Origin of the sequence: Levilactobacillus spicheri DSM 15429, from assembly GCF_001435095.1 — a bacterium.
In the GTDB taxonomy this organism is placed as follows: domain Bacteria; phylum Bacillota; class Bacilli; order Lactobacillales; family Lactobacillaceae; genus Levilactobacillus; species Levilactobacillus spicheri.
In genome coordinates, this window is record NZ_AZFC01000002.1 from 1 (window position 1) to 57,507 (window position 57,507).

General features: G+C 53.6%; 57 protein-coding genes and 1 tRNA gene. 12 read left to right on the top strand and 46 right to left on the bottom strand.

Annotated features, from left to right (window positions below; genetic code table 11):
* Positions 1-163: 163 nt before the first annotated feature.
* From FD37_RS00545 to FD37_RS00555, 4 genes are all read right to left on the bottom strand, one after another.
* Entirely contained in the window at positions 164-367 is a 204-nt protein-coding gene (locus FD37_RS00545; RefSeq protein WP_056962737.1) for a hypothetical protein, read from the bottom strand.
* Positions 357-521, bottom strand: a complete 165-nt coding sequence (locus tag FD37_RS12715) for a hypothetical protein (protein ID WP_156652723.1) — start codon at positions 519-521, stop codon at positions 357-359. Before FD37_RS12715 ends, FD37_RS00545 begins: the two co-directional genes overlap by 11 nt.
* Before the next feature lie 74 nt (positions 522-595).
* Positions 596-1,423, bottom strand: coding sequence for an ORF6N domain-containing protein (locus tag FD37_RS00550; protein ID WP_056962739.1), 828 nt, complete (start codon positions 1,421-1,423; stop codon positions 596-598).
* Between the two features lie 2 nt (positions 1,424-1,425).
* Positions 1,426-1,623, bottom strand: coding sequence for a hypothetical protein (locus tag FD37_RS00555; protein ID WP_056962741.1), 198 nt, complete (start codon positions 1,621-1,623; stop codon positions 1,426-1,428).
* Between the two features lie 260 nt (positions 1,624-1,883).
* On the opposite strand from FD37_RS00555, the gene FD37_RS00560 reads away from it, so the two are divergent.
* The 4 genes from FD37_RS00560 to FD37_RS00575 all read left to right on the top strand — a co-directional run bounded on the left by FD37_RS00560 (position 1,884) and on the right by FD37_RS00575 (position 4,942).
* Positions 1,884-2,210 carry a helix-turn-helix domain-containing protein gene (locus FD37_RS00560; RefSeq protein ID WP_056962743.1) on the top strand — a complete coding sequence of 109 codons (327 nt, stop codon included), beginning with the start codon at positions 1,884-1,886 and terminating at the stop codon, positions 2,208-2,210.
* A gap of 6 nt (positions 2,211-2,216) precedes the next feature.
* Positions 2,217-2,639, top strand: a complete 423-nt coding sequence (locus tag FD37_RS00565; protein WP_235807846.1) for an ImmA/IrrE family metallo-endopeptidase — start codon at positions 2,217-2,219, stop codon at positions 2,637-2,639.
* 60 nt (positions 2,640-2,699) lie between these two features.
* Entirely contained in the window at positions 2,700-3,701 is a 1,002-nt protein-coding gene (locus FD37_RS12720; protein ID WP_147007673.1) for a hypothetical protein, read from the top strand.
* Between the two features lie 110 nt (positions 3,702-3,811).
* Complete coding sequence (locus tag FD37_RS00575; RefSeq protein ID WP_056962746.1) at positions 3,812-4,942, top strand: site-specific integrase; 1,131 nt, start codon at positions 3,812-3,814, stop codon at positions 4,940-4,942.
* A gap of 140 nt (positions 4,943-5,082) precedes the next feature.
* Here the strand turns inward: FD37_RS00575 and FD37_RS00580 are convergent.
* From FD37_RS00580 to rnz, 7 genes are all read right to left on the bottom strand, one after another.
* Positions 5,083-5,170, bottom strand: a tRNA-Ser gene (locus FD37_RS00580).
* A gap of 57 nt (positions 5,171-5,227) precedes the next feature.
* The gene (locus FD37_RS00585) at positions 5,228-5,626 is read right to left on the bottom strand and encodes a TIR domain-containing protein (protein ID WP_056962748.1); all 399 of its coding nucleotides are present in this window, start codon (positions 5,624-5,626) and stop codon (positions 5,228-5,230) included.
* 436 nt (positions 5,627-6,062) lie between these two features.
* Complete coding sequence (locus FD37_RS00590) at positions 6,063-7,130, bottom strand: YdcF family protein (RefSeq protein WP_056962749.1); 1,068 nt, start codon at positions 7,128-7,130, stop codon at positions 6,063-6,065.
* Positions 7,131-7,273: 143 nt separating this feature from the next.
* Entirely contained in the window at positions 7,274-7,792 is a 519-nt protein-coding gene (locus FD37_RS00595) for an adenine phosphoribosyltransferase (protein WP_056962752.1), read from the bottom strand.
* 18 nt (positions 7,793-7,810) lie between these two features.
* Positions 7,811-10,132: a single-stranded-DNA-specific exonuclease RecJ gene (gene recJ, locus FD37_RS00600; protein ID WP_056962754.1), complete on the bottom strand. Its 2,322-nt coding sequence runs from the start codon at positions 10,130-10,132 to the stop codon at positions 7,811-7,813.
* Between the two features lie 69 nt (positions 10,133-10,201).
* Entirely contained in the window at positions 10,202-10,591 is a 390-nt protein-coding gene (locus FD37_RS00605) for a LapA family protein (RefSeq protein WP_045807951.1), read from the bottom strand.
* The gene (gene rnz / locus FD37_RS00610; RefSeq protein WP_056962756.1) at positions 10,588-11,538 is read right to left on the bottom strand and encodes a ribonuclease Z; all 951 of its coding nucleotides are present in this window, start codon (positions 11,536-11,538) and stop codon (positions 10,588-10,590) included. The genes FD37_RS00605 and rnz overlap by 4 nt, the downstream gene beginning before the upstream one ends.
* Positions 11,539-11,718: 180 nt before the next feature.
* Between rnz and FD37_RS00615 the strand changes: the two genes are divergently transcribed.
* Positions 11,719-11,994: a hypothetical protein gene (locus tag FD37_RS00615; RefSeq protein WP_056962758.1), complete on the top strand. Its 276-nt coding sequence runs from the start codon at positions 11,719-11,721 to the stop codon at positions 11,992-11,994.
* 20 nt (positions 11,995-12,014) lie between these two features.
* A complete protein-coding gene (locus tag FD37_RS00620) occupies positions 12,015-12,767 on the top strand; it encodes a hypothetical protein (RefSeq protein ID WP_056962760.1) in 753 nt (250 codons plus the stop codon).
* Positions 12,768-12,869: 102 nt separating this feature from the next.
* On the opposite strand, the gene obgE is transcribed toward FD37_RS00620, so the two are convergent.
* Both obgE and uvrC read right to left on the bottom strand, forming a co-directional pair.
* Entirely contained in the window at positions 12,870-14,168 is a 1,299-nt protein-coding gene (gene obgE / locus FD37_RS00625; protein WP_056962762.1) for a GTPase ObgE, read from the bottom strand.
* 139 nt (positions 14,169-14,307) lie between these two features.
* Positions 14,308-16,128, bottom strand: coding sequence for an excinuclease ABC subunit UvrC (gene uvrC / locus FD37_RS00630; protein ID WP_045807956.1), 1,821 nt, complete (start codon positions 16,126-16,128; stop codon positions 14,308-14,310).
* A 243-nt stretch (positions 16,129-16,371) separates the two neighbouring features.
* On the opposite strand from uvrC, the gene FD37_RS00635 reads away from it, so the two are divergent.
* Positions 16,372-16,551, top strand: coding sequence for an SPJ_0845 family protein (locus FD37_RS00635; RefSeq protein WP_045807957.1), 180 nt, complete (start codon positions 16,372-16,374; stop codon positions 16,549-16,551).
* A 54-nt stretch (positions 16,552-16,605) separates the two neighbouring features.
* Here FD37_RS00635 and FD37_RS00640 read toward each other — a convergent pair whose 3' ends face one another.
* From FD37_RS00640 to rpsO, 8 genes are all read right to left on the bottom strand, one after another.
* A complete protein-coding gene (locus FD37_RS00640; RefSeq protein WP_045807958.1) occupies positions 16,606-16,905 on the bottom strand; it encodes a nucleoside triphosphate pyrophosphohydrolase family protein in 300 nt (99 codons plus the stop codon).
* 2 nt (positions 16,906-16,907) lie between these two features.
* A complete protein-coding gene (gene yihA / locus FD37_RS00645; RefSeq protein ID WP_045807959.1) occupies positions 16,908-17,501 on the bottom strand; it encodes a ribosome biogenesis GTP-binding protein YihA/YsxC in 594 nt (197 codons plus the stop codon).
* Between the two features lie 184 nt (positions 17,502-17,685).
* Positions 17,686-18,936 carry an ATP-dependent Clp protease ATP-binding subunit ClpX gene (clpX, locus tag FD37_RS00650; protein ID WP_147007675.1) on the bottom strand — a complete coding sequence of 417 codons (1,251 nt, stop codon included), beginning with the start codon at positions 18,934-18,936 and terminating at the stop codon, positions 17,686-17,688.
* A 216-nt stretch (positions 18,937-19,152) separates the two neighbouring features.
* On the bottom strand, positions 19,153-20,457 hold the full coding sequence (gene tig, locus FD37_RS00655) for a trigger factor (protein ID WP_045807961.1): 1,305 nt from the start codon (positions 20,455-20,457) through the stop codon (positions 19,153-19,155).
* Positions 20,458-20,706: 249 nt separating this feature from the next.
* The gene (tuf, locus tag FD37_RS00660) at positions 20,707-21,897 is read right to left on the bottom strand and encodes an elongation factor Tu (RefSeq protein ID WP_056962764.1); all 1,191 of its coding nucleotides are present in this window, start codon (positions 21,895-21,897) and stop codon (positions 20,707-20,709) included.
* 174 nt (positions 21,898-22,071) lie between these two features.
* The gene (locus FD37_RS00665; protein WP_225436297.1) at positions 22,072-22,998 is read right to left on the bottom strand and encodes a hypothetical protein; all 927 of its coding nucleotides are present in this window, start codon (positions 22,996-22,998) and stop codon (positions 22,072-22,074) included.
* 79 nt (positions 22,999-23,077) lie between these two features.
* Positions 23,078-24,952, bottom strand: coding sequence for a ribonuclease J (locus FD37_RS00670; RefSeq protein WP_056962767.1), 1,875 nt, complete (start codon positions 24,950-24,952; stop codon positions 23,078-23,080).
* Positions 24,953-25,197: 245 nt separating this feature from the next.
* Positions 25,198-25,467: a 30S ribosomal protein S15 gene (rpsO, locus tag FD37_RS00675; protein WP_045807965.1), complete on the bottom strand. Its 270-nt coding sequence runs from the start codon at positions 25,465-25,467 to the stop codon at positions 25,198-25,200.
* 278 nt (positions 25,468-25,745) lie between these two features.
* Between rpsO and rpsT the strand changes: the two genes are divergently transcribed.
* Positions 25,746-26,000, top strand: a complete 255-nt coding sequence (rpsT, locus tag FD37_RS00680; protein ID WP_045807966.1) for a 30S ribosomal protein S20 — start codon at positions 25,746-25,748, stop codon at positions 25,998-26,000.
* A 78-nt stretch (positions 26,001-26,078) separates the two neighbouring features.
* Here rpsT and holA read toward each other — a convergent pair whose 3' ends face one another.
* From holA to pdhA, 17 genes are all read right to left on the bottom strand, one after another.
* The gene (holA, locus tag FD37_RS00685; RefSeq protein ID WP_056962769.1) at positions 26,079-27,113 is read right to left on the bottom strand and encodes a DNA polymerase III subunit delta; all 1,035 of its coding nucleotides are present in this window, start codon (positions 27,111-27,113) and stop codon (positions 26,079-26,081) included.
* Positions 27,110-29,374: a DNA internalization-related competence protein ComEC/Rec2 gene (locus tag FD37_RS00690; protein ID WP_056962770.1), complete on the bottom strand. Its 2,265-nt coding sequence runs from the start codon at positions 29,372-29,374 to the stop codon at positions 27,110-27,112. Before FD37_RS00690 ends, holA begins: the two co-directional genes overlap by 4 nt.
* Positions 29,375-29,863 carry a ComE operon protein 2 gene (locus tag FD37_RS00695; protein WP_045807968.1) on the bottom strand — a complete coding sequence of 163 codons (489 nt, stop codon included), beginning with the start codon at positions 29,861-29,863 and terminating at the stop codon, positions 29,375-29,377.
* A gap of 37 nt (positions 29,864-29,900) precedes the next feature.
* Positions 29,901-30,575, bottom strand: a complete 675-nt coding sequence (locus FD37_RS00700; protein WP_056962772.1) for a helix-hairpin-helix domain-containing protein — start codon at positions 30,573-30,575, stop codon at positions 29,901-29,903.
* A 172-nt stretch (positions 30,576-30,747) separates the two neighbouring features.
* A complete protein-coding gene (locus FD37_RS00705; protein WP_056962774.1) occupies positions 30,748-31,809 on the bottom strand; it encodes a SepM family pheromone-processing serine protease in 1,062 nt (353 codons plus the stop codon).
* Positions 31,810-32,295: a pantetheine-phosphate adenylyltransferase gene (gene coaD / locus FD37_RS00710; protein WP_056962776.1), complete on the bottom strand. Its 486-nt coding sequence runs from the start codon at positions 32,293-32,295 to the stop codon at positions 31,810-31,812. It abuts the gene before it with no gap.
* 6 nt (positions 32,296-32,301) lie between these two features.
* Positions 32,302-32,856 (bottom strand): 16S rRNA (guanine(966)-N(2))-methyltransferase RsmD, encoded by a 555-nt coding sequence (rsmD, locus tag FD37_RS00715; RefSeq protein ID WP_056962778.1) that lies wholly within the window; start codon positions 32,854-32,856, stop codon positions 32,302-32,304.
* A complete protein-coding gene (locus FD37_RS00720; protein WP_045807973.1) occupies positions 32,853-33,140 on the bottom strand; it encodes a YlbG family protein in 288 nt (95 codons plus the stop codon). Before FD37_RS00720 ends, rsmD begins: the two co-directional genes overlap by 4 nt.
* A gap of 13 nt (positions 33,141-33,153) precedes the next feature.
* Positions 33,154-34,332 (bottom strand): FtsW/RodA/SpoVE family cell cycle protein, encoded by a 1,179-nt coding sequence (locus tag FD37_RS00725; RefSeq protein WP_056962780.1) that lies wholly within the window; start codon positions 34,330-34,332, stop codon positions 33,154-33,156.
* 145 nt (positions 34,333-34,477) lie between these two features.
* Positions 34,478-36,322 carry a translational GTPase TypA gene (gene typA / locus FD37_RS00730; RefSeq protein WP_056962782.1) on the bottom strand — a complete coding sequence of 615 codons (1,845 nt, stop codon included), beginning with the start codon at positions 36,320-36,322 and terminating at the stop codon, positions 34,478-34,480.
* A gap of 137 nt (positions 36,323-36,459) precedes the next feature.
* Positions 36,460-37,254: an inositol monophosphatase family protein gene (locus tag FD37_RS00735; protein WP_056962784.1), complete on the bottom strand. Its 795-nt coding sequence runs from the start codon at positions 37,252-37,254 to the stop codon at positions 36,460-36,462.
* Between the two features lie 8 nt (positions 37,255-37,262).
* On the bottom strand, positions 37,263-37,550 hold the full coding sequence (locus tag FD37_RS00740) for a UPF0223 family protein (RefSeq protein ID WP_045807977.1): 288 nt from the start codon (positions 37,548-37,550) through the stop codon (positions 37,263-37,265).
* Entirely contained in the window at positions 37,547-38,452 is a 906-nt protein-coding gene (locus FD37_RS00745) for a Rossmann-fold NAD(P)-binding domain-containing protein (protein WP_056962785.1), read from the bottom strand. Before FD37_RS00745 ends, FD37_RS00740 begins: the two co-directional genes overlap by 4 nt.
* A gap of 151 nt (positions 38,453-38,603) precedes the next feature.
* The gene (lpdA, locus tag FD37_RS00750; RefSeq protein ID WP_056962787.1) at positions 38,604-40,031 is read right to left on the bottom strand and encodes a dihydrolipoyl dehydrogenase; all 1,428 of its coding nucleotides are present in this window, start codon (positions 40,029-40,031) and stop codon (positions 38,604-38,606) included.
* 7 nt (positions 40,032-40,038) lie between these two features.
* Complete coding sequence (locus tag FD37_RS00755) at positions 40,039-41,358, bottom strand: 2-oxo acid dehydrogenase subunit E2 (protein ID WP_045807980.1); 1,320 nt, start codon at positions 41,356-41,358, stop codon at positions 40,039-40,041.
* A gap of 73 nt (positions 41,359-41,431) precedes the next feature.
* Positions 41,432-42,409, bottom strand: a complete 978-nt coding sequence (locus FD37_RS00760) for an alpha-ketoacid dehydrogenase subunit beta (protein ID WP_045807981.1) — start codon at positions 42,407-42,409, stop codon at positions 41,432-41,434.
* Positions 42,410-42,411: 2 nt separating this feature from the next.
* A complete protein-coding gene (pdhA, locus tag FD37_RS00765; RefSeq protein ID WP_045807982.1) occupies positions 42,412-43,527 on the bottom strand; it encodes a pyruvate dehydrogenase (acetyl-transferring) E1 component subunit alpha in 1,116 nt (371 codons plus the stop codon).
* A 277-nt stretch (positions 43,528-43,804) separates the two neighbouring features.
* Here pdhA and def point away from each other — a divergent pair, with 277 nt between their 5' ends.
* Positions 43,805-44,365, top strand: coding sequence for a peptide deformylase (gene def / locus FD37_RS00770; protein ID WP_045807983.1), 561 nt, complete (start codon positions 43,805-43,807; stop codon positions 44,363-44,365).
* 73 nt (positions 44,366-44,438) lie between these two features.
* Here def and FD37_RS00775 read toward each other — a convergent pair whose 3' ends face one another.
* Positions 44,439-44,936 (bottom strand): hypothetical protein, encoded by a 498-nt coding sequence (locus FD37_RS00775; protein WP_045807984.1) that lies wholly within the window; start codon positions 44,934-44,936, stop codon positions 44,439-44,441.
* Positions 44,937-45,233: 297 nt separating this feature from the next.
* Between FD37_RS00775 and FD37_RS00780 the strand changes: the two genes are divergently transcribed.
* The 3 genes from FD37_RS00780 to FD37_RS00790 all read left to right on the top strand — a co-directional run bounded on the left by FD37_RS00780 (position 45,234) and on the right by FD37_RS00790 (position 48,217).
* Positions 45,234-45,452, top strand: coding sequence for a DNA-directed RNA polymerase subunit epsilon (locus FD37_RS00780; protein WP_045807985.1), 219 nt, complete (start codon positions 45,234-45,236; stop codon positions 45,450-45,452).
* Positions 45,449-47,128, top strand: a complete 1,680-nt coding sequence (gene rnjA, locus FD37_RS00785; RefSeq protein WP_045807986.1) for a ribonuclease J1 — start codon at positions 45,449-45,451, stop codon at positions 47,126-47,128. Before FD37_RS00780 ends, rnjA begins: the two co-directional genes overlap by 4 nt.
* Positions 47,129-47,254: 126 nt before the next feature.
* Positions 47,255-48,217: a diacylglycerol/lipid kinase family protein gene (locus FD37_RS00790; protein WP_225351250.1), complete on the top strand. Its 963-nt coding sequence runs from the start codon at positions 47,255-47,257 to the stop codon at positions 48,215-48,217.
* 136 nt (positions 48,218-48,353) lie between these two features.
* Here the strand turns inward: FD37_RS00790 and FD37_RS00795 are convergent, their stop codons facing one another.
* From FD37_RS00795 to rbsR, 7 genes are all read right to left on the bottom strand, one after another.
* Entirely contained in the window at positions 48,354-48,560 is a 207-nt protein-coding gene (locus tag FD37_RS00795) for a hypothetical protein (RefSeq protein WP_045807987.1), read from the bottom strand.
* 161 nt (positions 48,561-48,721) lie between these two features.
* Positions 48,722-50,326, bottom strand: a complete 1,605-nt coding sequence (locus FD37_RS00800; RefSeq protein WP_056962789.1) for a LysM peptidoglycan-binding domain-containing protein — start codon at positions 50,324-50,326, stop codon at positions 48,722-48,724.
* A gap of 480 nt (positions 50,327-50,806) precedes the next feature.
* A complete protein-coding gene (locus FD37_RS00805; RefSeq protein WP_056962791.1) occupies positions 50,807-51,844 on the bottom strand; it encodes a DUF1002 domain-containing protein in 1,038 nt (345 codons plus the stop codon).
* 103 nt (positions 51,845-51,947) lie between these two features.
* The gene (locus FD37_RS00810) at positions 51,948-52,841 is read right to left on the bottom strand and encodes a C40 family peptidase (protein WP_045807989.1); all 894 of its coding nucleotides are present in this window, start codon (positions 52,839-52,841) and stop codon (positions 51,948-51,950) included.
* Positions 52,842-52,962: 121 nt separating this feature from the next.
* Positions 52,963-54,990 carry a transketolase gene (gene tkt / locus FD37_RS00815; protein WP_056962793.1) on the bottom strand — a complete coding sequence of 676 codons (2,028 nt, stop codon included), beginning with the start codon at positions 54,988-54,990 and terminating at the stop codon, positions 52,963-52,965.
* A gap of 313 nt (positions 54,991-55,303) precedes the next feature.
* Positions 55,304-56,224, bottom strand: coding sequence for a ribokinase (gene rbsK / locus FD37_RS00820; RefSeq protein ID WP_045807991.1), 921 nt, complete (start codon positions 56,222-56,224; stop codon positions 55,304-55,306).
* A 123-nt stretch (positions 56,225-56,347) separates the two neighbouring features.
* On the bottom strand, positions 56,348-57,361 hold the full coding sequence (rbsR, locus tag FD37_RS00825) for a ribose utilization transcriptional repressor RbsR (RefSeq protein ID WP_045807992.1): 1,014 nt from the start codon (positions 57,359-57,361) through the stop codon (positions 56,348-56,350).
* Positions 57,362-57,507 lie beyond the last annotated feature (146 nt).

Genomic DNA, 57,507 nt, shown 5'->3' on the forward strand with positions numbered 1-57,507 from the left:
CCGTTCAAGGTACCGAACAAAATCAAATGTTGCTGCGTCTGGTGCTAGAGCCATTGACAACGCCCCTTTTTCAGTGTAGAATTCATACTGAAAATGCTTGATTCATGTAATCTTTCGGTGAGTTCTGACGGCCAAGTCAGGACTCTTTTTTTATGCCATAGTTTCATCGATCGACGACCTCCAATCCGCTTGTGAACATTTCAAATGGCTCATGACCACGCCTCTTAATGACAGCAATTTGTTTATTCGACTTACCGTAAACGTCCGGCTTGAGCTCTACCACTTTGCCAACGCCAGCCGATACCATCTTGACGCCTGCGGCATACGTATCTTCGTAGCTAACCTTGTCGCCAACGCTAATTTTCATGCTGATCCTCCAATCCGAAGAAGTTTTTCCAAAATGGTGCCCATCCGCCGGCACGTACCACTGACTTACGTAGCTGATAACCAGCTGAGGCAATCAACACAATTACTGTTAGCCAGAAGGCTAGAAAGCCAACTAGCAGGTAAACTTCATTCATGTGGATCATTCCTTTCCGTGTATACGTTCTTAACCCTATTGATTTACCAAGATTCTAAAGCTATTGATTCCTCCTTAGTATTCTTCGTTCCAAACTTGATACCGGATGGCAAATTCTTTAACAATTGCTGTGTAAATCTCAATCAGTTTCTTGTCATGAGCAATCACATCAACCTTTGTTGTATTCTTGCGCTGAGTTTTTGAAGTCCCTTCCTCAGCCATTCGACGTCTCAAGTTGGTTAACCGTGTCTTAAGTGATACCCCACCTCGCCGATCTACTTCGTCGTAGATGTCGTTGCGAGTCATCTTGTATGATTCACCTGTGTTACCTTGCTGACGTGCAATCTTACTAATGAGGTGTGATGTCTCATTCCGCCAGTCCATGGTAGACGTGGCAACAATCTCACTAACACCATCAATTTTGTTTTCGAGGCGGTGTTGGGTACGTTCGCTAGCTGCTAGCTTATCCACAACGCCTTGCATGAATTGAAGTTCCGGTGACAATCGTGTCGTATCTAATTGGGATCGCATGTCGAAGTAGTTATCAACTAATTGGTCATAAATCTCCCACGCCTTATCATCTTCAAGGATTTTGAGCAGTTTGCTGTAACCCCGTTCGGATAAGAGATAAGCATTTACTAACCGATTCCAAGCATTTTGAGTGAATCCAAATTCGTTATGGCTCAGACCCATAACGGTTTTTAAGTCGATAATGTCAACGCCATCTTTAAATCGCTTGCGGTTGTCGTTAATTCTTCGATTGATCTCACCAAGTGGTTGGTCATGGATATTCGCAATATCTTTAACCAGCATGGCCTTCTTGTCTTTACCGAAGCCACCTTCAATTCCAGTGAACTCGTACTGGCCGATGTGTTCGCGACCGATTACTTTTAGCTGATTCATAATTAGTCCTCCTTAATGTCAAATTCACTAATCATGCTAATGATTAATGCAGTAGCCTTTGGACCTTTTGCTTTTCCGCTAACAACTTGTTGAATCCATTGCGGAGTTTTGCCAAACAGTATTCCGGCCATACGATAAGTAATACTTTTTTCTGTCATATAATTCTTAACTGCCTTACGTCCCGGCTCAGTATCTAACAATAAAAACATCTCCTTTTATAAAGTAATTTATCAAGCAATGTTGACTTATTTTTAGACTTAGTCTAAAATGAGTGCATACGAAATAAGCAATATAAAACCTACTACCACCGCAATCCCTCGCCAAAGTTATTGTTTTGGTAGGTGTGTTTTTTGTTGCTTGATTACTTGATGAATTAATAATAAGCCTTAGTCTAAAAATAGTCAACTTTTATTTAGCCTAAGTCTAATTAATTTGTCATTGATTGGGAGAAATTACCGATATGACAACGTTAGATAGAATTAAAAAAATTTCAAAAAAACGCGGTTTTAGCTTAGTTCAAGTTAATGATAAAGCTGGTTTGGGAAAAAACACTATATATTCTTGGAAAACTAAAGAACCAAGTATTAATAACCTGAAGGCAGTTGCCCACGTTCTAAACGTATCTGTTGAATATTTACTAGGTAATACTACAGACGAGTCAATCCCAAGTGAGCCCAAACGGGTAGACCTCGCAGATGATGATTACATCATGACCTATCAAGGCAAGCCTATTCCCGAGGAGGATATGGAGTATATCAAACGTATCCTAAATGGTGGAAAGGACTGATCGTCTTTGAACATTTACATCAAGAGATTAATGCAGTATGCATGGGATAATGGCATTTCTTGTGTTTTAACAGATAAGATGAACGAACACACCCCATCATCCGCTCAGCCCAAAAACAAAATAATTCTCATTAATCTTAACTGGTACAATCAATCGGAAATTATTTTTCAAATGGCTCATGAAATTGGTCACGTAATCAATAATGATGAGGGCGTCTTGTACTATTCAAGTTTCAGTAATAAATCAAGTTATGAACGAAACGCTAATCTTAAAGCACTAGATATCCTTATACCAATTTATTTAGATATTATTGGTGATTACAATAGCGATAGCGTTTTCCCGTTTATGGAAGCCTTCTGCATCCCAAATCGTTTAGAGAACGATGTGTTAAATGCCTTTCGAAATAGTATTTCAAAACAAGCAAATTAAATCTACGCCCAACAATCTGATTGGCGTTAAAAGCTGTACATATCTAGGGAGGATATATTTATGAAAAAGATTGGATTAGTTTTGGGATTAGTCATTCCAATTATGATTGCACTTCCGGTTGATGCGAAAAACGCAAGGCGTATTTCAGTAAAGACCGCATCTTCCATTCCTACGAGTACACACAGTCTAAGCGGTAGAGCAACAAAAAAGTCACATATTAAGTTGGTAGTTGGAAAACATGTGCTGGGGAAAACTAACGCTAACAGTCTTGGAAAATTTAAGATTAAGTTGAAACATCGTCTGAGCTTAAATAAGAAATACTATCTAATTGCTTCCAAAAAAGGCTATAAACAAAGCAAAGTTCTGATTTCTTTATATAAAGTCGAAAAAAACAAAAATGTAAAAAACGCCACTTCAAATATTAAAATTCCTTCGCCAACTACTTCCAGTTCAAACGGCGCATCAAAACCAAACACGCCAAAATATGTTACTAGTCCTGGGGGGAAAGTAACTGAATCGGCATCCGCACCATTTGAAAATGGTTTGCCACATAGTGATGGTGATGTTTGGTATGTTACATCTGGGAGTACAGTTACAGCTATGTACAAGTATTCTAATGGATCGTGGAATCTAATACTTTCTGATTCTACTTCGGCACCAACTACTGCTGATTCCGGTTCTAGTAAACCCATTATTAATAAAAATCAAAGCAAAATAGACGATATTAATACTAAGATTTTAAATATAAAACAGCAAATTAATTCCATGTCCCCCAATGTTCAGGCACTTACATTCAATACGGGCAACTCTATTGATAGCTTAAAAGAAGATGACTATTCTCTTGTTTCTGAAATAGCCGAGTACAGGAGATCACAGGATCGTGATGCCTTTATGATAGTTAACCATGATACTTCCCTGCTTCAGAGAAATAGAAGAACTATATCCGATTATGAAGATGCAGTGTCTGCCGCTAATGGTGACGTGCAGGGATACATTGCAAAGTATCATCAGCTGGAAGCCAATTTAAGCATACTAAATAATCAGCTTTTGGCTTTAAAATAACAAAAAAGCGCACCCCGTCTCCGCCAAGATAATGGGTGCGCTAAACATATATCGAGTAAAGCCCTAAGACTTTTACTCGTTCATTTTAACTGAGAAAGGAACGATGTTCAATGGCAAGCATTAGTAAACGTGGGAAAATGTGGCAAGTCAGAGTTAGTTTTAAAGATGCCAATGGTACTTTTAGAACAAAGAATAAAAGCGGATTTAAGACAAAACGTGAAGCCGAAGCCTATGCAAATCAAGCAGAAGTTGATCGCGACTCTGGCACATTAGTTGTTGAAAAATTTTCCGATTTTCCTGATTATTTTTGGAAATGGTTTGAAACCTATAAGCAAGGAACTGTACGTGAAAGAACTGAGCTCACTTATATACAGGCCCACAACATATTGAAAGAATTTTTTTCTGGCGTCTCTATTTCTGACATTGACCGTGAAAAGTACCAGCTTTTTATTAAAAAATACGGTAAAAATCACGCAAAGTCTACTGTATCAAAAATGAACTCACTATTTCATGCCTGTGTAAAAGACGCACTTTATGATGGCGCAATAAAAAGAGATTTTATCACAAATATTGCGATCAACTACAACAAAGATAAGACTCGCAAGGTTCAGTATCTCAGCGTAACCCAACTAGAACGACTTCTGAATTACTTATTTAAAACTCGTAATCCACACTTTACCTCTAAATACATGATTATAACCGCCCTAGTAACCGGGCTACGTCCGGGCGAGATTCAAGGATTGAGGTGGCAAGACATTAATGCTAACTTCAATACGATTACTGTTACCCAATCATGGAATGAGACGAACAAGGACTTTCAAGAGCTTAAAAATGAGTCATCCCACCGAACAATCAGAGTTAACAATTGGCTTTTAGACCTACTAGATGAGTTGCCAAAAAACGATAAGCTAAATAGAATATTTGTTAACCAATACAAAACTATTCCCACCTCATCAGCTATAAACAAAACCTTGCGAGACTCACTTAAAGCGAATGAAATTGACTTAGCCGGATTCCATTTTCACTCTTGCCGACACACTCACGTTGCTTATCTTCTATCCGAGGGAAACGATCTGTATGCCATATCTAAACGTCTAGGCCACAGCGACATTACCATTACAGCGAAAGTTTACGCTTATTTAATCGATGAGTATAAGGCAAAAACGGATAATCAAATTGTTACCTCTTTAGATTCACTGCTCAATAATCCCCAGCCCAATAGCAGTGAAGCCAATTCGTAGCCGTGCAAATGTGTGCAAAATATGTGCAAAATGCTTTTATTTTCTCCTACTTTTTAACGAGTTATAAAAAATAGGAACCTCGCTAAATGTTGATTTAACGGGATTCCTATTTTTTATTATACTTCTTACGCGGTTTAAAAAGGAGAGTACAGGATTTGAACCTGCGCGCCGGTATTAGCCGGTTCGCCGGATTTCGAGTCCGGTGCATTACCACTCTGCCAACTCTCCAAGTGATTACTTAATCTATTCTACCAATAATGGCTATAAATGCAAGCCCCAATTGTCTTAGATATGACGTTGGGACAAGGCTAAGGGGTCAAACGGATCGATCCACTGCGGGTCCGCGCTAATCAATGCCAGGGGCACGATGTTAGCGGCATCCAACTTGGCCGCCAACAACTGCTTATCGTAACGAATCGCCGTGGCAATTTCCCAATCGACCCATTCGGACTGCCAGGTATCCCGACTGATGACGATCAGGATCTGGCGCGCCTGTTTGATCAGGCGCTGCGCCTGCCGCTTCTGCTCGCGTTGCTTCCGCCCCGTGGCCGGTAAGTCGGTTAATTGCTCGTGAAATTCAACGGCCGGATAATCCCAGTTGTCCGCGCTACGCCGTTGTAGCTGAAGTTGAAAGGCCTTGGCTAATGGATCGTGAGGCTGGTAACTTATCAGTAGTTTTCCCATGACGCAGCTTCCCTTCTTAATCGATTACCCTCTCAGTATACCAGTTCCAAACGACAATTGGATGACAGCCACATTCATTTCTTATTAATATTATACGACTAAATTGATTTAGGCCACCGACAATCCTGTTTACCGCCTGATTCAAAAAGCTCGCGACTATTCTCCATCGTGTTAAGCATAATCCACGGTAAAGATTATGATGAAAAGTAAATTCCTAGCGTATTAGTTGTTACACTGAATTAAAGGACGAACGGTCGGGACAGTCCCGCCCTCCGGCACCCATGGTATACTCACGGTGGCTTGAGGGTAAGGCAATTTACCACGGCCATTCTGCTGCTAATGGCTGCTTACGACGTGCATCGTGAGCAGTTTTTTTGGCGTCTTAAAAGCGGGCCTGGAGAAATTTCCAGACCCGCCCGTATTAATCTAGTAGCGCTTAGCGCGGAAACGGCCAAGCGATTGCGAGGCTTAGTAAGAAAATCCCCACAATGGCCACCGCGTGCCAGCGCTTGTTCTTCACAAAGATCGCGATGTATTCCCGTAAAACGGCGTTGGGCAAGAAGAAACCGGCCGTTCGCGAGCCCACGCCGTCCATCTTCAGCCCCACCTGGCGGGCGATCATCCCCGCCCGCAACGTATGGTAATTATTGGTCACGAAGATGGCTCGTGGGGCCGTCGCGCCCGTCGCCGCCATCAACGCCCGACTGAATTTCAGATTCTCAAAGGTGGTCCGGGACTGGGTCTCCGCCAATCCGTCGGCCACCGGCAGGCCCTGGCTCAGGGCATACTCCAACATGGCCTGCCCTTCCGGCTTCGTCTCGTCGGGGCCCTGCCCGCCGGAAAAGATCATCTTCGCCGGATGACCGGTCTTGGCCAGCTGCCGGTGATAGAACTTGAGCCCCCGGTTGATCCGCTGCTGTAACAGGGGGGAAACCTCATCACCATTTAACAGCCCCGCTCCCAGCACAATGATGTAGTCCTGGCGCCACTTCGGGTGGTTAAACTGGTAGACCACCAGCATGGTCAGATAATTGTAAAACCAAAAGCCCACGTACAGGATGAACAGGTTGGTGAAGGCCACCAAAAACGTGTCGACCGGTTGGGGCAAAAACCGCCCCGCCAGATGGTTCACCACGGGCAAGAACAAAATCCCCAGCCCTAGAAGCAACGTCAGCATGTTGGCCAACGTGTGCTGCTCCCGCCGCCAAACAATCCAGGCGTTCCACAGCAGGAGGAAGGCCTGCAACGCAAAGACCACCCCGATCAGCACGAGCACCCCCACGAAGGCGACCAGGCTCACGCCAATCAAAAGGCCATTATTGGTGCCCAGAATCGTCACGGCTAGGGCTGCCAACAACGAATAGAACATGGCCGAGAACCACAGGCCGTTACTCAAGCGACACTTGTCCCGCCAATAGCGCCAGGCAAACACCCCACCAAAAAAGAGGGGCGCCGCCCAGACCCAATACATCACCGTGGGAATGACGATGCCGTCATTTTCCATACTTTTCTCCTCCCGTCACTCACGAAATCCGTTACTTTGAGCATAGCACACTTCTACCTCCTGATGATGGTGAAGGCCCGCAAATAATTGGCCACAAAAAAAGGCCGCCCGACCTGAACCGAGCGACCTGAGGGATTCGCGTTTTAGTAGTTCATCAGACTGAAGACATCGTAGCCCTTCAGTTGATCACGACCGTGTAAGGCGTCTAATTCGATCAGGAAGGCGGTCCCGACGACGACCCCACCCAAGTCTTCAACCAACTTGATGGTGGCGCCAATGGTCCCCCCCGTTGCTAACAGGTCATCGGTGACCAAGACCCGTTGGCCGGGCTTAATGGCGTCCTTGTGCAGGTACAACGACGACGTCCCGTATTCCAGGTCATAGCTGGCCTTGACCGTTGCCCGGGGCAACTTGCCTTCCTTTCGGGCTGGGGCAAAGCCCACCCCGAGTTCATAAGCGACCGGGCAACCCACGATGAAGCCCCGCGCTTCGGGACCCACGATCATTTCGACGCCCTTGTCCTTGGCGTATTGGACGATCTGGTCGGTGGCGGCGTGGAACGCCTCACCGTCGGCCATTAATGGCGAGATATCCCGAAAGATGACCCCCTTTTCTGGGTAGTCCGGAACGCTCGCGATATATTTGGTAAAATCAATTGCCATAACTTTTAATTAGCTCCTTTATTTTCGATCCATGAGTCCCTGGAGACGCTGAGTTAAGGCTGCCGGTGGACAGGTCAACAGGTCCTCTTCGGTCTGCATCTGCTGCTGGCGGAGCTGGTAACTCGGCGCGGCCGTTAGATCCTTATGGTCCGGCTGGGTGACCCCGTCCATGATGCCGTGGGCAATCGACACAAACCCACACTCAAAGAATACCTGAATCATGAAGATCAATTGTGTCCGCGGAATTTGGATAAACGTACTTAATTGCGTCAATTGGTGACCCACGTCGACGTGTTGGTGTGTTGCAACGAACTTAAACAGTTTAGCATATTGTGACCGAGTTGGCAGCCCTAAACGTGAAAGACTTTCTTTTTGGTACAGATAAGCCGTGATTCGGGCGGGTTGCAGCTGCGTGACCACGGTCGTCAGATCGGCGGTCAGGTCGGGACAATCGACTAAGTAGACCGGGCTATCAGCGGCCAGCGGCGTCAGTGGTTGCCCGCTATAGAGCAGTGCCGTCGCCGTATCCGGCAAGTGGTCCGCCAACTGCCGGTAGACGTTCTCGTGGAAGAACACGTAGGTCCCCGGCTGGGTGAACATGGCCTGGTGCAGGCGATTGGTGCGTTCAACGACCACGGTCGGCGCCTGCGCACTCAGGTCCTTGACCATCACCTGCAACGAGTGCCGGCCCTGCCACACGTTATCCTCGAGGGTGCCCAGGACCGCCACGTGGTCGGCCTGGGTCAGCTCGTCAGCCTGCTTGCCCGCGCCAAACGCGATGGCGTTCAGCCGCGTGGTACCGGTCTGGAGCTGAAACTTAAGGTGATCGCCCGTTTTGCCGATGGCCTTGACTCCCGTGACCTGCTCGGGCGCAAAGGCGAACAGCGGCTGGGCGTTATCCGTGCCGAACGGTGCCAATTGGGCCAACTCGTGGTACAGGTTCATCGTGGCCGCGGGCACCGCCAACGTGGCCGCCACGGTCAGTTCACTGGGCCCTTGGTCGGCCAGGTGCTGGTTTGCTGCCTCCTGGTCGAGAGCGTCGGCCAGCGCCGTCAGGTTCTCTGCCGGCACCGTGAGCCCCACGGCCATGTGGTGCCCCCCGAAGGCCGTCATCAGGTCCCGGTGACCGTCCAGGGCTTCAAAGAGGTTGAACGCCTCCACGCTACGACCGGAGCCCTTGGCCCGGCCCTCCGCGTTGACGTTGACCACCAGCGTCGGTTTCCCGGTTTGTTCGACCACCTTACTAGCCACGATGCCAAGCACGCCTTCGTGCCAGTCGTGGCCACTAATAATCAGGGCCAAGCGGTCCCGGTGATCGGCATCTTCGGCCTGCGCCAACGCCGCCGTACTGATCTGGGCGACCAGGTCCTGCCGGCGCCGGTTCTCCTGTTCGGTCTGGTGCGCCAGCGTCTGGGCCTGGGATTCGTCGAGGGTGGTTAACAACTCAACGGCCGGACTGGCATCCCCCAAGCGTCCCAGGGCGTTCAACCGCGGGGCGAGGCCGAACCCAATCGACTGTTCCGTGATCTCTTCAGGATGGATCCCCGCTTCCTTGATCAACGCCTGCAGGCCGGGACGTTCGTCCTGTTGCAGGAGCTTCAGGCCGAAGTACACCAGGACCCGGTTTTCGTCCACCAGGGGCACCAGGTCCGCGACCGTCCCAATGGCCGCCAGGTCGAGCAGGTCTTGCGGAATCTCCTCACGCAGGGCCTGGGCCACCTTAAAGGCCACTCCCGCCCCGGAGAGCCCACCGAACGGGTACTCCGCTCCGGGGAACCGGGGATGGATGATGGCGTACGCAGCGGGCAACTCTTGGGGCAATTCGTGGTGATCGGTCACGACCACGTCGACGCCCGCTTCGTTCGCCGCCGCGATGGCTTCGTTCCCGGCGACCCCGTTATCCACGGTCACGAACAACTGGGTCCCGGCGGCAATCAACTTCTTAAAGGCCGCCACGTTGGGCCCATAGCCGTCCGTAAACCGGTTCGGGATATAGTAGTTGACCTGCGCCCCCAGCATCGTCAGCGTCTCGTACATGATAGCCGTGCTGGTGACCCCATCCGCATCGTAGTCACCGTAAATCGTGATCTGTTGTTCCGCCGCAATGGCGTCCTCGATGCGTGTAATCCCCTTTTGCATATCGTGCAGCAAGAGCGCATCGTGCAACTGCTCTGGACCGGGTTGTAAGAAGGCCTGGACCGCATCCGGTGTCGTCTTGCCCCGGTTGATGAGAATCTGGGCCACAATCGGTGAGATCTGGCTGGCCTGGGCCAGCGCCTGGGCCTCGGCCGATGGCTGGTCGACGTGGTGGTTATTCCAACGGTATTGTGCCGCAATCATCAACTTTTCACCCCTTCTAAAATGGTTAAAGAGTGATGTCAGCGGCACCACTCTTTAAGGTTCGTTTCACTATTTAGCTGCCAGTTGCCGCTTCAATTCGGCGTTTTCTTGTTCCAACGCCTGAAGTTGCTTTTCCTGTTGTCCCACCACTTGCTTCCCGTGGGAATTCTGCAGGCGCTTCTTCAACTGGTCATTTTCGGTCGTCAAGGCGGTCAGCTGCGCCTGCGTACTTTGTTCTAATTCTTTGTACGCCCGGTTATGCTGAACGTTGGTGATCGTTGAGAACAGGATCACCAGCACCGCACCAATCAGGATGGACACCAAGAGGATCAGGATCAACGGCCAGCGCACCGTGGTGAAGCCAAACGATACCGGCACCGATTCAACGTTCAGGATGGCAAAAACCGCCACCACGATGACCAACAAAATCGTTAAAATAATCCGCCACTGATTCTTCATACGTGCGTCGCCTCCGTGACCTTCCGAAATACAACGGGAACCTCATCAAAATCCTTCATGACCCGGGTGTTCTTAAAGACCTCCCGCGCCTGATGCTGCAGCTCGTTCGCCAGCTTACCCGTGTACCGGGCCGAGATGTGGTTCAGTAAGAGCTGCTTGACATGCGCCCGCTTGGCCAACTCGGCCGCTTGGATGTTCGTCGAGTGATAGTAGGCCCGGGCCAGCTTGCCCTCACCCTTCGCAAAGGTGCTTTCGTGGACCAGGACGTCGGCATCCTGTGCCAAGGCCACCTCGTTAGCCGTCTGGCGCGTGTCACCTAAGATGGCAACGATCCGGCCGGGCTGACTCGGTCCCAAGAAGTCCTGACCGTTCAACGTACGGCCGTCCGGTAACGTGACCGTTTGACCGGCCTTCAACTGCCCGTAAACGGGTCCCGAGGGCACTTGTTGTTCGCGAAGCTTCTCCACCATCAGCTCACCCGGATGGGCCTTCTCCTCGACCCGATACCCAAAGCAGGTGATCTTATGGTCCAGGTGACGGGCGTACACCTTAAACTTCGGGTCTTCAAAGACCAACCCGTCGTCCGTAATCTCTTGGTAGTGAATTTTATAGGAGAGTCGGGTCTGGGAGACGCGCATGCTGACCTCCACGAAGTCCCGAATCCCCTTGGGTCCATAAATCGTCAGGGGACCCTCGCCCCCCTGAAACGACCGGCTACTCAGCAAGCCGGGCAGCCCAAAAATATGGTCCCCGTGCAGGTGGGTAATAAATATCTTATCAATCTTCCGCGGCTTCAACGTGGTGCGCAGAATCTGATGTTGCGTGGCTTCCCCAACGTCGAACAACCACACGGAATTACGCTCGTCTAACAAACGTAACGCCGTGCTGGTCACGTTCCGAAACTTTCCTGGTGAACCCGCGCCCGTTCCTAAAAATTCAATTTCCATATTTTTTTCGTTCCAATCTATCGATTTAAAGTCCGTCCACTATTTTAGGGGATTTTCGCCGAAATCGCAACTTTTGGCTTTGCGGCACCCCCCGAACCAATTTTGTTGGGGTTCCGTCCGAAAATTCGGTATAATTAACTTAGCCATATTGGCCAATCTGGTGTTCTGGGAGGTGGCACAATGCGTTTGATCGACTTTAACCGGTCAACGATCGACCTCGATCCGCAGCTCCAACTGTTCTGGGAAACGACGCCGACTAAGCGCCCCCTGACGGATCTGCAGGTCGTCGATCAACAGTTGCGCTTTTTAAGCACCGGCGGTCGGCCACTGACCCTGGACCAATTCCGTGCCCGGGTCCAGCGCGTCGCCCCGACCACGCCCCTCTTCACGGCGGGACCCCCGCCTCAGCGGCTTTACGGGTACCGACTCGTCGCCCATCAGATTCTCCTCGGCTGACCTTGAAAGGAGTCATTATCATGCGAATTCAGCGTTCACTCGTCTTAGCGGGGCTAGGGCTGCTGGCCTTGGGCTTGGCCGGTTGCCAAAGTACCGCTAAGCACAGCAGTGCCAGCTTTAAAGATAGTCAGTCTTCGACCAAGACCTACCACGCGGCCAAACCCGACGCGGCGGTCACGGCCTCCTCATCATCAAAGATTGCCCAGACCTATCAACCGCGGGCCGCACAGACGCAGGCCAAGGGGTACGTCAAATCCGGAAAGCTCCAACAAAAGGGGCAGTACACCTTCGATAAGGTCGGCACCAAGCTCACCTTGACGCGGGTGCACGCCCTGAACCAGACCATCAAAAGCGGCCAGCTCACGTACCGGGTCACCAGCGTCCGGCTGATCAAAAACGTGGCCGAAAATGACCAGGCTAAGCGCATGGCCGCCCAGGCGCTCAACCTCGCCGAGATCAAGAGTCCCTACTACACGTTACAGGTCAAGTTTACCATCCTGAATCGCGGTAAGCGGGCGGTGACCACCGACGGCATCAAGGCCATTCAACTGGGGAATCATCAGCGGCTGACGGCGGCGAACCAGCTCAGTGACGCCAGTGCCGGAAAAACCATCCCGGCCCACCGGCAACTGGCGACCTTCGCGACCGGGCTTGCCGGACAGGAGACACAGCCGACCTTCACCCACGTCAAGCTTGCGTTTGCGGGTGGCTACGACCAACGCCAACACCAACTGGTCAAGCCCAGCGGCTGGCTGATTGTGGACCTTTCGTAAACCGGCTCGCCACGCGATTCTGTCAAGAGTCGCTATCAATCACCTAAAACGCGTCACAAAGGGGGTTGTGGATTCGTCCACAACCCCCTTTTTACGGCTTGCTTAAGCCATGTATTCGAACGAGAAGTCGTCGATCTGAACGGTATCACCGTTCTGTGCACCCTTTTCACGCAGCGCGTTGTCGACGCCCATCCCCCGCATTTGCCGGGCAAACCGCAACAGACTTTCGTCGTGGTTGATATCGGTCATCTTGAACAACGTCTCCAACTTGTCGCCACTCAGGATCCAGACACCATCGGTATCCCGTGTGATGGTAAAGTCTGGCTTCTGCTGGAAGTCGTACTCGGCCGTCTTGACGGTCTCGGCTTCCTTGACCGGGAACTTCGGCGTCTGGGCCAGCACTTCGGCCGTGCGTTGCAGCAACGGCGTCAGGCCCTGGTGCGTCAGCGTCGAAATCGCAAAGATCTCGGGCTTCTCCGCCAACAGCTCGTCTTGGTCCAGGTCCGCCTTGAACTGCTTCAGGTTTTCTTCGGCGTCCGGCATGTCCATCTTGTTGGCCACCACGATTTGCGGCCGCTTCAGGATGTCCGGGTCGTAGGCCTGTAACTCGTGGTTGATCTTCTCAAAGTCATCGTACGGATCACGGCCTTCAACGCCGCTCATGTCGATCACGTGCAGGATGACCCGGGTCCGCTCAACGTGCCGCAAGAACTGGAAGCCCAGTCCGATTCCCTTAGCCGCCCCTTCGATCAGACCGGGTAAATCGGCCATCACAAAGTCCTGACCATCGGGTAAGCGCACCATCCCCAGGTTCGGGACCAGCGTCGTAAAGTGGTATTCGGCGATTTTCGGCTTGGCACTGGTGACCGTCGACAACAACGTCGACTTCCCCACGGATGGGAACCCGACCAGCCCGACGTCGGCCAAGACCTTTAACTCCAAACGAACTTCCATTTCTTGTCCGGGTTCCCCGTTTTCGGCGATTTCGGGAGCCGGGTTCTTCGGCGAAGCAAAGTGGGTATTGCCGCGGCCACCCCGGCCACCGTGCGCCACGATGACGGAGTCGTCCGGGGCGACCAAGTCACCCACGACGGCCCCGGTCTCATTATTGATGACCGTGGTGCCTTGCGGGACTTGCACGATTAAATCATCGGCCCCGCGACCCGTCATCGATTTGATGGCGCCGTTGCCACCATTCTTGGCCTTGAACTTCCGTTGGTACCGGAAGTCCATCAGCGTCCGGAGCCCTTCGTCGACGACGAACACGACGTTACCGCCGCGACCACCGTCGCCACCGGCCGGACCACCGTTCGGCACAAATTTTTCTCGCCGGAAGGCAACCATTCCGTTACCACCGTTTCCGGCCTTAACATTAATTTTTACTTGATCTACAAAAGCCATCGTTATTTCCTCATTTTCTAGCGGCCTGCCCACGGGGCGACCACTGTGTCTCTTACCCTGACGCCCAACGACACGGCCATTGCTGGCACCGGTCGCGGAACGTCTCGCTTAGCCAGTATACCGGCAAACGCGACGGGCGTCAAAGATTAGTCGGCGTCCGGGGATTCTTGACCTCGGCCGTGACCTCCGCCTGCAGCGTCACGTGGATGGTCGACGCCACGGTCTTACTGATCCCCAACTTCTGCAAGTCCTCGACCGCCGCTTCGCTGATTCGCTTGGTCGACCCGAACTTGCGCAACAGCTTGTTGCGCGTCTTCGGCCCCACCCCGGGGATCTGATCCAGCCGGGAACTCAGCGAGTGCTTGGTGTGGACCTGCCGGTGGAAGGTAATCGCGAACCGGTGCACCTCGTCTTGAATCCGCTGGACCAGGTAAAAGCCCTGGCTCTTCGGATCAAGGTGAATGTGGTGGTCGTCGCCCCCGTACAGGAGGTCCGCCGTCTTATGGTGGTCGTTTTTGACCATCCCCGCCACGGGAATGTGCAGATCTAGCTCGTTTTCCAGCACGTCCTTGACGGCGTTCATCTGGATGTCGCCCCCGTCCATCAGGATCAGGTCGGGCATGGCGGCATGTTCCTTGAGCAGACGGGTATAGCGCCGCCGAATGACCTCCATCGTGCTCGCCGTTTCATCGGCGTGGTCCACCGTCCGCAGCTTATACTTCCGATACAATTTCTTATTAGGTTGCCCATCGACGAAGACCACCATGGCCGAGACCAGGTCGGCCCCCTGAATGTGCGAGTGGTCGAAGGCCTCGATCTTGTGGCCCGGGGCGATTCCCAGGGCATCGGTGATCTCTTTCATGGCCCCGGTCGTCTTGCTTTCGTCTAACTCCAACAACCGGAACTTTTCTTCCAACACCAGCCGGGCATTCTTCCCCGCCATCTCCAGCAGGTCGCGCTTCGTTCCCCGTTGCGGGGTCCGAACGGGCACGTGCAGCAGGGCCTCGATCATCTCGCCATCCAGACTCTTGGGCACCAGAATCTCCCGCGGCAGCACCGTATTCTTGCGTTGATAAAACTGTACGATGAAGCTGGCCAACTCTTCTTCGGCCGTGCTGACCACGGGGAAGAGCCGTTTTTCGCGCTTCATCAGCCGGGCCTGGCGAATGAAGAAGACCTGAATCGACAACCAGCCCTTATCCAGGTAAAAGTTGAAGATGTCCCGGGGCGTGTTGTCGTTCGAAATGATCTTCTGCTTTTCCACCGTTGCGTCGATGTAGCGAATCTGGTCGCGCAAGTCCGCCGCCCGCTCGTATTCCAGGTCGGCCGCTGCGGCCTCCATGCGCTTATGGAGCGCCTTTTCGGCGTGCCCGGTGTTCCCGTTCAGAAACGACTTGATCTGCCGAATCTGCCGCTCATAATCGGCCTCTGGGACCTCTTTGAAGCAGGCCCCCAAGCATTGACCCATGTGGTAGTACAGACACGGCCGGCCCTGATACCCGGTGCACCGGCGGAGCGGGTAGACCTTTTGTAAGAAGTGAATGGTCTCCTCGGCCGCGTAAACGTTCGGGTAGGGCCCGAAGTAGTAGCCCCCGTCCTTCTTGATCTCACTGACCAGGAGGAGCTGCGGGTCCCGCTCGTGCGTGATCTTAATGTACGGGTACCCGGTCCCCCGCTTCAGCTTGATGTTGAAGTAGGGCTGATGCTTCTGAATCAGCGTGATTTCTAACAGAAAGGCTTCCTTGTCGGTCGAGGTGATAATGGTCTCGAAGTCCCGAATCTCACTGACCAGCTGGGCCGTTTTTCCCGTATGACTGCTCTTAAAGTAAGAACGTACCCGGTTCTTTAGATTTTTGGCCTTCCCCACGTAGATGATCTGACTGTTCAGGTTCTTCATCAGATAGCACCCCGGCATGTCGGGTAACAAAGCCAACTTATGTTCCAAATATTCCGTCGCCACCGTGCGTCCCTCCAATTCTGAATGACCGAACGGTGGTCACCTCGCGACCGCCTTTCGGTTAAATTTGCGTTCCCTGAATCCGCCGCGAACGGGGGAAACCTCCCCGTCCGGCGCATAATTAGCCTATAAAGTATAAGCCGAATACCTGTTTGGTGCAAGCAATCACCCCGCCGACTAACGGCGATAAATGACAAACGGGCTGAGTTCTGCTATGATAACTGAAAAAGGTAGGGAGGTGGCTGCATGGCTCTCAAAGTAAAACGTCAAGATGACTTGGACTCCATGTTTGGCAAGTTCGCCCAAATGGATCCTAAGGACGCCAAGCGGGACAAGTTCCTGAAGCGCGCCGACGAACACAAAAATGACAAACGGCCGAAGGATCTCATCAAGGCTGACCAAGACAAGCACGACGAACAGAAGTAACTGAATAACCAAAAAGCGTTCCTCACCGGTAGCTGGTGGGGGACGCTTTTTGTCTTACGCTTGCTTATGGTAGCCGTTGGGGTAACGGTCATTCAGCCGCTGAATGTTTTGTTGGGCGACCTCATCAAAGTCGATATCCGCCCACTGCGCGACCTGACTCAGGTACCAGAGGACGTCCCCCATTTCCTTGACCAGGGCATCGTGGTCGAGGTCCTGGCCGTGGAAGGTATACCGCTTGACCAGTTCAACGACTTGTCCCGTCTCACCGGCCAACCCTAAGGCACAGTTGGTCAAGACCTGTTCGTTGCCGTAAAGCGTGCGGTTCGCTGCTTTTTGATACTCGTTGAATTCCACGTTTATTCCTCCCCAAAGGCTTGTTGTTCGATCCACTGCCATACCGCATCCTTGCCGTCCTTCTTGGGTGCGGAGAACAGCACGATGTTATCGGTATTGGGCAGGCCTAACGTTTTCTTGATCTGACTGATGGTCTGGTTCCACTTGCCCCGCGCCACCTTGTCACTCTTGGTCGCCACGATCAAGGTCGGCAGCTGGTAATAGGCCAACCATTGATACATCTGTACGTCGTCGGCGGTCGGCGCGTGCCGGGCATCGATCAGCGACACGACTCCTTTAAGTTGGTCGCGTTGCGTCAGATAGGTCTCAATCATCTGGCCCCACTTTTCCCGTTCGGTCTTCGAGACCTTGGCGTACCCGTAACCGGGAACGTCCACAAAGTAAAGTTGATCCTCCACATTGTAGAAGTTCAGGGTCTGGGTCTTACCGGGCTGACTGGATGTGCGGGCGTATGAGCGCCGGTTGATCAACACGTTGGTCAATGACGATTTCCCAACGTTTGAGCGGCCGACCAGGGCGATCTCGGGATAACCGGTCGTCGGGTACTGGCTCGGCTGAACCGCGCTCATAACGAGTTCTACGTGATGTACTTCCATTCCTGTGTGCCATCCTCTCCAAAATATCTTTCATCATTCTAACACAGAACCCGGCTGCATACGGCCATCAGTTTAGCCGCCGACCACAAGAATCCGGTTTAAACCGCGTCAGTCCGGGCTCAAAATTTTCCATAAAAAAGACGGCCAGTCCTTCAACTGGTCGTCTAATAAGCGTCTTAATGATTTATGAAGCCTTCTGATCCTTTAAAACCAGTTCTGGTTCGGCATGATCCGTCACCGTTTCCGCGGTAATGATGACCTTGGCCACGTCATGCCGACTTGGCAAGTCGAACATAATATCGCGCATCACGGCTTCGATGATCGACCGCAGCCCCCGGGCACCGGTGTTCCGGGCGATGGCTAACTTCGCCATTTCCCGTAACGCTGCCGGCTGGAACTCCAGTTGAACGTCATCTAAGGACAGCAGCTTTTCGTACTGCTTGACCAACGCGTTCTTGGGTTCCGTCAGGATGCGAACCAGGTCGTTCTCGTCCAGCTTTTCCAGGGCCGTCAGGATTGGCAGCCGCCCGATGAATTCGGGAATCAACCCGAACTCCAAGAGGTCTTCCGGAATCACGTGTTGCATCAGGCTGTCACCCGAAGACAAGACTTGCTTTTCTTCGGTGTCGGCGCCAAACCCAATCGTCTGGTCACCTAACCGGCGCTTAACGATGTCTTCAATGCCGTCAAAGGCCCCACCCACGATGAACAGGATGTTCGTGGTATCGATCTGAATGAACTCCTGTTGGGGATGCTTCCGGCCACCCTGAGGCGGCACGTTGGCAATGGTGCCTTCCAAAATCTTCAAGAGGGCTTGTTGAACCCCTTCACCGGAGACGTCCCGCGTAATCGAGACGTTTTCGGCCTTCTTAGCGATCTTATCGATTTCATCGATGTAGATGATTCCCTTTTCCGCCCGGTCAACGTCGTAATCGGCGTTTTGCAGCAGCTTCAACAGGATGTTCTCCACGTCTTCCCCCACGTACCCGGCTTCCGTCAGGGTCGTGGCGTCCGCGATAGCAAACGGTACGTTCAAGATCTTAGCCAGGCTTTGCGCCAGGTAAGTCTTCCCCGAACCGGTAGGCCCGATGACCGCAATGTTACTCTTCTGCAGTTCCGGACCGCCATCGTCCTTCGCCATCTCATTGACCCGCTTGTAGTGGTTGTACACCGCTACCGACAGGGTCCGCTTGGCTTCCGTTTGGCCAATCACGTAGTCGTTCAACGTCTTGACGATGTCCGCCGGCGTTGGCACCTCTAAGGTTTCTTGTGCGGCGCTTTGGCTAAATTCTTCATCGATAATTTCTTTACAGAGATCGATGCATTCGTTACAGATGTAAACACCTGGCCCCGCGACGATCTTCCGTACTTGATCTTGGGTCTTCCCGCAAAAAGAGCAGGTCACTGGGCCATTCGTTTCGGTGTTTTCAAACAATAAACTCACCCTTTCTCTCCGGGCTATCGCCCCAGTATAATTCCTTGGTCAGTTTGCCTGTTCAGTGAACCAGGCACTCCCATCATTGATGTACTATACCACAGTTCCGACCGTTAGAGAATTAATCCGCCTTCAGGCCACGCCTGAAGGCCGCCAAAGAAAAACCGGGATAACTAGTGTCATCCCGGTCAAAAACGCTTGCTAGGCTCAATCGGCTTAGTCTTCAGCGTCCTTCTTCTTGTCTTGCTTTGCAGAGTCGGCAATCAAGTCAACGGCGGCCTTGATGGCGATATCATGCTTCAGCATGTCATCGGATAAGGCGCTCCGGACGGCACTTTCTTCCATCCCGTATTGACCAGCTAAGTCCTTGACTTCGGCCTTCACTTGGTCTTCCGTTGGTTCGATCTTCTCGGCTTCAACAACGGCTTCCAGAACCAAGTTCGTCTTGACCCGCTTTTCGGCACCGTCAGCGAATTGCTTCCGCAAGTCGTCTTCCGTGGTCCCAGTCAGCTGGAAGTACATCTTTGGTTGGATCCCTTGTTGTTGCATGTTGGCCAGGTATTGGTCCATTTGACGATCGATGTCGTCCTTGATCATGGCTTCTGGAACGTCAGCGATTTCGGCGTTGTCAACAGCTTCGCTGATGGCTTCGTCTTCGATGGCGTCGTGAGCGGCCGTGGTCTTTTGTTCCTTCAGACGATCCTTGGTCTTGGCTTGTAATTCTTCAAGGCTGTCCACGTCTTCGTCGACGTCCTTAGCGAATTCATCGTCCAATTCTGGTAATTGCTTTTCCTTAACTTCGTGAATCGTCACCTTGAAAGTGGCTTCCTTGTCACGTAAGTCTTCGGCTTGGTAATCCTTCGGGAAGGTCACCTTAACGTCCACGTCGTCGCCAGCCTTGTGACCGATCAATTGGTCTTCGAAGCCAGGGATGAAGGAGTTAGAGCCTAATTCCAAGGAGTAGTTGTCGGCCTTACCGCCGTCGAACTGCTTGCCATCAACGTAACCGTCGAAGTCAATCACGACCGTGTCACCCTTAGCGGCTGGTTCGTCTTCCTTCAGGACCAATTCAGCTTGTTGTTGACGTTGCTTTTCTAATTCAGCGTCAATGTCCTTTTGGTAAACCCGCGTGTTTTGCTTGGTAACACTCAAGCCCTTGTAGTCGCCTAACTTAACGTCGGGCTTAACCGTCACAACGGCCTTCAAGACCCAGGCCTTACCCTTGTCCATGGATTCAACATCCACTTGGGGTTGGTCAACGGGTTCGATTTCAGTTTCCTTGATAGCTTGTTCGTAAGCATCTGGTAACACGATGTTTAAAGCATCTTGGTATAAGGCTTCTTCACCGTACATTTGGTCAAAGATTTGACGTGGCACACGACCCTTACGGAAACCAGGGACAGCCAGGTTCTTCTTAGTACGTTGGAAAGCTTTGTCCAAGCCTTCTTTAATCTTATCAGGCGCAATTTCAAAGGTTAATTCCCCTTTAGTTGCTTCCTTTTTTTCCCACTTTGCAGCCATTGTATTCCCTCCGAAATGAAAGATATTACTATTTACAATTCTAGCAATTGCATACTGTCTTAGTGTACCTTAACCGTTGCCAATTGTAAAATAGTTTTTGCTGAAAAGCCGTGGTGCACGGGCACTTTCCCGCTGAATCTCTTGAAATTTCACAAGAGCTCCCCCACGGTTTCAAGCAAAGAAAAAGGGACCGAAAAGCATCGCTTTTCAGGCCCCTTTTTGTGGTACGTCTAATTAACCGAGGTTAAATTAGTCGTCAATTTCCGTAACGGTACCGGCACCAACGGTGTGGCCACCTTCACGAACAGTGAACTTCGTACCCTTTTCAATGGCAGCTGGTTGGATCAGTTCAACAGTGAACGTCACGTTATCACCAGGCATAACCATTTCTACACCATCAGGCAATTCGATAACACCAGTGATATCAGTGGTGTGGAAGTAGAATTGTGGACGGTAGTTGGAGAAGAATGGCGTATGACGGCCACCTTCTTCTTTGCTCAAGATGTAGACTTCACCCTTGAACTTTTCGTGCGTTTGGATCGAACCTGGCTTAGCCAGAACTTGACCACGAACGACTTGTTCACGGTTGATCCCACGAAGTAAGGCACCAACGTTATCCCCGGCTTCACCAAGGTCCAACGTCTTCCGGAACATTTCCAAACCAGTAACGGTCGTCTTCAATACGTCGTCGTGTAAACCAACGATTTCGACTTCGTCACCAATCTTAACAGTCCCACGGTCGATACGACCGGAAGCGACAGTCCCACGACCAGTGATCGTGAAGACGTCTTCAACAGGCATTAAGAATGGCTTTTCGTTGTCACGTTCTGGCGTTGGGATGTAGTCGTCAACGATGTCCATTAAGTGCAAGATAACCTTTTCTTGTTCTGGGTCGCCTTCAAGAGCCTTCAAAGCGGAACCACGAACAACAGGAATATCATCACCAGGGTAATCGTATTCGGACAGCAACTCACGAACTTCCATTTCAACTAAGTCAACCAATTCGTCATCGTCAACTAAGTCGGTCTTGTTTAAGAAGACAACGATGTAGTTAACACCAACTTGGCGAGCCAGCAAAATGTGTTCACGCGTTTGTGGCATAGGACCATCGGTTGCGGCAACAACCAAGATAGCACCATCCATTTGAGCGGCACCAGTGATCATGTTCTTGATGTAGTCAGCATGTCCTGGGGCATCGATATGCGCGTAGTGACGCTTTTCCGTTTCGTATTCAACGTGGGCGGTGTTGATCGTGATACCACGTTCACGTTCTTCTGGAGCAGCATCGATATCTGCGTAATCTTCGGCCTTAGCTAAACCTTTGTCAGCCAATACCTTAGTGATTGCAGCAGTTAAAGTCGTCTTCCCATGGTCAATATGGCCAATAGTACCAATATTTACATGGGGTTTAGTTCTTTCATAATGTTCTTTTTCAGCCATTAATGAAACCCTCCTGTATTTTATCGTAAGAATGTTTAACTTTCAGACGAAAATTAATCACTCTTTGCGTAAAATTATACTACTTCTTCCCTGAAAGGGAAAGCTGGAACCCTTCCAAAAAAGAATCCTTGACTAGTATATCTGCTCGCGATTTATTTGTAAACTAAAAAATCATTAATTTTCGGACTTTTCCCCATTTGCAGCGGCAAATAGCGTTTCCAAATGCTTAGCCAAGCGACTTTGCCAAGTTTTAATTTGGTTGACCGCCGATTCTGGAAGTGACTGATCAAGGGGTCGACCCGCGAGCCAATCGACCCAAGCCCGGGGATGGGTTACAATTTTATCGGCAAAAGGATACAACATCATCAGTTGTAAGTTGAGCGTTTGCCGAACGTTTGCGGCCAATCCCGGATTATTTTGAGCAATCTGCTCCTGGAGATACGTCAGAGCTTGCTGGGCAGCTGAACCGGCAAACACCCCTTCCAATTGCGCGGTCGAGACGGTGTGTTGTTGCTCATCCAGCCAATGCACCTGCACAGTCATTTTAACACGTAATCGGAAAAGTTCCTCTAATAACGTCGCCCGCAGCAACGGATGTAAAAACGGATCGACCAGCAGGTACTGCGTCCCCTTGAGAAAATCCGCCAGGGGCAATTGGTGCGCCCGGAGTAGCCGCCGTTGCTGCTCGCGCAACGGAACGTCACCCAGGTGATAAAATTGCTTGGCAATCACCCGCTGCGTCGCGGCCAACGCCGTTTGCGCCCGTTCCTCGGCCGTCACGATGCGTGGCAATTCCTGGGCTTGCCAGGACGCGGCCTGTGGAAGCGCGCATAACTCGCGGGCAAAGATAAATTGCTGATTCTGTAACGCGATGGTGATGCGCCAGGTGAACCACTCGGCGCTCACCAAATAAGCCCCGTCATTTTCAGCGGCAATCTGCTCAGCGGCTAAGAATTGTTGGTCGTGGTAGAGACTGACCGCCAGATACCGGTTCAATTCGGGACGTTGATCCGCCTGGTACAGCGTCGTAAAGGCCGCACTCGCCTGAGACCACTTTTCGGCGTTAAAGGCCGCCAGGGCCGTTTCAAAGGTCGGAGTCACCCGACCGCCTCCTTTCAGGGTGCGAAAATGGACCGGCCTTCATACGAAGGTCAGTCCACTTGCTAAAACCGTTCATTCATTAAGCTTGTTGGTCCGTGTTCGCCGTGGCGTGCTTGGCAGAACTGTGCCGCCGCCGACGGTGATTCCGGGACTTGTGCGCGGGCTGGTTCGCCGCGTTGGCGTCTTTGGGCGCCTTCTTCTGTCCCTTCGTCTGGTGGGTCTGCTTACTTGCTGGTTGCGCGGGCTGGCTGGCCTTCGTCGCCGTCTTGCTCTTCCCTGAGCGCCGGTGATGTTGGTTGACCTCCATGATGACGGGCAAGATCACGGGCCGGCGATGGGTCTGCTCGAACAGGTAGTGGCTGAGATGTTCCCGGACGTCCTGCTTCAAGTGTCCCCAATCGAATTCCTTATTGTCCAGATTATTCTGCACCGTCTTGCAGATGATCTCGGCGCTCTCGTGCATCAAGTCCTTATTGGCCTTGACGTACACGAAGCCCCGCGACGTGATCTTGGGTTCCGCCACGATCTGTTTCTTCTTCCGGTCAATCGTCACAACGGCGATAAAGATCCCATCGTCGGCCAAGACCTTCCGATCCCGCAGTACGATGTTCCCAATATCACCGACCCCGATACCGTCGATCATGGTGTCGCTCACGTCGATGCCTTCACCCAGGCCCATCTCGCCGTTCGCATACGTCAGCACGTCACCCTTGGCCAGGATAAAGATGTTTTCGGGCTTCATCCCCAGTTCCAGGGCCGCCTGTGCGTGGGCGTTCAACAGCCGGTATTCCCCCTGAATTGGGATCAGATACTTCGGCTTCATCAGGTTCAACATCAGCTGCAGGTCCCGCTTGTAGGCGTGACCCGAGGAATTCAGTTCATCGGAGATGGCCTTGACTTCGCCCCCCGCCCGGTAGATCATGTCCCGGGTCTGCGCCACGGTCGTGTCCATCGCGTGGGATGGCGTGGTCACGATGTAAACCAAGTCACCCGGTTGGATATTCAATTGTTTTTCCTGCTTGTTGGCCATTCGTTGGATCGCCTTGATGGGCTCGCCCATCTTCCCGGTCTGTAAAATCACGGTCTCACCGGGCGCCAACGCGTCCAATTGGTCTGGGGTGACCAGCAGGTCGTCGTCAAAGGACAGCTTCCCCAGTTGCATGGCCGTATTCACGATCTTTTCCAGATCCTTACCGGTCAAGCAGACCTTACGACCGGTCTTAACGGCCGCGTCAAAGACCTGTTGGATACGCAGGATGTTCGACGCCACGCAGGCCACGATGATGCGCCCGTCGCGGTAGTGGAACGTCTCCTCGATCGATTCGGCTAACGTCTGTTCGGAAGCGTTCATGCTAGGGTTCTCGGCGTTGGCGGAGTCACTCAGGAGTGCCAGGACTCCCGACTGCCCAATCGCCCCGAGACGCGCGTAGTCGGTCTGATAACCGGGCTTCGCCGTCTGGTCGAACTTGAAGTCCCCGGTGTAAACGATGCGGCCTTCGTCGGTCTTCAGAACGATCCCCAGGGATTCTGGGATTGAGTGGGTCGTCGCGAAGAAGGAAACCACCACGTCGCCAAAGTCGATTTCCGTCTTTTCATCGATAACGTGAAAATCGTCGTAGTTCTTGACGTTGGGTTCGGCGGCCACGTTGATCTTCGCCAGCGCGATCGTCATCTCGGACCCGAAGACGGGCACGTTAAACTCACTCAAGAAGTACGGTAACGCGCCGATGGCATCGGCATGGCCGTGGGTCAGGAAGACGCCCACGATGCGGTCCTTGTTTTCCCGGAGATACGACCAGTCCGGAATGACCACGTCGATCCCCAATAATTCATTTTCCGGGTACTTTAACCCACAGTCTAAAATGTAAATACTGCCGTTAACGTCGACCGCATACATGTTCTTACCGTTCTCGCGGACACCGCCGAACGGGATAATCTTAATTTTTGCACTCATAAGTTCACCTCAAATAACTCTTTCATTCATGTTTGATACCGGAGATTCTCCAGTTATTGCTTCGCGGGTAACGTCCACCGCGATTCGTCCGTAATTAAACTTACCTTAGTCTATCATTATTCGTGCTTTTAGGAAACCCATTAGTGTCGTCGGTGCCGTGATTCCGGTCTTTTTAGCCAATAATGTCAGGTATAAAAAAAGCCCATTCCCCAACAGGGAACGGACTTTGTCGGCGGTTCGTCGGATTAACGACGAAGACCCAAGCTCTTGATCAATTCACGGTAACGTTGAACATCCGTCTTCCGTAAGTAAGCCAACAGGTTACGACGGTGACCGATCTTCTTCATCAAACCACGTTGGGAATGGAAGTCCTTACGGTGGTTTTGCATGTGCACGTTGATTTCGTTGATATCAGCGGTCAATACGGCAACTTGAACCTCCGTTGAACCCGTATCGCCTTCGTGACGTGCGTATTGCTTGATGATTTCGTTCTTCTTTGCTTGACTAATAGCCATGGTAAATTACCACCCTTTCATATAAGTGCCCCAAACTGAGTAAGTCGTCGGTGGCCGCCGAACAAACTAAGTTAAGGGTTTGTGCTTTTAGCACAGTTCCTTATATTACTGGAATTGCCGCTAAATAGCAAGTTTTGTTGTTGAATCACCTATCAAGTAGAATTACTTTACAATTATCTGGACAGGGTATTGCATTCATCTGGTGGCTTCTGTATAATAGCATACGTTGAAATTAAGATTTCCGGTACCAGGATTTCTCACTCGGAGGTGAAACATTTATGCCAATTATCAAATCTGCTATCGAACGTGCCAAGACGAACGTTAAGGCCAACGAACGGAACTCAGCCCAATTAAGTACTATGCGGACTGCCGTTAAGCGTTTCGAACAAGCTAAGACTGCCGGTGCTGACAACGCGGAAGAATTATTCCGTTTAGCAAGCGCTGCTGTTGACAAGGCCGCTTCTAAGGGCCTGATCAAGCGGAACAAGGCTTCCCGTGACAAGTCACGGATGGCTGCCCGTTTAGCTAAGTAGTCAATTAATCTATCGCGATTAGATGATAAAAAAAGACTCGACCTTCGTTGGTCGGGTCTTTTTTTGTGGTCAATTGCCTTAAACGGTCACCCGCTGGCCGGCAAACTGCGTCATGAAGAGCGAGAAGAGCAGTTCCGGATCAAGCGTGCTGGACTTCATCTGCCGTTCGACCCGAAAGAGACCCAAGTAGGCCCGATTCAGGTCGGCTAATTGGAAGCGTCGCTGCGTCTGCAACGCCAACTTCACACGGTACGGGTGAACCTTCAGGGTACTGGCCAGCTTGCCCTGGCTATACCCCTGCTTCGCCAACACCTTGGTCTGAATCAACAGACGGAATTGCCCCTGTAAGATGGCGTTGATGCGCAAAGGCTCCTCCTTGGCTTGCAGAAGTTCCCGGTACAGCGTCACCGCCCCGGCCGTGTTCTTGGCCAGTACCCGGTTGACCAGGTCAAAGACGTTTTGGGTCAACGTCTGCCGGACCAGCCCCGTCACCGCATCCAACTGAATCGTCTTTTCCGGATGGGTAAAGAGTTCGAGCTTATCCTTTTCGTTCATCATCAGGGTCAGGTCCGCGTCGGTGCGCTGAACCAGCTGATTCAACGCCGCCGGGGCCATCGTAAACCCGTCTTGGGTCAACTGAGCCTCGAAGAATTGGCGCACGTCCCGCTCCGAAAAGTCGTTCAACTCGATGGTCGTCGCGGCTTTTTTGAGTTGCTTCACGATTTTTTTGCGGCCGTCTAACTTGGCGTACGGCGCAAAGAAGACCAAGATCGTGCTGTCCATGGGCGCCGCCAAATATTTTTCCAAACTGTCCAGGTCGTGGGTCACCTTCGACTTTTTGGTCTCCCCGGTCAAGAAGACCGGATCGTCCAAACACACGACCCGCCGTTCCCCGAAGAACGGGGCGGCCATGGCGTCGTCTAAACCGACCGCCAGCGGCACCGTCTCTAAATCGTAGCTCGCGTAATTCATCGCCTGTTCCTCGACGGGTACCAGCTGCTTAAAGGCCGTCTTTAACCGGCGTTGGAAATAGTCCATTTGCCCCATGATGAGGTAGAGGTGATCCAGCGATTGACCCGTTTTGAGCGCTTTTAATAATTGTGTAATGGTCACGTCGATGACGCCTCCCGTAAATGTAGTTTTGTGGACCAGCTTCCCCGCTGGCCCCAGTAAGTATACCGAATCATGCCGTTTTCCTGGGTCGACCAATACGGCACGTGCTGTTGACGCAGCGTGGCCAGTGTCTCCTGGTCCGGATGTCCGTAACGGTTGTGTCGACCGGCCGAAATAATGGCCAACCGGGGCCGCAACTGTCGCACGAACGCGGGGGCCGTGGCCGTTTTACTGCCGTGGTGCCCCACCTTTAAGACGTCGGCGTGGATGGGCAGCCCGGTGGCCAGGATCTGCCGCTCACCGGCCTGATCGAGATCCCCCATGAACCAGAAGTTCAGACCCCCATACCGCCCCTGCAACGCCAACGAACCGCCGTTATCGGCCACGCCCGGACGAAAGGGGTGCCATACGCGCAATCCGGCAGCCATCCCCACCTGTAACGGTTGAATGGTGACCCGCGGAGCGCCACGCAGCAGTCGTTGCCAGCCGGGCTCACGCTCCATGCCGGCGGGGACCAATAACCGGCGGACCCGCAGATTTTGTAAGATTGCCGGCAAGTCCCCGATATGGTCGGCATCGTGGTGTGTCAGGTACACGTCGTCGACATGGTCGATCCCCAGACTTTTTAAGTAGTTAATGGAGGTATGGGTCGCCCCGTATTGGACGGCCTGTGGCGGTGCCCAGTGCGGTTGGGGAAAGGCTAGGCGGCCACCCACGTCGATCAGCGTCACGTGACGATTCAGGGGTTCGCGGATGAGGATACTGTCCCCCTGCCCCACGTCAAAGTAGGTCACCTCGCCGGTCAGGGGCAGGTGAATCACCCCGAAGACGACCACGTAACTCGCCACCAGCCACTTTACTCCCCGGCGTCGCTCCCGGGACGGTCGGCTCAGAAGCCACCAGGTCCCCGCCAACCACGCCCAGGCAATCCACCAAGCGGGACGACCAAAAAGCACGTTGCCTGGCAAGCTCGCCAGCCCCGTAAGGCCCGCATCGAACGTCCCCAGGACCGCTGCACAAGCGCGGGCGATGCCCGGAAACACCGGTCCCACGGTCGTGCCCACGACCGTGACTGGAAGAATCACTAGGGGAAACAGCGGGACCACCACCGCATTGGCCAGAATGGTCAACCCGTGCCACTGAAAGATGCCCGTTAATAGGCTGGGTAAGCTCAGCAACGTTAAACTCAGCTGCCGCCACCCGGCAGACAACGGGGGCAGCAAAATCAGCCCCAGCGACAGGCCGTAACTCAACTGGCTGCCCAGCTCAAATAAGAGGCCGGGATTTTGCCATAATCCGACTCCCAACGCCACGGACCAGGCCGTCAAGCCATCCACCGAATGACCCGTCCGGCGGGCCCCCAACTGGACAGCCCGCATCCAACAGGCCCGTAAGACCCCACTGCCACCGCCCGCCAAGACGGCGTAACCCGGCAGGAGGAGTAACAGGCCCCACTCCCACCACTCACGTGACAGGTGAAGGTGGACGGCACTCCACTCCAGGACCGTTAACAATAGCGCCACGTGCAGGCCCGAGATGGCGAACAAGTGGATCAGCCCTAGCCGTTGCATGCCGGCCAGCTCTTGGGCCGCTTCGGTCGCCCGGCTTCCCGGAAACAATCCCAGGGCGTAGACCTTAAGGGCGCCCGGCAACCGCTGGCACCGCTGAATCAGCCGGCTCCGCCATCCATGCCAGTAATCGCCCCACCAGTGACGGGCGTCACTCGCCACCGGTCGCAGGTGCAACGGGCCGGTCACCCGTAACGTGTTCACGACGCCCCGGTGTTCCCAGTACCGTGCGGCATCAAATTGATGCTGGTTGGGGGCGGGGAGAAGGCCCTGCGCCGCACCCGTCACCACCCACTCGGTGGGGACCGTCAGGTGTTGGAGGGTCCGCAGTTCCGCCACCGACCGTAGCTGACCGTGCACCAATAATCGTTCCCCATCGGCTCGGTGGCCAACTAAGTGGTAGCCGGTCCCCCGAATGCTCACGCTATCGGGAGCCACGCGAAGCCGTACCGTTTGCGGGGTGACCTGCGTCACGCTCAAGCGACGGTTGGTCAAGCGGCGTTGCCGACTCACCAGCCACCCGCCAAAGCCGAGGGCTAAGATCAGCCCCAGCACCACGATCCGCCAGTGACGCAACGCCACCAGCCGGCCGAGCGTCACGCCTAACAGGACACTGCCACCCCAGAAGTGGCCCCCCAGCATCACACTGACGGCCGCCAGGGGTAAGACCACAAAAAAGCTGTACCGCCGCATCTAGTGGGGCGTCTCCTGATCGAAGATGGGCAGCTGCTTCACTAACGCCGGGTCGACCGTGACCTGATTGACCGTCACGTTTTTTAACTTTAAGAGCTTCTGCGCGTACGGATCATTGTGGTAGTTCCGCAGATAGGTGATCTTGGTGATGCCCGCTTGCAAGAGCATCTTGGTGCACTGCAGGCACGGGAAGTCGGTCACGTAGATCTCCGCGTTCGCCGTGGGCTCACCAAACTTGGCGCACTGTAAAACGGCGTTCATCTCAGCGTGAATCGTTCGCAGGCAGTGCCCGTCAACCAGGTAGCAACCCTCGTCTAAACAGTGGTCATCGCCCGATACGGAGCCGTTATAGCCTCCCGCAATGATGCGCCGGTCACGCACGATGATGGCGCCGACCGACAAGCGATTGCAGGTACTCCGCGTCGAAATCACCAGTGCTTGTAACATGAAATATTGGTCCCAAGGAATCCGTTCTTTTCTCACGTTCATGCCCCATTTCTGCCTAATATCTGTCTAGTATACCACGTCAGCCCACCGTCAGTTGGGGCTCTAAGCGGGCGACCGTCTTCTCGCCAAAGCCCGCTACCTGAGTCAGATCACGCACCGTCTTGAAGTCGCCGTGTTCCGTTCGGTAGTCAATAATTTTCTGGGCTTTTTTGGCCCCGATCCCCGTTAGCTGTTGCAGGTCCGTCAGGGTGGCCGTATTCAGGTTGATGGGCGTCCCCGCACTGGCCGCAGCGCTGCTCGCTCCCCGGGAACTCCCTGCGCTGGCTGGCGACGTGGGCGCCGGCGCCGATTTCTTCTCACCCTTCGCCGGGATGACCAACTGTTGCTGATCCGTCAACTGCGCCGCTAGGTTGACCTGCCGGCGGTCCGCCCGGGACAAGAGCCCGCCGGCGACCCGTAAGGCATCCGCCACCCGCATCCCCGGTTGAAACGCATAGAGCCCCGGTTGATGCACCGCCCCCTGAACGTCCACGTAAATCTTGGTCTTCGTCGCGGCCTGATGCGCGGCCTTGGTTGAAGTCGCTGTCGACGCATGGGCCCCCTGACTGACCGGGGGCGGCGTCGCGGGCGGCAGGGCCGTTGGCTGGGGCCGCAACCACCAGCCGCCTAACAACAGAATACCGGCGCCGATCAGTACCCCCACCAGTTGCATTTTTCGCGTTAATCCTTGCCACCAATCACCAATCCTATCCATGAGCGTTCCTCCCTTTCCCTGTAGGTTCCGGCAAACGCCTCCCAGTCTTTCAAAAATGCCCTCAAATTTTTCTCAAAAAGTTTTTCTGGCACGTTACCCCCACTCACCTGACGAACACCCCGCCAACGCAAAAATGGCTTCCTCGGGTCATACCCCCTCAGGAAGTCACTAACTATGACGGATGCGTCTTGAGATACTGGACCGCATCATTGAACGTTTTTACGGGGACAACTTTCATATCCGGAGCGTACCGCTTCGCCGTCGCCTTCGCCAACTGGTAATTAGTCTGGTGATGCTCCTCATACTTCAGGAGCAGCTTCGTCGGCTTCACGTAAGGCGCAAAGAAGACCGTGGCCCCCGCGCGCTTGGCCGCGATGATCTTCTTATCGATGCCGCCGATTTCGCCTACGTTACCGTTGCCGTCGACCGTTCCGGTCCCGGCGATCTTCCGCCCGTGGCGCAGATTCTGCCCGGTCAGTTGCGTATAGATCTGCAGACTAAACATCAGGCCGCCGGACGGGCCGCCAATGTTACCGGGATCGACCGTCACTTTGGTCTTCGGCTGAACCTTGACGTTATCGGTCAACGTGATGCCAATCCCCGCCTTCTTGGTGGGAAGCCGCATCAGCTTCGCCGTGGCCGTCTTGGTCCGACCGTTGTGCTGGTAGGTGATGGTGGCGCGAGCGCCGACCGGTTGTTTTTGAATATAGCTCTGGTACCCCACCATGGTATTAAAATGGTGGCCGTTGACCTTGGTGACCGTATCGCCCACCTTCAACCATTTCTTAAAGGGTGACTGGCTATCCACGCTCAACACGTAGATGCCCAGGTACCGCCGGGTCACCGGCTGCTTGGCCGCCCGGTAAGCCGTATAGATGGACTCGTTGATGGCACTTTGCATGTAGAAGTCCTGGACCTTGGTATAGGTCGCGTTACTCTCGCCGCCCGTCACGGCTTCCGGTTTCTCAATAGAGTAGTACGGGTTCAACTTGGCGTAGAGGTAACTCACCGGTCGGGCCTGGGCCAGTGCGACCGACGTGATCATGAATTTTCCACTGCGCTGGTCCGGATGACCGGGCATCTTCACGAAGGTCTTCAGATCATCGGCTTCCCCCGGCCCTTCAATGTAGCGGGGCAAGGGCAGCATAAAGAAGGCCACGATGGCCAGGACCGCCACGGCCGTCCAGAGGACCTGCCACCACTGGCGCTTGGAAATTCGTCGTAATCGCTGCATCTAGTCATCACTTCCTAATCGCTGGTGAAGGGCTTGGGCCACCACCGGCGGGACCAGGCGCTCGAGGTTCCCGTCGAACTTGGCCACCTCCCGCAGCAGGCTGGAGGAGACAAACTGGTACTGCGCATCCGCCATCAGGCACACGGTCTCAATCTGGGGATCCAGGTGCCGGTTCATGCCCGCGATTCCCTGTTCGTACTCGAAATCGGCACTGTTCCGCAATCCGCGGACCAACACGGTCGCCCCAATCGACTGCATGAACGCCACCGTGAGGCCGCTCTCGATGCGCACCGTCACGTTTGGCAGGTCGGTCAGACTCTGTTGAATGAAGGCGACCCGTTCAGTCGGCGTAAAAACGCCCTTTTTCGACGTATTCTGCCCGACCACGACCACCAACTGGTCAAATAACCGGCTGGCGCGTTGAATCAGGTCCAGATGACCGTTCGTTAACGGGTCAAAACTTCCTGGAAAGACCGCAATCGTCATCGTCACTCACGCTCCCAACGCATAAATCGTTAATACAGTAATGCCATAATTTCGTTGCTCGATAAAGTCAAACCCCGGGACCGCCTCGGGCAGGTCCGCCTGTTGATCCGTTTCACACACGATGCGGGCGTCCGGGGCCAATAGACCCAGCTCCCGCAGCTGGGTCATCTGCTGCACGATCTTCTGTTGGGCGTACGGCGGGTCAAAAAAGACCAGGTTGAACTGGTCTCCCCGCTGGGCCAACTCGGTGACGGCCCGGCGTGCATCACGCTTGAGAATCTCAAAACGGTCGGCCGCCTTGGTCACGGTCACGTTGTCCTTGATAGTCTTGATGGCCGCATACTGCCGATCGATCAAAACGGCGTGCTCGATGCCGCGAGACACGGCCTCAATGCTCAGCCCGCCAGAACCCGCAAATAGGTCCAGGCTCCGGCCCCCATCGAAGTACGGTCCGATAATGTTAAACATGGCCTCTTTGACCTTATCCGTGGTGGGCCGAGTCGCCATTCCTGGGACCGCCTTTAACCGCCGGCCCCCAAAGTCTCCCGCTACAATTCTCATGCGTCATCATCCTTTGTCTCTGTCGAAGTCGTGAGTTTGTCACCAAACCCGTTAAACGTTTCATTGATGGCGGGTCGCATCGACGGGACGACCCGTTTAACGAACCGCAGTTGCTTTAACTGTTCCGTGAGTTGCTCCACGTCACCTTGATTGACGTACAGAACCACGTAGCGCATCTTCTTGGATACGTACATGACGGTCCCGTAGCGCTTGAGCTGCCGCGTCTGTTTGAGACTATACGTATACACGATCAGACTCTGTCGTGGTTGAATCGTTAACGCCATGCTGTCCATCTCCTTATTCCGTTTCTTCCTGCGCGACCGCGGCCGGACGGTACCCCTTCTGACGTGCGCTGATGTTCAGGACCACGCCCAAGACCAGCGCCAGGGTCAACGTACTGGATCCCCCGTAACTAATGAACGGGAAGGTGACCCCGGTAATCGGGACCAATCCCAGCACCCCGCCGATGTTAAAGAACGACTGAACGGCTAAGTAAGCCGCCGCCCCGTAACAGATCAGGCCGTAGTACGCGGTCGTACAGTTCTTACCAATGTACACAATTCGAATAATGATGACGTATAGTAATACCAGGACCGCCACCGCCGTGACCAACCCCAGCTCTTCCGCCAGAATGGCCATGATAAAGTCAGTGTTGGGTTCCGGCAGATACCCGGTCTTTTGAATACTATTGCCCCAGCCGACCCCCAGGATGCCCCCGTTACTCAGGGCATAGTAGGAGTTGACCAGCTGTTGGCCGACCCCCTGGGAATGTTCAAAGGGGTTCATAAAGGCCACGATTCGTTTTAACTTATAAGAGTCCTTCGCAAACCCCATCTGCGACAACTTGTCTAACAGGGGCAGGCCGATACAGATGATCGCCGCGAGGGCGCCCGTGAAGTACACCGCCGCGCGCTTATAGTTAAAGCCGCTGGCCAGCAGCATCACCCCAACGATGGTCGCACTGATCGCCGCCCCCCCTAAGTCGGGTTGAGCCAGCACCAGCAGGATCAGGGCCGCGCTGACCGCGATGGGCTGCCAGAAGACACTCCACCAGCCATAGCCGGCCTCCAGCTCCTCCTGGCGTCCGGCCACGGCATGGGCCACGTAGATGATCAAAAAGAACTTCACGAATTCCGCCGGTTGAATGCTGATGGGCCCTACCCGGAACCAACCGGCCGCCCCGTTAATCGTCTGTCCGAATAACAGGAGCCCTAACATGGCCGCCACAAAGAGTCCGAAAACAACTGCCTGTAGCTCCATCGAGCGTAATTTCTTGAGGTTCAACGCCACCATGACCCCGAGTAACAGGAGTCCTAAGACCACGAAGACCGTCTGCTTGACCAGATAGCCAAACGGACTTCCCCCATTCTGTGAGCCGATGTCCGCACTGGCAGAATACACCATCACAATTCCCAAAACACTCAAGATGAGATAAGGGACCATTATCCAATAGTCCAAGTATTTTAACTTCCGCATCGTTCATTCGCTCCAAGTCTGCTATTCTGTCGCACTGCAATGTTTTCATTATAGCATAGCTCATACCCGTTTTTTGCGCAAAAAAACCGGAAGCCGTACGGGGCGAACCCCGCTGACTTCCGGTAAAAGTTTCATTAAGTTTTAATTACTTGTTGTTGCCGTGACGCATCTTCTTGGCAGCCTTTTCCCGTTCACTCGTGTTCAAGATTTGCTTCCGCAAACGCACGTGTTCTGGGGTGATTTCACAGAATTCGTCTTCGTTGATGAATTCCAGTGATTCTTCCAAGGACATCACTAATGGCGTCTTAACCTTCGCGATATCTTCGGAACCGGCAGCCCGGACGTTGGTTTGGTTCCGGCCACGCGTGATGTTGACAGAAATGTCATTTTCACGACTGTTTTGGCCGATGATCATCCCTTCGTACACTTCCGTTCCGGCTGGGGTAAAGATGATCCCCCGGTCTTGAACGGCCATGATGGCGTAAGTCGTCACCTTACCAGAGTTGATGGAAACCAGCGTCCCGTTACGACGGCCTGGGTTCCAGTTCTTGATGACTGGCATGTACTTGGAGAAGGTATGGTTCATGATCCCGTAACCACGAGTCATGGACAGGAAGTCCGTGGAGTACCCAATCAACCCACGCGTTGGGGCCAAGAAGGTCAACCGCGTTTGACCGTTCCCAACGGCTTCCATGTTCTTCATTTCACCCTTCCGCTTGGAAAGAGAGTCGATGATCGAACCGGTGTATTCGTCAGGCGTATCGATTTGAACGGATTCGAATGGTTCGCAACGCACGTTGTCGATCGTCTTGTAGATAACTTCTGGACGGGAAGCTTGCAATTCGTAGCCTTCACGCCGCATGGTTTCAATCAAGATGGACAAGTGCAATTCACCACGACCGGAAACGACCCAGGCACCTGGGTTATCCGTGTCGTCGACCCGCAACGAAACGTCGGTGTGCAGCTCACGCTTCAACCGTTCTTCGATTTGACGGGACGTCACGAACTTCCCTTCACGACCAGCAAATGGCGAGTCGTTGGTCCGGAAAGTCATCTTCAGGGTCGGTTCGTCGATCCGCAGTAATGGAAGTGGCTCCAAGTGAGCTGGGTCAACCACCGTTTCACCAACGTTGATTTCTTCCATCCCGGAAACGGCGATTAAGTCACCGGCCTTGGCTTCGTTGATTTCCAAACGCTTCAGACCAAAGTAACCGAACAACTTGGTAACCCGGAAGTTTTGCTTCGAGCCATCCAACTTCATAACCGTGACGTTGTCACCGACTTTGATCTTCCCACGGAAAATCCGGCCGATACCAACCCGGCCCACGAAGTCGTTGTAATCCAACATGGCAACTTGGAACTGTAAAGGTTCGTCTTCGTTGTCGATTGGTGCTGGAATGTACTTCACGATGGTGTCAAAGATTGGCTTCATGGTGTGTTCTTGGGTATCCAAGTCAGGATCGTAGCTGGACGTCCCGTTCATGGCAGACGCGTAAACCACTGGGAAGTCCAGTTGGTCTTCGTCGGCACCTAATTCGATGAACAGGTCCAACACTTCGTCCACCACTTCAGAAGGACGGGCGCCGGGACGGTCGACCTTGTTGATGACCACGATTGGGGTCAAGTGTTGTTCCAAGGCCTTCTTCAGAACGAACCGCGTTTGGGGCATCGTTCCTTCGTAAGCGTCAACGACCAACAGCACACCGTCAACCATGCGCATGATTCGTTCAACTTCACCACCAAAGTCGGCGTGTCCTGGGGTGTCCAAGATGTTGATTTGTTTGTCACCGTAACGCACGGCAGTGTTCTTGGACAGGATCGTGATCCCACGTTCCCGTTCAATTGCATTGGAGTCCAAAGCCCGGTCCTCGATGGAGGCGTGCGAGTCCAACGTATCGGACTGTTTCAGCATTTCGTTGACAAGGGTCGTTTTCCCGTGGTCAACGTGGGCAATGATGGCAATGTTACGGATATCATCTCTGGTTTTCAAGAATATTTCTTCCTTTCGTGCTTGTTGAATTAGATGGATCACGGCATGTTTACAAGGTAAGCACGCTTTATTGTAGCGTCATTAATAGGTAAAAGTCCATCCATACCGTCCGGCCGCATAAAAAAACTGTGACCGTGTCACAGTGAGACGTCATCTTCTTCAATTCGGAGAATATCACGTTGCGCTTGTTCCGTCGCTACTAGTACAAGGTTAGATGATAGCATATCGAGCGGTTGTCCGTCAATAGTTGAGACCCGAACTCCCAGCGTGTTCAGCAAAATTTGTCCGGCCGCGATGTCCCACGGCTTCAGCTGTGAGATGTACCCCAACGTCTTGCCTAATAAAACGTGAATAATTTCGATGCCGGCACTGCCGTAGACCCGCATCCCCGAACTGGCTTCCACGATGGCCTGCGTATGGGCCACGTCATGCAGGGCTAACGGCGCACTCATGCCCATCAAGCCGTCCGCCAAGGCCAAGTTGGCCGGTGCATTGAGCTGACGGTCATTGGCCCAGACGCCGCCGACCGCCGGACCCCCGGCGTAGACCACGTCGTTCATGACATCGTAAATAAAGCCCAACTGCCCCACGCCATCCTGATAAATGCCGATCATCATGGCAAAGTGGTCCCGTTGTTTGACAAAATTCATGGTCCCGTCGATGGGGTCCACGATCCAGACGCGACCAGTCAGGCTGGTCACCGTATCCCCAAAGCCCTCTTCACCCAAGACTTGGGCGTCCGGGTCCAACGCGCGAATGCCGCCAATCAAAAATTGCTCGTTGCCCTTATCAACGTTGGTGACCAGGTCCTTCCGACTGGTTTTTTCGTCGACCGTCAGCGTTTGGTGCATCTTGGCCAGCACCTGACGCCGCCCCTCCTTGAGCAAAGAGATCACGTCCGTGCTGAGCTGTTGCCAATCCGGTTGTGCCATGCTTACCGTCATCCTTTCATTTTGACCTTGCCCGTGGTTTCACGGGCCTGCTTGATTGTCCGATAAATGCTGTATCCCGACGCTTGTTCAAATTCGCGACCCAGCTGTTTTTCCTCAAACTTCTGGGGCACAATCGTCTGAAACGCCCGGTAGGCCGCTAGGAGTGTCTGTGCCGGGACCCCACCCGGTTGTTCGTAGGCCGCCTCGACCTGTTGATACAACGTGGTGACCGTAATAATGTCCGCGGTCGACCAGTCGGGCTGCAGGGGGTACGCGTAATTCGCATCCGTCTTCATCCTTTTCCCTCCATTCTGTGTTCTTCCAATTGGGTCATCGTGGTTTGCAGGGCCGTCACCTGCTCCCCATAGGCCCGTTGTTCATCTTCCGAAAGGGCCAGCTTGGTGATGGGCTGCGTCCCTTGCGGTGTCATCAGCACCGGGGTCGCCATGGCCAACGTCGGTTGATCCCCCTGCAGGTGACTCACGGAAATAATCGGTGCTTGTTGGACCAGCAGCCGTGCTAACAGCCGAATCAAGGCCATGCGCCGCAGGGTCGCCTGCGAGGCCTGCGATTCCCGTTGCAACCAGGAGGCCATCTTACCCAGGTCGTCGGCCCCAAACTTGGCATCGGCATTCGCCAGGTACATCAGGAGTGGTGTCGGGCCCACGTAGGTGCGGCTCCACGCAACCACGGGCGCCAACGCCTGGCCCACGACGGTCGTCTGGATCATGTCGACGCCCACCCCGAGCCGTTCCGCCAACCGGTGCGTCAGCAGCTGGTTCAGCGGGTAGGTGCCGAGCCCCCACAACTTGTTCAGGGCCGCTCCGGAGAATTTCCAGGCAAAGGTCGTCAGAATCGCGTCATGCTGACCGGCAAAGATCATCTGACCCTGAAAGCCGCTCTCCAGTATCTGGCTGGTCAACCGCCGCAGGGCCGTCACCTGGTCCGGTAAGGGTAACGGGTCGTCCGCGTCCACTAAAACCAGCCACGTTGCGGTGCGGTAATCGGCCGTGGTGCCGATGCGCACGGTCAGCTGCCGACACAGGGCACTGGCGGTCACGATGGCCTGATAGCCGGGCGCTTCTTCGGGCGTCTGCGGCACCACGACACACTCGACCGCCAAGTCGGCAATCAAGAGCTGCTGGACCAACGCTTGAACTTGTTGAAAACCGCCCCGGATCATTATTTTGGGGTTCATGGGCTTCCCCTCCTTCACAGTCTCGTGTCACACATACTTTCATTATAAGTGAACCCTTCCGGATAGCAAGCCCGAAAAGTCCCCCCCTCAACCGACCAAAAAAGCCCGAAGGCTAAGCCTTCGAGCTTTCTGGTAACTTTTAGCAGAAACTTTAGATATGCGTTGGGAAGCCCAATGCGATGTCGGCAGTTTCTTGGATTGGTTCGTTCAACGTTGGGTGTGGGTGAATGGTCAACGCAACGTCTTCAACGTTCAAGCCGTCGTTAACGATGATCGATAATTCACCAGCCATGGTGCTGACTTCAGGCCCAACCGCTTGGGCACCCACGATGTTCTTGTTGTCGTCGTCCGTGTAGACGAAGCGAACAAAGCCATCTGGTGCGTCCAGTGAAACGGCCCGAGCATTCCCAGCAAATGGGAATTGCGCCGTCTTAACCTTGATACCCTTATCCGTCGCTTGGCTCTTAGAGTAACCAACCGTCGTGATTTCAGGATCAGAGAAGCAAACCGCTGGCACGCCAACCCAATCGTTAGCCGTCTTCTTGCCCGCAATGGCACCGGCAGCCGTCTTGGCTTCAGCAAAGGCCTTGTGTGCCAATGCTGGACCAGGAACACAGTCACCAATTGCCCAAATGTGTTCAGAAGCGGTGCGACCTTGGTTGTCGACTTCGATTTGGCCGTGGTCATTCATCTTAACCTTGGTGTATTCCAAGCCCAGGTTGTCGGTGTTTGGCTTCCGACCAACGGTGACCATGCAGTAGTCCGCCTTAACAGTGGATTCCTTGCCGTCGACCGCGTAAGTTACTTCAACACCCTTGTCGTCTTGCTTGGAGCCCTTCGCCATCGCGTTCGTGATGACGTCGACGCCCTTCTTCTTCAACTTCTTCAGGACAACGGAAACGAGGTCCTTGTCGAAGCCAGCCAGAATGGACTTGGTTCCTTCAATGATCGTGACGTGAGCCCCTAAGCTGGCGTAAGCACCGGCTAATTCGGTTCCAACGTAACCACCACCGATGACAACGAATTCCTTTGGGATTTCTGGCAGATTTAAGCCACCGGTAGAATCCACAACACGGCCTTCGAACTTGAAGCCTGGAATTTCGATTGGGTGTGAGCCGGACGCAATAATGATGTTATTGTATTCGTACGTCGCACCGGTATCGACGGACATAAATTGCTTTTCACCGGTTGGAATGACCCGTAATTGGGTGTCACTCAGGAAGACCGCTTCCCCGTTGACCACGTCAACGTGGTGCTTCTTCATCAGCATCTTAACGCCGCTGGTCATCCGATCAACGACCTTCTTTTGCTTCCATTCCTGAGTCTTCTTGAAGTCAATCGTTGCGTTATCCGTTGAGATCCCGTAGGTTGACCCATCCTTGGCTTGTTCCAGACGGTGACCCGCTTGAATCAAGGCCTTAGAAGGCACACAACCGACGTTCAAGCAGACACCACCAAGGGTATCGGACTTTTCAACTAAAGTGACCTTTTGGCCTAATTCAGAAGCCCGAATGGCGGCAACGTACCCGCCAGGTCCGGCACCGATGATGACGGTGTCCTTTTTTTCAACATCTGCCATATTATTCCTACCCTTCCATTAACAGCATTTCTGGGTCGTGTAACAACTTCTTCATGTAGTTCAAAGCGTTTTGAGCTAAGGCGCCATCAATCAGACGGTGGTCGTAACTCAGGGAAAGCTTCAACATGTTGCCCACGACAATGTCGCCATCTTCGTTGACGTAAGGTGCCTTTTCAATCCGGCCAACCCCTAAGATTGCTACTTCAGGTTGGTTGATCACTGGCGTGAACCAGCCACCACCGATTGAACCGACGTTTGAAATGGTGATGGAACCACCGGCCATGGAAGCTGGGCTCAACTTGTTGTCGTAAGCAGCTTGCGTGTTTTCAGTGATTTCCTTAGCAATTTCAAACATACCCTTGGAATCAGCGGCCTTGATGTTTGGAACGTACAGACCGTCATCCGTGTTCGTCGCAATTCCGATGTTGTAGTAGTGCTTGTAGACGATTTCTTGCGTGGTATCATCGATCGAAGCGTTCAATTCAGGGAACTTCTTGATCGTGGCAACCAGCGCCTTGACCATGTAAGGTAAGAACGTCAAGTGAATGTCTTGATCAGCAGCAACCTGCTTGTACTTCTTCCGGTTAGCCATCAGCTTAGTGACGTCAACTTCATCAAATGAGGTAACGTGTGGGGCAATGTCCTTGGAAGTCCGCATGCTCTTGGCAATGATCTTCCGCATTGGTGACATTGGTTCACGAGTTTCCAGATCTGGTTGGTCAGACTTCCAAGGCTTGATAGCTTGGCCAGCAGCGGCCTTGCCTGCGGCTGGGGCAGCTGGAGCGGCTGCAGCTGCAGGAGCAGCGGCACCGTTAAAGTTGTCGATATCAGCCTTCAAGACTTGTCCGTGGTTCCCGGTTGGGGCAACCAAAGTGATGTCCACACCCTTGTCCCGTGCGTATTGACGGACGGATGGCATTGCCATGACCAGCTTGTTTGGATCAGAAGCGGCTGGCACACCCGTTGGGGCAGCGGCAGGAGCAGGCGCAGCGGCCTTTTCAGGGGCTGGTGCAGCTGGTGCTTCTTCCTTTGGTGCTTCTTCGGCAGCGTCGTCACCGCCAGCCTTCGTCAGGTCTGGGGCAGCAGCGGAACCATCGTCAATGACGATCAGTGGGTCGCCAATTTCAACGGTGTCACCTTCTTGGGCAACAATTTGTGAGACCTTCCCGGCAACCGGTGAAGGTAACTCCGAAACAGACTTATCGTTTTGGATTTCGACTAACGTGTCGTCTTCCTTAACCTCGTCTCCTTCTTTAACTAGCCATGAAGAAATTTCGCCTTCGGCCATTCCTTCACCCAGTTCTGGGAGTTTGAACGTATAAGCCATGGGAAAACTTCCTTTCTTATCGTTTAATGCAGGATGTCTCCCACATCGATTTTTATCGTTTAATTTTTAAAATTTAGTAGTTGGCGATTTCGCGAGCCTTGGCTTCGATATCGTCCGCATTAGGAATCCAGTCGCCTTCAGCTTGGGCAAATGGGTAAACGCTGTCTGGGGCAGCTACCCGGCCAATTGGGGCGTCCAGAGACATGATCTTTTCTTCGGCAATGTCGGAAGCCACAATGGCACCAACACCGGCCATCCGCTGTGCTTCTTGAATCACAACGACCTTGTGAGTCTTGTCAATGGAAGCAAAGATCGTGTCCGTGTCGATTGGAGACAAGGAACGCAGGTCAATGACTTCAGCAGAGATGTTGTCCTTTGCCAAAGCATCTGCGGCTTGGAGTGCTTCGTTGACTTCGGCACTGTAAGCAACCAACGTAATGTCAGAACCTTCACGAACAACCTTAGCGGAGTCCAAAGGAACCGTGTACTTGTCGTCAGGAACTTCATCCTTCATTGAACGGTAAAGTTTCAAGTTTTCCATGAAGAGAACTGGGTCATCGCTTTCAACAGCGGAGATGATCAAGCCCTTAGCATCGTATGGGTTAGCAGGCGTTACGACCCGCAGACCTGGGGTGCTAACAAAGTAGTTTTCCAAGTTATCGGAGTGCATTTCGGCGGTATGAGTCCCACCACCAAATGGCGTCCGGATGGTAACAGGGAAGTTCTTCTGGCCACCGAAACGGTAGTGGTCACGTGCTAATTGACCAACAATCCCGTCCATGGCTTCGAACGTGAATCCCATGAATTGAATTTCAGGAATTGGACGCCAGCCGGTCAATGACAGACCAATGGCTAAGCCCAAGATCCCAGATTCAGCTAATGGCGTATCGAAGACCCGGTCTTCACCGTACTTGTCTTGCAAGCCGACAGTCGTCCGGAACACACCACCGTTTTTACCAACATCTTCACCGAAGATCAGAGTCTTTGGATCGTCGTTTAAGACTTGATCTAGTCCAGAAGTGATCGCTTTAATGTACGTCATTTTAGCCATGATTACTTCGACTCCTTTGCTTCAAATTCTGCAATTTGCTTCTTAACTGCTGGAGTAGGAACGTTGTAAGTCCACTTCAAGAAGTCGGAAACCTTTTGTGCTGGTGCAGCTTCTGCTTCCTTCATGGCGTTCTTGAACTCGTCCTTGTATTCTTCAACCAACTTGTCTTCTTGGTCTTGAGACCAAAGCTTCTTGTCGGTCAGAACTTTACGCATCCGGATGAGTGGATCGGCATCGAACCAAGGCTTTTCTTCTTCCTTAGTCCGGTAACGCGAAGGATCATCACCGGCTGAGGAGTGAGCACCGTAACGGTAAGTTAACGTTTCGATGACCACTGGCCCATTGCCGGCAGCAGCAAATTCACGTGCTTCCTTAGCAACTTCGTGGACGGCCACGATATCCATCCCATCAACTTGGACGGAAGGAACACCCATGGCAACGGCCTTTTGTGCTAAGGTTTCAGCGGCAGTTTGCTTACGACGTGGCACAGAAATTGCCCAGCCGTTGTTTTGAACAAAGAAGACAGCAGGTGCTTGGTAAGCGGAAGTGAAGTTAATCCCTTCGTACCAGTCACCCTGTGACGTCCCACCATCACCGGTGTAAACAAAGGCAACGCGGTCTTTGTCGCCGTTCTTTTGAATCCCCAGGGCAACCCCGGCAGTTTCAACGTATTGGGCACCGATAATGATTTGTGGGAAGATCATATTCGGGTTATCGTATTGATTCCCTTCAATGTGACCCTTGGACCATAAGAAACCTTTAGCAACGCTTGCGCCGTGTTGAATCATTTGTGGTAAGTCACGGTAAGCAGGTAACAGGAAGTCTTGTTCCTTAAAGGCGGTAACACTTCCCATTTCACTAGCTTCCTCACCGGCAGTTGGAGCATAGAACCCCAGACGACCTTGACGAGAGAAGTTCATGGTTTGTTCGTGTAATGTCCGTTCCCAAACCATCTTCTTCATGAAGTCAACAAGTTGATCATCTGAATATTCTGCCAAAATATCAGGGTTGACAACCTTCCCTTCCCGATCAATGACTTGAACCGGGTGCTTGTATGGGTCGGCCATCGTAGCTTTGATTTTGGCAAAGTCTACAAATTGTTTGCTTCCATTAGCCATAAGTAACACTTTCCTTTCACTTTATATGAAATGTTAACTAGAGTGAGTCAACGTTGCGTTTCCTGACTACGTTTATAAAGTACCATTTTTTCATAGTTCTTGCAAGCCCTTTCATTAAGATTAAATCAACGATTGGGCCTAATCCCTACAGTCATCGGCAGTTTCCTATTTTCGGTTTTTTTTGAAAACCGAAACCGTTTTCTTTTCATTTCATTTTTCAGTTAAACTATGCTAAAATAATATGTAACTACGATTAATTTTGCGGAGGTAATTGCTCTTGTTCTTAATGAAAGATATCGTCCGTGACGGCGATCCCGTCCTGCGGCAAGAAGCCGCAGACGTCCAGTTCCCGTTATCTGCGGAGGATCAACAACTCGCCAAGGACCTCATGGAATACCTAGTGGTTTCCCAAGATCCAGAACAATGTAAGAAATACGGCTTACGCGCCGGCGTCGGCCTGGCCGCACCCCAGGTGGGCGTTTCCAAGAAAATGGCCTCGGTCCTGGTGCCCCCAATGGAAGAGGATGGCAAGTCGCCCTTCACCGACGTGATCATTAACCCGGTCATCGTCTCCGAGTCCGTCCAAGCGGGCGCCTTAACGGAGGGCGAAGGGTGCCTTTCCGTCGATAAAGACGTGCCCGGCTTCGTTCCCCGCCACGACCGGATCACCCTGCGTTACTACGACGTTAATGGTGAGAAACATCAGATTCGCTTGAAGAACTACCCCGCCATCGTGTGCCAACACGAGATTGACCACCTCCACGGGATTCTCTTCTACGACCACATCAACCAAGACGATCCCTTCACCCGGGACGACGACATGGTCATGATCGACTAACCAGTCGACTAAAAAAGCGTCATTCATCATTTTTACGTGATGAATGACGCTTTTCTACTATAGTATGTGTGATTTATTGCACAGCAGGATCATTCAGTTTCTTCAGGTCCTTCAGGTATTCAACCGTCGATTCGTTCATCAGGTAGGCCACGTCTAGGTGCAACTGGTCATCGTAGACCCAGATATCGCTGACCACGAAGGCTGACCCCGCCACACAGGCTTGGACCTGGTGATCCGCACTGTAGCTGGCCAAAGCCGCGTTCATCGCCGCTTCCAGTTGGGGCAAGCGCCGTTCGGCCGCCATCCCCACCTGCAGCGTGTATTCGAAGGCCATGACGCCCCGGCCCCAAACATCCGCGACCGTCACCGAGGCGGGCAAGGTCCCCTCGTCCTCGGTCAGGACGTCCTGGTTGACCAGGCGCTGCACCGCGGCCTTGACGGCGACGTCGGTCTCTGCTTGGGCCGAGTGCCGCACGATCCGGGTCGCCCGTTGAACCACCATCCGGTGAATCAACACATAGATCGCCCAGGCAATAATAATCCCAATGATGATCTCCACGATAAGTGCCATGGCGTTTCCTCCGTTCGTTTTCCACTTGATGACCTTGATTATTTCATAGTTTTTAGGAAATGACGCGTCATTTCACGGACAGTTTAGGGATTCTTAACAAAGCCGTGACCCACGAGATGTCCGTCATGATTATCATAGCATGATTCCGCGGCTAGGGGTAATTCTATACAATCCGCGCAATCTATGCTAAAATTATGCTAATTGTTGTGTAAGCAACCCGCAGTTCGGCAAGAACAAATTATCTAATTCGTCGCTTAAGTTAGGACGAATTAACTACCATGAAAAGGAGTCTTGTTAGTGATTTACAAAGTGTATTACCAAGAAGACAAAAAACGGAATCCTAAGCGCGAGGATACCCACTCTCTCTATTTGGAGGCGGCCACTGAAGTTGAAGCCCGCGCCCAAGTCGAAGAGCACACGGACCACAATATTGAGTTCATCGAAGCCATCGAAGGCAACACCCTGGCTTATGAACAACAAAATCCAAACTACAAATTAACGGAGTTCAATGAATGAACAAGTTAAACGTCAAAAATAACGAGACCGCTATCTTTGGCGTGGGTGGATTAGGTGAAATCGGGAAAAACACGTACGGGATCCAATTTCAAGATGAAATCATCTTAATTGATGCCGGCATCAAGTTCCCCGAAGACGAGTTATTGGGAATCGATTACGTCATTCCCGACTACCAATACCTGGTTGAGAACCAATCCAAAATCAAGGCGCTAGTGATTACCCACGGCCACGAAGACCATATTGGCGGTATTCCTTATTTATTGCAATCCATTAACGTGCCGGTCTACGCCGGTCCGTTAGCTTTAGCTCTGATCAAGAACAAGCTTGAAGAACACGGATTACTCAAATCAACTGAATTACACGCAATTGATGATGATACGGTGCTTAAGTTCCGTAAAATGAGCGTTTCCTTCTTCCGAACGACCCACTCGATCCCCGATACGCTGGGAATCGCGGTCCACACGCCGGTCGGAACCATCGTGGAAACCGGGGACTATAAGTTCGACTTAACCCCCGTGACCAACCAGCCGCCTGATCTGCAAAAGATGGCCAAGCTGGGCGCTGACGGCGTGCTCTGTCTGATGTCTGACAGTACCAACGCCGAACGGCCGATTTGGACCAAGTCCGAAAAATGGGTCGGCAAGTCGATTCGCCGCATCTTCGACCAGGTCCAAGGCCGGGTCATCTTCGCGACCTTCGCCTCCAACATCTCACGGATTGAAACGGCCTGTGAGACGGCGCTGGCCCACGGTCGTAAGATTGCCGTCTTTGGCCGGTCCATGGAAGCCGCCATCGTCAATGGTCGGGAGTTGGGCTACCTCAACATCCCTGACGAGGCCTTGGTCGACGCCAACGCGATTCGTTCCCTCCCTGCCGATAAGGTCATGATCTTATGTACCGGTTCGCAGGGTGAACCCATGGCGGCCCTTTCCCGGATTGCGAACGGTACTCACCGGCAGATTTCTATCCAACCTGGTGACACGGTCGTCTTCTCCAGTAACCCAATTCCTGGGAACACGATCTCCGTTAACCGGGTGATCAACGAATTGGAAGAAGCGGGCGCGACCGTTATCCACGGGAAGGTCAACAACATCCATACCTCGGGTCACGGTGGTCAGGAAGAACAGAAGCTGATGCTCCGGCTGATGCAACCGAAGTTCTTCATGCCAATTCACGGGGAATACCGGATGCTGAAGATCCACACCGAGTTAGCCGAACAATGTGGGGTTCCGCTGGATCACAGCTTTATCCTGCAAAACGGCGATGTCTTGGCCCTGACCAAGGATTCCGCTCGGGTGGCGGGTCACTTCGCTGCCGGCGACGTCTACATTGACGGTTCCGGCATCGGCGATATCGGCAACGTGGTCCTGCGGGACCGCCAGCTGTTATCCGAAGAAGGTCTTGTCGTGGTTGTCGCAACGATCGACCTCAAAAACCAAGAGATCAAGGCCGGCCCCGACCTGCTCTCACGAGGATTCGTGTACATGCGTGAATCCGGTGAGTTGTTAAATGAGGGTCGCCGCCGGGTCTTCCAGACCATTCGGCGGGCCATGCGCAATCCGAAGGCGACCGAAGCCTCGATTCGCAACGCGGTCATCGATGATCTGCAAAACTTCCTGTTTGAAAAGACGGAACGTCACCCAATGATTTTACCGATGTTCATTATGACGAAGTAAAATGATGGATTAAAGGGATGCCTACTCGCATCCCTTTTCTTATGAGCTCTTAAAGTTCTCGGAGAATGACTAGGCACACTGCGAGAAGTTCGTTATAATAAGAGAGAAAAAATTGAGAGGAGCAGTATGGTGAGTGTCCAGTACTATATCATCTTAAACGAGCATGCGGGGAGTGGTCGCGCCGGTAACCTGTGGCCTGAAATCCGCCAACGATTGGATGCGGCTCAGGTCCGTTACCAGGTCGCCACCTCCGATTATGCCAACCATGCCATCCTTCTAAGCGAGCAATTTGCCAAGCAGCTACCGGATGACGGACAGCAGAACTGGGTCGTCCTCGCGGTTGGCGGCGATGGCACCCTGCACGAGACGTTAAACGGTTTAACCCGCCAGCCGCGGCAGCATCCGATCCCGGTGGCCTACCTCCCCGTCGGCTCCGGCAACGACTTTGCCCGGGGCATTGGCATGTCCCTGAACTGGGAGACCGCCCTCAAGCAGGTCATCGACTGCACCCAGGCCACGGACTATGACCTGGGCACCTATGACGAGACCATCAAGCAGGAGCGCGGGGTCTTCACCAACAACCTGGGGATCGGCTTTGACGCCGGGATCATCGCCCAGGCGAATCAGTCCAAGGCCAAGATCTGGTTGAACAAGCACCACTTGGGCTCCCTGTCCTACTTGGCATCGGCCCTCAACGTCTACTACAACCAAACGGGCTTCACCTTAACCGTCCACGTGGGGAACCAACGGGACATTTACCCCAACGCCTTTCTGGTCACCACCACGAACCACCCCTACTTCGGGGGCGGCGTGCCCATCGTGCCCACGGCGACGTTGACCGACCACCAGCTTCATCTGGTGGTCATCGAGAAGCCCAACTTCTTTAAGCTCATCTGGCTGGCGTTGCGGCTGATATTCAAGCGTCATTTGACGTCTAAGGCCGTTCACTACTATGCCGCATCAACTATCCATCTGACCGTTCCGGCCATCGAATACGGCCAATTAGACGGTGAAGAGATGGGTGGTCGCTTCTTTGACGTCTATACCGGTTTACGTCAGTACCCCTTCTGGATCGACGTGACCCTTTAATCAGCACCTTATCCTGAGCTCACGCCCTATCGGTTGAGCTCTTTTTTTTGCGCCAAAAAAGCCCGAGGTCACGTCGTTGATGACGACGCCCTCGGGCTTTTCAGCGACCACTCGGGCCGTTCATTTATTTTTATGATTAGTCTTCCGAAGCATCCATTGCTTCCAGAATCATATCAAGCTGAGCGCACTTATTGGTCAGATAGGTCATCTCGTTACCATACCGTGGCTCGATGGTCACCGTCTCCGTTCCCGCTTGAACGCCGACCGACTCCTGATGCTTGAGCGTCGCCAATTGCGAATGCGCCTGACGTGACTCCGCAAGAATCTCCATTCGATTACTCATAACCTTCAACAACTCCTTTAACAAGATTTCGTGATGATTTTTAGGTTCCAAATGACTACTGGAAGATAATACCACGCGTTTTTGGATTTGTTAACGATTATCTTAATTTTTTTCGGCGAATAACCGAATTTGGACAGAAAGGCGGTTACATTCTTCGGGTTTTACTTCAACGTTCCGGCAAAGGACGGCATGAAGTACTTACTGATCGACTGAACCGAAACGTTTTGCCCCGGTTGCGGTGCCGCAACGAATTGATTGTTGCCTAAGTAGATCGCATCGTGGTAGGTCGATCCGTGGCTGCCCCAGAACAGGATGTCGCCTGGCTTGGCAGATCCCACGGAATGCGTGGTGACCATGGCCTCTTGGGCCGTCGTGCTATGTGGCAGACTAACGCCCAGCGCATGCTGGTACACGTAGGCTACCAGCCCAGAACAGTCCATGCCGCTCAGAGAAGAGCCGCCCCAGACGTACGGGATGTCGGCCGACGCCAATTTGAGTGCCAACCCGGTGACGGAACCGCTGGTCAAGCCGGCCGTTGACTTCTTGGTCTGCTTAGAACTGCTGCTTGTCGTGACCTTAGCAGCCGACGAGGCACTGGCACTGGTCGTGGCCGTCGATGAGGTGCTCGTAGCACTGCTACTCGTGGCCGTGGTCGAACTGGTGCTCGATTGGGCCGTCGTGGTGGCGGCACTAGTCTGGGTGCTGGTCTGGTTCGCTGAGCTGGCGACCGTTGCGCTGTAGGTCGTTGGTGTCTGAACCTTCTTCACAGCCTTCTTCTTGGTCACGGGCTTAGCGGTTACCTGACGCGTGCTGGTCGCACTGGTCGTCGCCGTTGCCTGGCTGGTCGTCGTCTTTGCTGCGCTAGCCTTTGACGACGTTACAGCCGTAGCTACCTTGGGCGTGGCCTGAACGGTCCGCTTAGTCGCTGACGGCGTTGAACTGCTCGTGGCCGCCGCGACCGAGGCCTGCGTTTGGGCGGATGAGGTGCTCGTAGCAGCTACCGTACTCGTGGATTGCGTCGCTGAACTGTTGCTCGTCGACTGGCTCGCCGACGTTGCTGCGCGACTGGTACTGGTCGACGCACTGGTTGATTGTGCCTTGGAGACCGGTGTCGTGCTGGTCGTCGCGTGCTTTAACGTTGGCGTGGACGACTGGCTGGCACTCGCGACCGCGCTGGTTGCTGAACTGGCCGTCGCGGTGCTGGACTCAGAAGTGGTCGATGAACTCTGCCGTTGCTGTTGTTGGCTCGCCGCGGCCTGTTGCTGGGCTAGGATCTGCGCCTGAAAGGCACTCGCCTTTTGGGTGACCTGGTGTGTGACCGACGGCGTCGTGGTCGTCGTGGCTTCCGTCCCCGTGGCATCCGCCTTAGCGGCACTCGCCGTTTGTGGAATGACCAGCTTTTGGCCGACGCTCAGCATGTCTCCCGTTAAGTGGTTAGCCGTTTGGAGCTTGGCCACCGTGGTGTGGTAATGCTGCGCCAGATCCCACAGCGTATCCCCAGACTTGACCGTATACGTTAAATTCTGTGCTTTGTTCGTATTAACTTGCAACCGTTGCCCCACAAAAATCAGGTCGGTCTTGGTGTCTAGTGAGTTTTGCTCTTCCAGGGTCTCGATTGACACACCGTACTTTTGAGACAATCCCCAAACGGTGTCCCCCGCCTGGACTTGAACGCTGTTCGCGCTCGCGGTCACGCCGGCAGCCAAGGCCCCGAGCGCGCCAACCACGCCAACCGCAACTTTAGTTTTTCGTTGACCTGTACTCATTCACACACACGTCCTTTATCCCGTAATTTTTCTGATGATGCAGCCCATGACGCCTTAAATCGTTTTCAGGCAGTCATGGTGGTTCACAGTGAATACGAATCACAAACTTATCTTACCACACGTTTTGCGCGTTTCTTGTGAATTATTAAGGATTTCTTAATGGATTTTAGTGCTGAAACGTTTGTTCGAGGAAAACGGTTTCTATTTTAAGGAACCGGCTGAAAGCCCATTATAGCAAGGACCCCGTTTCGGTTAAAAGCAAACACCGGTTCGTTTCGAAATACCAAGCATTTTTCCCAGAATGGGGATTCTGCTACACTCAGGCTTCTCAACCGTTTACTTGTATGATACACGTTTACCATGAACCCCCATTTTGTATCCTACAGTTAGCCGTTGACCCGGTGCATTTGTGAAATGCTATTTTAGCCCACAAAAAAACGGAGGATCGTCCTCCGTTAGTTCGTTCATCACCTTTTCTGCTTACCCGAAGAGCCCCTTGAAGAAGCTCACGATCTTATCCCAGATCTGGGCGATAAAGTTCTCCGCCTTCTGAGCATCGGCACTATTCGCAAAATCCTTCACGCTGGCCATCTTGTTCCCAATACTGTTCGCCAGGTTATTGGCCACCTTGGTGACGTTGGTCACGTAGCTCTTACTCGTTGAGACCGGTGCTTGCTGCACCTTACTCAGGGCAACGGAAATGTTGTTGATCTGCGTTTGCGTCGTTTGGCTCGAGATGCCCTGCTTAGCTAACGCCTTCTCCAGCATCGCGGCAATGTCGTCCTTGGTGGCTAAGTCACTGCCGTTCTGCCGTTGTTTGGCCAGGTCGGATGAGACCGACCCCACCGCCGACATCAACTTGCCGGGATACTTCTTATCATCACTGTTCGAATTGATAGCTGGCTGAGTGGCGTCCAGCACACCGTTCGCCGCCTGCGTGTTCTGCGCGTTCAGGGTCAATCCGTCCGTGGCCAAGGCCTTATAGACCCCCGTGAGGGCCGACTCGCCGGAAACCGACTTGTCCGCCGTCACCGTGATGATCACGTCCTTGACCCCGGCCATCGTTGCCACCATCGCGTACTGTTGCGAGGTGACCTGGGTAATATTATTGCTTCCATTATAATCAGCGATGTTGACCTTCACACCCGTCCCGGGATCCGCGGGGGCCAGCGAGACCGAACTGATCATGCTGGCATCGGTGGTGCCCGCCGAGTTCAGGTACTGGGCGTAGTCACTCCCCGTGGCGGTCAACGCCGTGTAGTTCGACTTGACCCCCAGTGCGGTGGCCACCGTATCTTTATCTTCACTGGCCAGGCCGGCGCCGTAAACCACGTAGGCCTTCGAGAGTGCCTTGGTCTGCACGGTGCTGCCGCTGGTGGCCGAAGAACTGCTATCCGTCACGCTACTGCTGGTACCGGTCGTGTCGGTCGTATCGGCCTGCGCCACCAGGGTGTGACTCCCCAGCGTCAGTGCAGCCGCGACCGTGGCCAGCCCGAGAATGAATCGTTTTAATGTCATAATTGTCCTCTTCTTTCACTTTGTTGGTCCCCTGCCCACTCATTCAGTATAGCAGGTCACTAACCTAAGGGGGGCAAACTTCCGCGACCTTAGAGGATTCTTATTATTGCCAGAACCGGCGAGCGCCCGCGTATTCGGCGGCGTACTTGGCCGTGGTCATCGGGATCAACTCGACCGCGTAGCCGGGCTTCGGTGAATGGAGCATCTGTCCCTTCCCGGCGTACAGCGCCACGTGATGGATCTGACCGCGGCCGTGGTCGGTCGCAAAGAAGATCAGGTCCCCAATGGCCAGCTCTTCCGGGGCGACCGGATACCCGTTGGCAAACTGGTCCTGGGCATCCCGGGGAATCGCGTAATCGAGTGCCCGGTGCAGCGCATAAATGAAGCCCGAACAGTCAAATCCTTGTGGCGTGATGCCGCCCCACAGGTACGGTGTCTCCAGGAACTGCCGCCCCAAGGCCAACAACCGGTCACCATCGTTGGCGCCGTTCACGCTCAACTTGGCCGCGCTGGCCGCAATGGCCCCCGGGCCCAGTGGCGTCAAGACCTTGATCTGTTCGGCATCCTGTCCCGTGGTCGTCAGAATCGTGCCCAGCGGGAGGGTCAACTGGGGCTGCCCCTGAGCATCCAGTAACGCCGTCTGGGGCTGCACTAAGCGAACCGTGGTCGTGGGGTAATCCAGCTCATCATCGTTAGCGGTCAATTGGCTCACCGGAATCCAGCCAGGATACCCGCGCCGTTCCTGCCGATTGGCTTGGCGGGTCACGAAGACGTGGGCCCACTGCCCTTCGATACGGTCTAAGATGACCCGGTCGTTAAAGAGGGCCTCCGTGACCAGCACGTTTTGATCCGCTAAGCGTTCCCGGTCCTGATCGGTCAACTTGCCCAGCCAGGCTGCCAGGTCGCCATCGTTCAAGTAGTCCTGATCCGTCTTCGTCGCACTAGTCGGGGTCGCCCAAACCAGCGCCGTAGGGACCTTTACCCGTCGAATTTCCATAAATTAACCGCCTCCAAATCCTTTACCCCAATCTTACCAATAATCACCGCAAGTTACTAGATTCTGAGGGCGTTTCACCCCTAAAAACACAAAAAAGGGGCGTCAATCAGCCCCTTAATGGTTATTCGTCTAAGTTTAAATAGGTTTGCACCACACGTTCCGGTGTAAAGCCCGCCATGGCAATGACCTGTTCGCCATTGCCGCTGGCCCCGAAGCGGTCCTGGGAGATCACCGCACCATCCAGCCCGGTGTACTGGCACCACCCGAGCCCGCTGGCCATTTCGATGGCGACCCGCCGCCGCAGGTGCCGTGGCAAGACCTTTTCCCGGTATTCCCGCGATTGCGCGTTGAACCGTTCGAAGCTCGGCAGCGACACGACCCGCACGTCGTGTCCCTGGTCGCGCAATAAACTCTGGGCACGTAAGGCCACCTGAACCTCGGACCCCGAAGCCAATAGGATGCCATCCGGCGTGCCCTGCGCATCGGCGACCACGTAACCGCCCCGCTTGACGCCGCTGTGGACCCGCGCCGCCGGTTTGGGCAGCGTCGGCAGGCCTTGCCGGGTCAAGACGATGGCCGTGGGATGATCCGTGGCCGCCATCGCCGCCAACCAGGCCGCGACGGTCTCATTTCCATCGGCCGGCCGGTACACGGTCAGTCCCGGAATTGCCCGCAAGGCCGCCAGTTGTTCGACTGGTTCGTGGGTCGGACCATCTTCACCGACCGCCAGGGAGTCGTGGGTAAAGACGTAGATGACGGGTAATTTTTGTAAGGCCGCCAACCGAATGGCACCCTTCATGTAGTCGGAGAAGACGAAGAAGGTCGAGCCGAAGACCCGGGTCCCACCATGCAGGGCGATTCCGTTCATGGCCGCCGCTTCGGCGAATTCCCGCACACCAAACCAGAGGTTGCGGCCCTGCCGGTTAGCGGCACTGAACCGGTCATCCTGGGCAATGGCCGTCTTGTTCGAACTGAACAGGTCGGCCGAACCGCCCCATAAGTTCGGGCACACCGCGCTCAACTTCTGTAAGATCTCACTGCCGCTGGCCCGCGAAGCCAGCTGGTCTTTCTTGTAGTACGTCGGCAGCTGATCGACCAGGTGCTTCGGCAACGTCTGGCTCACGCCCTGGGCGAATTGGGCCGCCAACTGGGGTTCCGCCGCCGAGTAGTGGGAGACCAACCCGGACCACGCCTGGTGACTGGCCCAGCCGCGGGCCTTAATGGTGGTCATGAAGCGATTATGCACCTCTGCCGGCACCGTAAAGGGATCGTTGTCCCAGCCGTAGTTTGCCCGGGTCTGGGCCAGGTCTTCCGCACTCAACGGCGCACCGTGGACCTTATTCGTCCCCGCGTTCGGGCTCCCGGCCCCAATCTGGGTCTTCACTTCGATCAGGGTCGGACCGTTTTGGTTCCCCTTGGCGACCGTGATGGCGGCATCGATGGCCCCCAGGTCATTTCCATCGGCGACCCGCAGGTAGTTCCAGCCGTAGCTGGTAAAGCGTTGGGCCACGTCATCGTGGCACGCATTGCTCAGTGGACCATCCAGGGAGACGTCGTTGGAATCGTACAAAACGATCAGTTTATTCAGGTTCAGCTGACCCGCCAGACTGGCTGATTCGGCGGCGACCCCTTCCATCAGGTCCCCATCGCCGCACAGCGCATAAGTATAGTGATCCACGACCGCATAGTTTGGCCGGTTATAGTCGGCGGCCAGGTGGGCCTCCGCCATCGCCATCCCGACGGCCATGCCGATGCCTTGTCCCAGCGGGCCCGTCGTTGCGTCGACGCCCGGGGTCACCCCATATTCGGGATGGCCGGGGGTCTTACTTCCTAATTGCCGGAAATTCATCAGGTCGTCCCGACTGAGGGCAAAACCGCTCAGGTGGAGCAAGCTGTACAGCATGGCTGACCCGTGGCCCGCCGATAACACGAACCGGTCCCGATTGAACCACTTGGGGAAGGACGGGTCGACCCGCAGGTGCCGTGAAAAGAGCACGTACGCCATGGGTGCCGCCCCCAGCGGTAACCCGGGGTGGCCGGAACGGGCCCGCGAAATCATATCCATACTCAGCATCCGGACCGCCGTAACGGCCTGGGTATCCGTTTCATCAAAATTCAGCTGTTCTTGAACCACTTTTTCATTCAACATCTCAAATGACCTCACTTTAATCAGCCATACCATTTATGACAATTTATTCTTGTTTGATGACATTAAACGTTTATTTTACCGGTAGAATCAACGTTGCTTATCGACTTTTTCAACTATACCAATCTAACCGTAATAATGCAACCGTCTTTAGAAAACTTATTGGATTAGGATTTTTAAGGTCAAATTGGTCTAACCAGAAGATAGACCGATTAGGCCACGTTGCAACCGGTTGTCATTTGAGCAGAAAAAAGAGTGGCCACCGAAATAATTTTTCGGTGGCCACTCAGGTAGACCATTAAGTTAATTGACTGGCTTAAGCCTGGTTGGCGGCTTCAACTTGCGCCAACGTTGGAATGGATGGCATCGCACCCAATCCCTGAACCGTCAGGGAACTGGCCCGTTGTGCAAACGTCAAGGCGGCCTCGATGTTGCTCAGGTCCGGCTTTAATTGGGAACTCAGCGCCCCAATAAAGGTGTCCCCGGCAGCCGTCGTGTCCACGGCCTTCACCTTGAAGGCCGGTACGAAGCCCGACGCAGCCGCCGTGTTGTAGTAGGCACCCTTGCTGCCGACCGTGATGATCAGGTTCTTCACGCCCATGGCCCGGAACTTTTCCGCATTGGCGTCCATGGAGGCCACGTCCGTCACCTCGATGCCCGTCAGAACGGCACTTTCGGTTTCGTTTGGAATGACCAGGTCGGTCACTTTCAAGATGGCTGGGTCGATCTTCGCAGCCGGTGCCGGGTTCAGGATGGTCGTGACCCCGTGTTGCTTCGCAATCGTGAAGGCCGCCAGTGTCACGTCCTGGGGCGTTTCAAACTGGGTGATCAGGAAGTCGGCCTTGGCGATCTCGGCTTCAACGGCCGTGACTTCGGCGGGCTTGATCTGTTGGTTAGAACCCCCGTACACCAAGATACTGTTTTGGCCCTCTTCGTCCAACAGAATGAACGCGGACCCCGTGCCCACCGTCTTATCCGTGATGATGGCACTCGTATCGATGCCGTCATTGTTCAGGGATTCAACCATGAACCGGCCGGCTTCATCGTTGCCGACCTTCCCGATGAACCGGGTCACAGCGCCGGCACGCGCGGCGGCAACGGCTTGGTTGGCACCCTTTCCGCCGGCAGCGCTACTCTTGTTTTCCGTCGAGAGGGTTTCTCCCGGTTGGGGCATCCGTGCGATGCGCAGTGTGGTATCGACGTTTAAACTTCCTAAAACCGTTACTTGATTTGCCATAATGATTCGTCCACTCCTCCGTGCTAGGTTGCGTGTAAAACGTTTTACGCTATGCCGACGCAACGTGCAAACTGATTTCTTACACGTAGCGTATCATATTTCGAAAAGGCTTACAAGGAAAAATTAATCTGGTTTGACGGGGCCCGTGCTCTCCCGTTGCCGGAAGTCAACGGGGAGATCCACCGTCTGTGCCGCCTGGCGCCGATTATGAATCCGATTGATCAAAAGTTCCGTCGCGCGCTCGCCCATGGTGACCACGGGTTGGTGCACACTGCTCAGCCGGGGCACCACGTACTCGTCCAGGTCGATGTCATCGTAGCCCAAGACCGAGACGTCTCCCGGCACCCGAACGCCCTGTTCGTGCAAGCCCCGCATCAATCCCAGCGCGGTCTCGTCGTTAATGGCAAACACCGCCGTGGGGTGCCGCTGGAGGACCGCCGCGGTGGCCTGATAGCCCCCGAGCTTGGTCATCGGTGACAGGACCACGTCATCAGCCGTCAGGGAGACCCCGTGCTGCGCCAGTTCCTCCCGGAACCCCCGCAACCGGATCACCAGGTTCTGCGTGGCGTGCTCCGGCATCACAACGGCCACCCGTTGATGGCCAAACGCCAGCAGGTGCTGCGCGGCAAGCCGGCCGCCCCGGTCATCGTCGATGCGAATTCGGTCGAGACTGGGTCCCCCGTTTTGGTCGATCAGCAGGTAGGGAATCCCATTTTTCTTCAGGATATTGTCGATCGTCTCACCCGTAATGGAGGCACTGGCAATGATCAGGCCGTCCACCGCCCGCTTGATCAGTTCCTGCAGGTAGTAGCCCTCAAGCTCCTCGTCGTGGTTCGCGCCGAAAATCAGTGGAATGAACTGATGCTGGCGGCTCGCCGACTGGACCCCCTTGATGAACATGCTAAAGAAGGGGTTCCCCAGGTTAGGCACCAGCACGCCAATGGTCTGGGCGGACTTCATGATGAGGTTGCGGGCGTTAAAGTCCGGCACGTACCCCATCTTCTCTTGCAACTGGTGAACGCGGCGCCGTGTATCCGGGCTGAACCGCTCGCCCTTACCGTTAAGTATTTGTGAAACCGTGGTGACCGAAACGCCCGCAGCCTCGGCCAGATCCCGAATCGTAACTTTGCGTGTCATAGCAACCTCCACACCATCTTGTTTTATTTATTATACCGCAGGTGCCCGGACTTGCGGAAGAAGTTCGGGAGAAAACTGAAAAACCCCACAACTATCCGCGGTGGGGCCTCTCTTAGCGGTTAACTATTGGTAACTCGTTCTGGTTT

Excerpts from the sequence above, each read along its gene's own strand:
- FD37_RS00790 (WP_225351250.1), top strand. The coding sequence starts at position 47,255 with ATGGTGAGTGTCCAGTACTATATCATCTTAAACGAGCATGCGGGGAGT.
- FD37_RS00690 (WP_056962770.1), bottom strand. The coding sequence starts at position 29,374 with ATGCGGCGGTACAGCTTTTTTGTGGTCTTACCCCTGGCGGCCGTCAGT.
- FD37_RS00620 (WP_056962760.1), top strand. The coding sequence starts at position 12,015 with ATGCGAATTCAGCGTTCACTCGTCTTAGCGGGGCTAGGGCTGCTGGCC.
- FD37_RS00550 (WP_056962739.1), bottom strand. The coding sequence starts at position 1,423 with ATGAATCAGCTAAAAGTAATCGGTCGCGAACACATCGGCCAGTACGAG.
- FD37_RS00720 (WP_045807973.1), bottom strand. The coding sequence starts at position 33,140 with ATGGCGTTAACGATTCAACCACGACAGAGTCTGATCGTGTATACGTAT.
- FD37_RS00670 (WP_056962767.1), bottom strand. The coding sequence starts at position 24,952 with ATGAGTGCAAAAATTAAGATTATCCCGTTCGGCGGTGTCCGCGAGAAC.
- FD37_RS00545 (WP_056962737.1), bottom strand. The coding sequence starts at position 367 with ATGAAAATTAGCGTTGGCGACAAGGTTAGCTACGAAGATACGTATGCC.
- FD37_RS00560 (WP_056962743.1), top strand. The coding sequence starts at position 1,884 with ATGACAACGTTAGATAGAATTAAAAAAATTTCAAAAAAACGCGGTTTT.
- FD37_RS00775 (WP_045807984.1), bottom strand. The coding sequence starts at position 44,936 with ATGGCACTTATCGTGGAGATCATCATTGGGATTATTATTGCCTGGGCG.
- rpsT (WP_045807966.1), top strand. The coding sequence starts at position 25,746 with ATGCCAATTATCAAATCTGCTATCGAACGTGCCAAGACGAACGTTAAG.
- FD37_RS00795 (WP_045807987.1), bottom strand. The coding sequence starts at position 48,560 with ATGAGTAATCGAATGGAGATTCTTGCGGAGTCACGTCAGGCGCATTCG.
- coaD (WP_056962776.1), bottom strand. The coding sequence starts at position 32,295 with ATGACGATTGCGGTCTTTCCAGGAAGTTTTGACCCGTTAACGAACGGT.
- FD37_RS00755 (WP_045807980.1), bottom strand. The coding sequence starts at position 41,358 with ATGGCTTATACGTTCAAACTCCCAGAACTGGGTGAAGGAATGGCCGAA.
- FD37_RS00575 (WP_056962746.1), top strand. The coding sequence starts at position 3,812 with ATGGCAAGCATTAGTAAACGTGGGAAAATGTGGCAAGTCAGAGTTAGT.
- rsmD (WP_056962778.1), bottom strand. The coding sequence starts at position 32,856 with ATGAGAATTGTAGCGGGAGACTTTGGGGGCCGGCGGTTAAAGGCGGTC.
- FD37_RS00590 (WP_056962749.1), bottom strand. The coding sequence starts at position 7,130 with ATGGAAAATGACGGCATCGTCATTCCCACGGTGATGTATTGGGTCTGG.
- FD37_RS00585 (WP_056962748.1), bottom strand. The coding sequence starts at position 5,626 with ATGGGAAAACTACTGATAAGTTACCAGCCTCACGATCCATTAGCCAAG.
- FD37_RS12720 (WP_147007673.1), top strand. The coding sequence starts at position 2,700 with ATGAAAAAGATTGGATTAGTTTTGGGATTAGTCATTCCAATTATGATT.
- FD37_RS00695 (WP_045807968.1), bottom strand. The coding sequence starts at position 29,863 with ATGAACGTGAGAAAAGAACGGATTCCTTGGGACCAATATTTCATGTTA.
- yihA (WP_045807959.1), bottom strand. The coding sequence starts at position 17,501 with ATGGAAGTACATCACGTAGAACTCGTTATGAGCGCGGTTCAGCCGAGC.
- tuf (WP_056962764.1), bottom strand. The coding sequence starts at position 21,897 with ATGGCTGAAAAAGAACATTATGAAAGAACTAAACCCCATGTAAATATT.
- rbsK (WP_045807991.1), bottom strand. The coding sequence starts at position 56,224 with ATGGCAAATCAAGTAACGGTTTTAGGAAGTTTAAACGTCGATACCACA.
- FD37_RS00805 (WP_056962791.1), bottom strand. The coding sequence starts at position 51,844 with ATGACATTAAAACGATTCATTCTCGGGCTGGCCACGGTCGCGGCTGCA.
- FD37_RS00740 (WP_045807977.1), bottom strand. The coding sequence starts at position 37,550 with ATGAAGACGGATGCGAATTACGCGTACCCCCTGCAGCCCGACTGGTCG.
- FD37_RS00635 (WP_045807957.1), top strand. The coding sequence starts at position 16,372 with ATGGCTCTCAAAGTAAAACGTCAAGATGACTTGGACTCCATGTTTGGC.
- rbsR (WP_045807992.1), bottom strand. The coding sequence starts at position 57,361 with ATGACACGCAAAGTTACGATTCGGGATCTGGCCGAGGCTGCGGGCGTT.
- rnjA (WP_045807986.1), top strand. The coding sequence starts at position 45,449 with ATGAACAAGTTAAACGTCAAAAATAACGAGACCGCTATCTTTGGCGTG.
- FD37_RS00595 (WP_056962752.1), bottom strand. The coding sequence starts at position 7,792 with ATGGCAATTGATTTTACCAAATATATCGCGAGCGTTCCGGACTACCCA.
- FD37_RS00700 (WP_056962772.1), bottom strand. The coding sequence starts at position 30,575 with ATGGATAGGATTGGTGATTGGTGGCAAGGATTAACGCGAAAAATGCAA.
- FD37_RS00735 (WP_056962784.1), bottom strand. The coding sequence starts at position 37,254 with ATGGCACAACCGGATTGGCAACAGCTCAGCACGGACGTGATCTCTTTG.
- FD37_RS00760 (WP_045807981.1), bottom strand. The coding sequence starts at position 42,409 with ATGGCTAAAATGACGTACATTAAAGCGATCACTTCTGGACTAGATCAA.
- rpsO (WP_045807965.1), bottom strand. The coding sequence starts at position 25,467 with ATGGCTATTAGTCAAGCAAAGAAGAACGAAATCATCAAGCAATACGCA.
- tkt (WP_056962793.1), bottom strand. The coding sequence starts at position 54,990 with ATGTTGAATGAAAAAGTGGTTCAAGAACAGCTGAATTTTGATGAAACG.
- FD37_RS00615 (WP_056962758.1), top strand. The coding sequence starts at position 11,719 with ATGCGTTTGATCGACTTTAACCGGTCAACGATCGACCTCGATCCGCAG.
- pdhA (WP_045807982.1), bottom strand. The coding sequence starts at position 43,527 with ATGGCTAATGGAAGCAAACAATTTGTAGACTTTGCCAAAATCAAAGCT.
- FD37_RS00725 (WP_056962780.1), bottom strand. The coding sequence starts at position 34,332 with ATGCGGAAGTTAAAATACTTGGACTATTGGATAATGGTCCCTTATCTC.
- obgE (WP_056962762.1), bottom strand. The coding sequence starts at position 14,168 with ATGGCTTTTGTAGATCAAGTAAAAATTAATGTTAAGGCCGGAAACGGT.
- FD37_RS00605 (WP_045807951.1), bottom strand. The coding sequence starts at position 10,591 with ATGAAGAATCAGTGGCGGATTATTTTAACGATTTTGTTGGTCATCGTG.
- lpdA (WP_056962787.1), bottom strand. The coding sequence starts at position 40,031 with ATGGCAGATGTTGAAAAAAAGGACACCGTCATCATCGGTGCCGGACCT.
- FD37_RS00745 (WP_056962785.1), bottom strand. The coding sequence starts at position 38,452 with ATGAACCCCAAAATAATGATCCGGGGCGGTTTTCAACAAGTTCAAGCG.
- FD37_RS00705 (WP_056962774.1), bottom strand. The coding sequence starts at position 31,809 with ATGCAGCGATTACGACGAATTTCCAAGCGCCAGTGGTGGCAGGTCCTC.
- FD37_RS12715 (WP_156652723.1), bottom strand. The coding sequence starts at position 521 with ATGAATGAAGTTTACCTGCTAGTTGGCTTTCTAGCCTTCTGGCTAACA.
- FD37_RS00810 (WP_045807989.1), bottom strand. The coding sequence starts at position 52,841 with ATGGAAATTCGACGGGTAAAGGTCCCTACGGCGCTGGTTTGGGCGACC.
- rnz (WP_056962756.1), bottom strand. The coding sequence starts at position 11,538 with ATGGAAATTGAATTTTTAGGAACGGGCGCGGGTTCACCAGGAAAGTTT.
- tig (WP_045807961.1), bottom strand. The coding sequence starts at position 20,457 with ATGGCTGCAAAGTGGGAAAAAAAGGAAGCAACTAAAGGGGAATTAACC.
- recJ (WP_056962754.1), bottom strand. The coding sequence starts at position 10,132 with ATGATTGCGGCACAATACCGTTGGAATAACCACCACGTCGACCAGCCA.
- FD37_RS00800 (WP_056962789.1), bottom strand. The coding sequence starts at position 50,326 with ATGAGTACAGGTCAACGAAAAACTAAAGTTGCGGTTGGCGTGGTTGGC.